Origin of the sequence: Achromobacter dolens (assembly GCF_902859745.1) — a bacterium.
Classification (GTDB): Bacteria; Pseudomonadota; Gammaproteobacteria; order Burkholderiales; family Burkholderiaceae_B; genus Achromobacter; species Achromobacter dolens.
This window is the reverse complement of record NZ_CADIJW010000018.1, coordinates 56,512-97,888: the sequence shown is the minus strand read 5'-3', so window position 1 is coordinate 97,888 and position 41,377 is coordinate 56,512. Positions and strand designations below refer to the sequence as shown.

At 70.1% G+C, this 41,377-nt stretch carries 26 protein-coding genes and 1 pseudogene (1 of these 27 cut by a window edge); 15 read left to right on the top strand and 12 right to left on the bottom strand.

The window, feature by feature from the left end:
* The 8 genes from HV783_RS15190 to HV783_RS15155 all read left to right on the top strand — a co-directional run.
* Positions 1 to 2,364, top strand: a 2,364-nt coding sequence (locus HV783_RS15190; protein ID WP_175189414.1) for an alpha-1,4-glucan--maltose-1-phosphate maltosyltransferase, incomplete at its 5' end; no start/stop codon positions are given.
* A 22-nt stretch (positions 2,365 to 2,386) separates the two neighbouring features.
* Positions 2,387 to 5,728: a maltose alpha-D-glucosyltransferase gene (treS, locus tag HV783_RS15185; protein WP_175189413.1), complete on the top strand. Its 3,342-nt coding sequence runs from the start codon at positions 2,387 to 2,389 to the stop codon at positions 5,726 to 5,728.
* Positions 5,725 to 7,965: a 1,4-alpha-glucan branching protein GlgB gene (glgB, locus tag HV783_RS15180; protein ID WP_254603910.1), complete on the top strand. Its 2,241-nt coding sequence runs from the start codon at positions 5,725 to 5,727 to the stop codon at positions 7,963 to 7,965. Before treS ends, glgB begins: the two co-directional genes overlap by 4 nt.
* Before the next feature lie 2 nt (positions 7,966 to 7,967).
* A complete protein-coding gene (glgX, locus tag HV783_RS15175) occupies positions 7,968 to 10,079 on the top strand; it encodes a glycogen debranching protein GlgX (protein WP_175189412.1) in 2,112 nt (703 codons plus the stop codon).
* A complete protein-coding gene (gene treZ / locus HV783_RS15170; protein ID WP_175189411.1) occupies positions 10,076 to 11,857 on the top strand; it encodes a malto-oligosyltrehalose trehalohydrolase in 1,782 nt (593 codons plus the stop codon). The genes glgX and treZ overlap by 4 nt, the downstream gene beginning before the upstream one ends.
* Entirely contained in the window at positions 11,854 to 13,974 is a 2,121-nt protein-coding gene (gene malQ, locus HV783_RS15165; RefSeq protein ID WP_054502979.1) for a 4-alpha-glucanotransferase, read from the top strand. The genes treZ and malQ overlap by 4 nt, the downstream gene beginning before the upstream one ends.
* A complete protein-coding gene (gene treY, locus HV783_RS15160) occupies positions 13,971 to 16,667 on the top strand; it encodes a malto-oligosyltrehalose synthase (RefSeq protein ID WP_175189410.1) in 2,697 nt (898 codons plus the stop codon). Before malQ ends, treY begins: the two co-directional genes overlap by 4 nt.
* Positions 16,668 to 16,913: 246 nt before the next feature.
* On the top strand, positions 16,914 to 18,269 hold the full coding sequence (locus HV783_RS15155; RefSeq protein ID WP_240317308.1) for an amino acid permease: 1,356 nt from the start codon (positions 16,914 to 16,916) through the stop codon (positions 18,267 to 18,269).
* A gap of 75 nt (positions 18,270 to 18,344) precedes the next feature.
* Here HV783_RS15155 and ligD read toward each other — a convergent pair.
* The 3 genes and pseudogenes from ligD to HV783_RS15140 all read right to left on the bottom strand — a co-directional run bounded on the left by ligD (position 18,345) and on the right by HV783_RS15140 (position 22,177).
* Positions 18,345 to 20,881, bottom strand: a pseudogene (gene ligD, locus HV783_RS15150) (DNA ligase D).
* A 2-nt stretch (positions 20,882 to 20,883) separates the two neighbouring features.
* Positions 20,884 to 21,837: a non-homologous end joining protein Ku gene (ku, locus tag HV783_RS15145; protein ID WP_006384468.1), complete on the bottom strand. Its 954-nt coding sequence runs from the start codon at positions 21,835 to 21,837 to the stop codon at positions 20,884 to 20,886.
* Entirely contained in the window at positions 21,755 to 22,177 is a 423-nt protein-coding gene (locus HV783_RS15140; RefSeq protein ID WP_175189409.1) for a hypothetical protein, read from the bottom strand. The genes ku and HV783_RS15140 overlap by 83 nt, the downstream gene beginning before the upstream one ends.
* A gap of 32 nt (positions 22,178 to 22,209) precedes the next feature.
* On the opposite strand from HV783_RS15140, the gene HV783_RS15135 reads away from it, so the two are divergent.
* Genes HV783_RS15135 through HV783_RS15125 form a run of 3 tightly spaced genes read left to right on the top strand, consistent with a single transcriptional unit; the run spans position 22,210 to position 25,909 of the window.
* Complete coding sequence (locus tag HV783_RS15135; RefSeq protein ID WP_064524349.1) at positions 22,210 to 23,508, top strand: ArgE/DapE family deacylase; 1,299 nt, start codon at positions 22,210 to 22,212, stop codon at positions 23,506 to 23,508.
* The gene (locus HV783_RS15130; protein ID WP_064524347.1) at positions 23,505 to 24,584 is read left to right on the top strand and encodes a phosphotransferase; all 1,080 of its coding nucleotides are present in this window, start codon (positions 23,505 to 23,507) and stop codon (positions 24,582 to 24,584) included. The genes HV783_RS15135 and HV783_RS15130 overlap by 4 nt, the downstream gene beginning before the upstream one ends.
* A complete protein-coding gene (locus HV783_RS15125; RefSeq protein WP_064524344.1) occupies positions 24,581 to 25,909 on the top strand; it encodes an aspartate aminotransferase family protein in 1,329 nt (442 codons plus the stop codon). The genes HV783_RS15130 and HV783_RS15125 overlap by 4 nt, the downstream gene beginning before the upstream one ends.
* 153 nt (positions 25,910 to 26,062) lie before the next feature.
* Here the strand turns inward: HV783_RS15125 and pdxR are convergent, their stop codons facing one another.
* Positions 26,063 to 27,565 (bottom strand): MocR-like pyridoxine biosynthesis transcription factor PdxR, encoded by a 1,503-nt coding sequence (gene pdxR / locus HV783_RS15120; protein ID WP_175189408.1) that lies wholly within the window; start codon positions 27,563 to 27,565, stop codon positions 26,063 to 26,065.
* Between the two features lie 120 nt (positions 27,566 to 27,685).
* Here pdxR and HV783_RS15115 point away from each other — a divergent pair, with 120 nt between their 5' ends.
* From HV783_RS15115 to HV783_RS15100, 4 genes are all read left to right on the top strand, one after another.
* Positions 27,686 to 29,017, top strand: coding sequence for an MFS transporter (locus tag HV783_RS15115; protein ID WP_175189407.1), 1,332 nt, complete (start codon positions 27,686 to 27,688; stop codon positions 29,015 to 29,017).
* A gap of 105 nt (positions 29,018 to 29,122) precedes the next feature.
* The gene (locus HV783_RS15110; RefSeq protein WP_006384744.1) at positions 29,123 to 29,626 is read left to right on the top strand and encodes a sigma-70 family RNA polymerase sigma factor; all 504 of its coding nucleotides are present in this window, start codon (positions 29,123 to 29,125) and stop codon (positions 29,624 to 29,626) included.
* Positions 29,623 to 30,606, top strand: coding sequence for a FecR family protein (locus tag HV783_RS15105; protein ID WP_175189406.1), 984 nt, complete (start codon positions 29,623 to 29,625; stop codon positions 30,604 to 30,606). The genes HV783_RS15110 and HV783_RS15105 overlap by 4 nt, the downstream gene beginning before the upstream one ends.
* A 480-nt stretch (positions 30,607 to 31,086) precedes the next feature.
* On the top strand, positions 31,087 to 33,330 hold the full coding sequence (locus HV783_RS15100; RefSeq protein WP_437341322.1) for a TonB-dependent siderophore receptor: 2,244 nt from the start codon (positions 31,087 to 31,089) through the stop codon (positions 33,328 to 33,330).
* 50 nt (positions 33,331 to 33,380) lie between these two features.
* On the opposite strand, the gene HV783_RS15095 is transcribed toward HV783_RS15100, so the two are convergent.
* The 8 genes from HV783_RS15095 to HV783_RS15060 all read right to left on the bottom strand — a co-directional run.
* Positions 33,381 to 33,536 (bottom strand): hypothetical protein, encoded by a 156-nt coding sequence (locus tag HV783_RS15095; protein ID WP_156525777.1) that lies wholly within the window; start codon positions 33,534 to 33,536, stop codon positions 33,381 to 33,383.
* A 95-nt stretch (positions 33,537 to 33,631) separates the two neighbouring features.
* Positions 33,632 to 35,794 carry a TonB-dependent receptor gene (locus HV783_RS15090; RefSeq protein WP_175189405.1) on the bottom strand — a complete coding sequence of 721 codons (2,163 nt, stop codon included), beginning with the start codon at positions 35,792 to 35,794 and terminating at the stop codon, positions 33,632 to 33,634.
* Positions 35,795 to 35,894: 100 nt separating this feature from the next.
* On the bottom strand, positions 35,895 to 38,063 hold the full coding sequence (locus HV783_RS15085; RefSeq protein ID WP_175189404.1) for a TonB-dependent receptor: 2,169 nt from the start codon (positions 38,061 to 38,063) through the stop codon (positions 35,895 to 35,897).
* 42 nt (positions 38,064 to 38,105) lie between these two features.
* Entirely contained in the window at positions 38,106 to 38,756 is a 651-nt protein-coding gene (locus HV783_RS15080; protein WP_175189403.1) for a hypothetical protein, read from the bottom strand.
* Entirely contained in the window at positions 38,753 to 39,355 is a 603-nt protein-coding gene (locus HV783_RS15075; RefSeq protein ID WP_054443878.1) for a hypothetical protein, read from the bottom strand. Before HV783_RS15075 ends, HV783_RS15080 begins: the two co-directional genes overlap by 4 nt.
* Before the next feature lie 5 nt (positions 39,356 to 39,360).
* Positions 39,361 to 40,095 carry an ABC transporter ATP-binding protein gene (locus HV783_RS15070; protein ID WP_054516175.1) on the bottom strand — a complete coding sequence of 245 codons (735 nt, stop codon included), beginning with the start codon at positions 40,093 to 40,095 and terminating at the stop codon, positions 39,361 to 39,363.
* Positions 40,088 to 41,158, bottom strand: coding sequence for a FecCD family ABC transporter permease (locus HV783_RS15065; RefSeq protein WP_254603909.1), 1,071 nt, complete (start codon positions 41,156 to 41,158; stop codon positions 40,088 to 40,090). The genes HV783_RS15070 and HV783_RS15065 overlap by 8 nt, the downstream gene beginning before the upstream one ends.
* Positions 41,142 to 41,377 carry the 3' end of an ABC transporter substrate-binding protein gene (locus HV783_RS15060; protein WP_054516234.1) on the bottom strand. 766 nt of this gene lie beyond the right edge of the window, so only the last 236 of its 1,002 coding nucleotides appear in the window; the start codon falls outside the window, past its right edge; its stop codon occupies positions 41,142 to 41,144. Before HV783_RS15060 ends, HV783_RS15065 begins: the two co-directional genes overlap by 17 nt.

The window sequence follows — 41,377 nt, the reverse complement described above, 5'->3', positions numbered from 1 at the left end:
ACCGCGGCCCTGAGCGGCTGCGGCTGGCTCGCCGACGACATCGGCGAGGCCGGCGGCGCCCCCCAAATCAATGCCTGGTTGCGGCAGGCCCATGCCACCGCCCCGCCCCGGATCGTGGTGGGCCGCGACGGCGGCGCCACCCTGGTGCTGCGCGAGACGGCCGCCGAGGGCGCGGATCTGCTCGCGCTCAATCCCGACGACCAGGCCCCCGCGCGCCTGGACCGGGACCTGGCCGCCGGCCTGCTGCCGCCCGGCGAGCTCTCCCCCCAGGACGGCGCGCCAGCCGACGGCATCCTGGCGCCCGCAGGCCATGCCCGTTATCTGCTGTCCCCCGCCCCGCCGATATGCGCGGCGCCACGGATGGCGGCCCCGGCGCGCGCCGAAGGCGCCCAGGCGCGCATCGCCATCGAGCAGGTCGCGCCCGCCGTCGACGGCGGCGGCTTTCCGGTCAAATGCAGCGTCCACGAACAGATCGAGGTGCGGGCGGACATCTTCATGGACGGCCACGACCAGCTCGCCGCCGAACTTCGCTGGCGCGCCGACGACGAACCCGGCTGGCGCAGCGTGCCGATGGTTCCGGCCGGCAACGACCGCTGGCAGGCCGCCTTCCGCCCGAGCCGGATCGGCCCGCACACCTTCCAGATCGTCGCCTGGTACGACAGTTGGGCCACCTTCCAGCACGAGTTCGAGGTCAAGCACGCTGCCGGCGCCAGCCTGCGGCTCGAGCGCGAGGAAGGGCTGCAATTACTGCGCGAGGCGGACCAGCGCGCCAGCATGGGCGGCGCGTCCGGCGCCGGCGCCGGCCTGCTCAAGCGCGCCATCAAGACCTGCGCCGCGCGGCGCGAGGGCGACGAGCCCGACGCCGAGCAGATTGCGCTGCTGCTCAGCCCGGCGCTGGCGCAGGCCATGCGCGGCCTGGACAGCCATCCGTTCGAGTCGCTGTCCGCCCCCCATCCCATCTGGGTCGACCGGCCGCGCGCGGTCCACGCCGCCTGGTATGAATTGTTTCCGCGCTCCCAGGCGACCGAGGCGGGCCGCCACGGCACGTTCGACGACGTGATCGCGCGCCTGCCCGACATCCGCGAAATGGGCTTCGACGTGCTGTACCTGCCGCCGATCCACCCCATCGGCCGGTCCAACCGCAAGGGCCGCAACAACAGTTTGCAGGCCGGGCCGGACGACGTGGGCAGCCCCTACGCGATCGGATCGGCCGCCGGCGGCCACGACGCCATCGAACCGCAACTGGGCACGCTGGAGGATTTCCTGCGGCTGGTACACGCGGCGCGCGCCCACGGCCTGGAAATGGCCCTGGACTTCGCCATTCAGTGCTCGCCCGATCACCCCTGGCTGGCGCAGCACCCGGACTGGTTTTCGTGGCGGCCCGACGGATCGCTGCGCTACGCCGAGAATCCGCCCAAGAAATACCAGGACATCGTCAACGTGTCGTTCTACGGCCCCGCGCCCAAGCGCGCGCGCAAGCTCGGGCTGTGGCGCGCCCTGCGCGACATCGTGCTGTTCTGGGCGGAACAGGGCGTGCGCACGTTCCGCGTCGACAACCCGCACACCAAGCCGCTGCCGTTCTGGCAGTGGCTGATCGCCGAAATCCACGCGCGCCATCCCGACGTGCTGTTCCTGTCCGAAGCCTTCACCCGCCCCAAGATGATGTACCGGCTGGCGAAGGTGGGATTCACGCAGTCATACACCTACTTCACCTGGCGCAACGACAAGGCCGAGCTGGAAGACTACCTGCGCGAGATCTCGCAGCCGCCGGCGGCGGATTTCTTCCGGCCGCATTTCTTCGTCAACACGCCCGATATCAACCCCCTGTTCCTGCAGACCTCGGGCCGTCCCGGCTTCCTGATCCGCGCGGCGCTCGCCGCGCTGGGCTCGGGGCTGTGGGGCGTCTACAGCGGCTTCGAACTGTGCGAGGCCGCGCCAGTGCCGGGCAAGGAGGAATACCTGGACTCCGAGAAGTACGAACTGCGCCCGCGCGACTGGCGCCAACCCGGCAACATCCGCGCCGACATCGCCCGCCTGAACCAGCTTCGCCGCGCCAACCCCGCCCTGCAGAGCCACCGCGGCCTGACGCTGGCCGCCAGCGGCAATGCGCGCGTCATCGCGTTCGCCAAGGCCACGCCCGGACAGGGCAACGTGATCCTGGCGGCGATCAGCCTGGACCCGTTCCACGCCCAGACGGCCCGCATCGAACCGCCCTACGCGCTCTTCTGCCCGCCGTGGGCCGCCGAGATGGTGGCCGAGGACCTGCTGGCCGAACGGCGCGAAACCTGGCGGGGCGGCGCCCGCGAAGTGGCGCTGTCTCCCGAACAACCCTATCGCATCTGGCGGCTGTCGCGTCATGGTTGACGCCGCCATGGAGCCCGCAACCATGAACAGCGATACCCCGCCCCAGGACGACGGCCTCTGGTACAAGGACGCGGTCGTCTACCAACTGCACGTGAAGTCGTTCTTCGACTCCAACGACGATGGCGTCGGCGACCTGCCGGGGCTGATCTCCAAGCTGGACTACATCGCCAACCTTGGCGTGGACACGATCTGGCTGCTGCCGTTCTACCCCTCGCCGCGGCGCGACGACGGCTATGACATCGCCGACTATCGCGGCGTGCACCCGGACTACGGCACCGTGGCCGACGTGCGCCGGCTGATCCGGGCGGCGCACGCGCGCGGCCTGCGGGTGATCACGGAACTGGTGGTCAACCACACGTCCGACCAGCATCCGTGGTTCCAGCGCGCCCGCAGTTCGCGGCCCGGTTCGGCCGCGCGCAACTTCTACGTGTGGTCGGACAACGACAAGGCCTATGCCGGCACCCGCGTCATCTTCTGCGACACCGAAAAATCCAACTGGACCTGGGACCCGGTGGCCAACGCCTACTTCTGGCACCGCTTCTACTCGCACCAGCCCGACCTGAACTACGACAACCCGCAGGTGCTCAAGGAAGTGCTGGCGGTGATGCGCCATTGGCTGGACATGGGCGTGGACGGCCTGCGGCTGGACGCGGTGCCCTACCTGGTCGAGCGCGAGGGCACCAACAACGAGAACCTGCCCGAGACCCACCAGGTGCTCAAGCGCATCCGCGCCGTGATCGATAGCGAATATCCCGGGCGCCTGCTGCTGGCCGAGGCCAACCAGTGGCCCGAGGACGCGCAGGAATACTTCGGCAATGGCGACGAATGCCATATGTCGTTCCACTTCCCGCTGATGCCGCGCATGTACATGGCCATCGCGCAGGAAGACCGCTTTCCCATCACCGACATCATCCGCCAGACGCCGGACATCCCCGCCACCTGCCAGTGGGCCATTTTCCTGCGCAACCACGACGAACTGACGCTGGAGATGGTCACCAGCCGCGAGCGCGACTATCTCTGGAGCGTCTACGCGGCCGATCCGCGCGCCCGCATCAACCTGGGCATCCGACGGCGGCTGGCGCCGCTGCTGGAACGCGACAGGCGCCGGGTCGAACTGATGAACAGCCTGCTCTTGTCGATGCCCGGCACGCCGGTGCTGTATTACGGCGACGAACTGGGCATGGGCGACAACGTGCACCTGGGCGACCGCGACGGCGTGCGCACGCCGATGCAGTGGTCGCCCGACCGCAACGGCGGCTTCTCGCGCGCCGACCCCGAACGGCTGCCGCTGCCGGTGCTGATGGGACCGCTGTACGGCTATGAAGCCGTGAATGTCGAGGCCCAGCAGCGCGATCCGCATTCGCTGCTGAACTGGACCCGCCGCATGCTGGCGCAGCGCCGCCAGACCCACGCCTTCGGGCGCGGCACGCTGCGTTTCATCCAGGCCGGCAACCGCAAGATCCTGGCCTACCTGCGGCAGTGGCGCGACACCACCATCCTGTGCGTGGCCAACCTGTCCAACGCCGCCCAGCCGGTCGAGCTGCCGCTGCAGGCCTTCAATGGCCGGGTGCCGGTCGAAATGCTGGGCGGCACGCCGTTTCCCGCGATCGGCGAACTGCCGTACCTGTTGACGCTGCCGCCTTACGGCTTTTACTGGATGGACCTGAGCGCCAACGCGGCGCCGCCGGGCTGGCATGCCAGTCCGCCGGAACGCATGCCGGAACTGGTTACGCTGGTCCTGCGCGGCCACGCCAACGCGGTGCTGACCGACGCCTCGCGTCTCGCGCTCGAAACCGAAGTCCTGCCCGAATACCTGGCGCGCCAGCGCTGGTTCCCCGGCAGCGCCGCGCCGCCGCGCGCACAGTTGGCCTATGCCACGCCGTTCGGCGCCGATGGCGCGGAGTACTACTGGGCCGAGGCCGAGCCGGCCGATGCCCCCGCCACGCAACGGGTGCAGGTGCCCTTCGCACTGGTATGGGACGAAACCGCGCAGATCCAGTATCCGATCGCGCGGGTGCGGCGCGGACCGGAGGTCGGCATCCTTGCCGACGCGTTCCTGCAGCCCGGCTTCGTGCTGGGGATCGTCGCGGCCCTGCGCGCCGCCCGGGAATGGGACGGCCGCCAGGGCGGCAAGCCGGGCGAGCGCCCCGGCGTCATCCGCTGCCTGCCCGAGCCCGGCCTGGCGACGCTCGACCTCGGCGGCGAACCGGCGCTGCAATGGATCAGCGGCGAACAATCCAACAGTTCGGTGGTGATCGGCGGGCAGGCCATCCTGAAACTGCTGCGCAATGTCCAGCCCGGCCTGTCGGCCGAAGTGGAAATGAGCCGCCACCTGACGCGCGCCGGCTACGCCAACATGCCCGCCCTGCTGGGCGAAGTCCGGCGGATCGATGCCGAGGACACGCCGTGCACGCTGGCCGTGCTGTATGCCTACATTCCCAACGAAGGCGACGCCTGGACCTGGACACTCGATTTCCTCAAGCGCGCCCTCGGCACCGCGCTGCTGGGGGGCGACAGCCCCGAGGAATTCGAGGCCAGCCTGGAAGGCTATGCCACCCTGGCCAACACCATGGGCCGGCGCGTGGCGCAATTGCACCAGGCCCTGTCGCGGCCCAGCGACGATCCGGCCTTCGCGCCCGCGGTGGCGTCGCGCGAGGCGGGCGACGCGCTCGCGGCCCAGGTCAACGCGCAACTGGACCGCGCCGCGCAGGCGCTGCGCGCGCGCCTGGACGCGCTGGAGCCCCCCTCACGCGCTTGCGCCCAATGGCTGTTCGAACACCACGAACGCCTGGCGGCGCGGGTCGAAAGCATGGCCCAGGCGCTCGCCGGCAGCCCGCTGATCCGCGTCCACGGCGACCTGCACCTGGGCCAGATCCTGGTGGCGCAGACCGACGCCTACCTGATCGATTTCGAGGGCGAACCCGATCAACCGCTGGCGTTGCGCCGGCAATTGGCTTCGCCCGCCAAGGATGTGGCCGGCATGCTGCGCTCGTTCGACTATGCCGCGGCCGCCGTGGCGCGCCAGGATCCCCTGGGCGGCGCGCCGGCCGACGCCAATGCCGCGCCGGTGGAGAATGCGGCCGCGTCGAACTCGCCGGGGCAATTGCGCGATGCGCTGCTGGCGCGCTTTCGCGCCCGCGCCACCGAAGCCTTCCTGCAGGGCTACGAGGAAGCCGCCGTGGCCAACGCCCCGCGATGGCGCACCCTGCTGCAATTGGCGCAGCTCGAAAAGGCCGCCTACGAAATCGCCTACGAGGCCGGCCACCGGCCCGATTGGCTGTCCATTCCCCTGTGCGCGCTGGGCGCCCTGGCGCACACCCTGCTGCAGAACGCGGCCATCGATGCCGAGGATCCGACCTCATGAACCGACGCCACGCCTCTTCCCGCGGCGCCGCCGGCGCGAACGGCCGTCCGCCGCCGGCCGCGCCTTCCCTGGCGCCCCCTCTGGACGCGGCGCAGCGCACCGCCCTGGTCGCCGGCCTGCATGGCGACCCCTTCGCCGTGCTGGGCCCGCATGACGGCCACGTGCGGGTGCTGGCGCCCGACGCGCGGTCGGTCACCGTGATCGGCGCCGATGAGGCGCGCCACCCGCTGGCCGATGACGGCGACGGCCTGTTCAGCGGCCCCGCGGACTGCGCCCGCGCCGGCGAGCCTGCCTCGTACCGGCTGGAGATCGAATGGCCGCAGGCGTTGCAGCGCACCGCCGACCCATATGCATTCGGCCCATTGCTGCCGGCCGACGCCTTGCGCGGGTTGGCGGCCGGCGACTGGCGGGCCGCCCTGGACTGGCTCGGCGCGCGGCCCGCCACGGTCGATGGCGTCGCCGGGCTGCGCTGCGCCGTCTGGGCGCCGAACGCGCGCCGCGTGGCGCTGGTCGGCGACTTCAATAGCTGGGATCCCCGCCGCCACGGCATGCGGCTGCGGCACGAGGCCGGCGTCTGGGAGCTGTTCGTGCCCGACGTCGCGGCGGGCTCGGCCTACAAGTTCGCCGTCACCGACGCGACCGGCGCGATCCGTTTCAAGGCCGACCCGCACGCGCGCCGCGCCGAACTGCCGCCGGCAACCGCCTCGGTGGTGGACGACGCGGCGCCCTATCCGTGGACGGACGGCGACTGGATGCGCGGCCGCGGGAACCGCCATGGCGCGGACGCGCCCATCGCGATCTATGAAGTCCACGCGGGCTCATGGCTGTCCACCGGCGACGATGCCTGCGCCTGGCGGCAATTGGCCGACAAGCTGCCGGCCTACGCCGCGTCGATGGGGTTTTCACATATCGAACTGATGCCGATCATGGAACATCCGTTCGGCGGCTCGTGGGGCTACCAGCCGCTGGGCTTGTTCGCGCCCAGCGCGCGCTTCGGTCCGCCGGCGGCCTTCGCGCACTTCGTCGACCGCTGCCACGCCGCCGGCGTCGGCGTCATCCTGGACTGGGTGCCCGCGCACTTTCCCGATGACGCCCATGGCCTGGCGCGCTTTGACGGCACGGCGCTTTACGAATACGACGACCCGCGCGAGGGCTACCACCCCGACTGGCACACGCTGGTCTACAACCTGGGACGCACCGAAGTGCGGGGATTCATGATCGCCAGCGCCCTGCACTGGCTGCAACGCTTCCACGTCGATGGCCTGCGCGTGGACGCGGTGGCGTCCATGCTGTACCGCGACTACAGCCGGCGGCCCGGCGAATGGATTCCCAACCGCCACGGCGGCCGCGAGAACCTGGAGGCCGTCGATTTCCTGCGCGCGCTGAACCAGGCGGTGCGCCACGAGGTGCCCGACGCGATCATGGTCGCCGAGGAGTCCACCGCCTGGCCCGGCGTGACCGCCCCGGTGGCCGAGGGCGGCCTGGGCTTTCACTACAAGTGGAACATGGGCTGGATGCATGACACCCTGCGCTACCTGCGCGAAGACCCGGTGCACCGCAAGCACCACCACGGCGAGCTGACTTTCAGCATGGTCTACGCCTATGCCGAACGCTACGTCCTGCCGCTGTCGCACGACGAGGTGGTGCACGGCAAGGGCTCGCTGCTGAACAAGATGCCCGGCGACGCCGCCGCACGCCTGGCCAACCTGCGCGCCTACCTGGGCTACATGTGGGCCCATCCGGGCAAGAAGCTGCTGTTCATGGGCGGCGAGATCGCCCAGCCCGACGAATGGAACCACGATGCGCCGCTGGATTGGAACCTCCTGGACGATCCGCCTCGCAGGGGCGTGCAGCGGCTGGTCGGCGACCTGAACCGGCTGTACCGCGACCAGCCCGCGCTGCACGCGCTTGACGCCGACCCCGCCGGATTCGCCTGGGTGGTGCTGGATGACGCCGACAACAGCGTGGTCGCCTTCCTGCGCACCGATGGCGCGGCGCAAATGCTGGCGATCAGCAACTTCACGCCGGTGGCCCGGGACGGCTACCGCGTCGGCGTGCCGCTGCCCGGCCGCTGGGCCGAAGTCCTCAATACCGATGCCGGCGCCTATGGCGGCGCCGGCGGCGGCAACCTTGGGCTGGCGCGCACCGCGCCGGAGCCGGCGCACGGCCATGCCCAATCGCTGGCCCTGGCGCTGCCGGCCCTGTCCACCCTCTACTTCAGGCATGAAGGCGAATGACCATGGATCCCTCCCTGTTGACCCGCATGACCGCCGGCCACCCCTATCCGCTGGGGGCCGTCAGCGACGGCCTGGGCGTGAACTTCGCCGTGTTCTCGGCCAACGCCACCCGCATCGAGGTCTGCCTGTTCGATGCCCGCGGCCGCAAGGAACTGCGCCGTTTCGATCTGCCGGAATGCACCGACGAGATCTGGCACGGCTACCTGCCCGATGCCCAGCCGGGCCTGGTCTACGGCTTGCGCGCCCATGGCCCGTACGACCCGCGCAACGGCCACCGCTTCAACCCGCACAAGCTGCTGCTGGACCCCTACGCGCGCCAGCTCACCGGCCCTGTCAACTGGAGCGATGCGCTGTTTGGATACCGCCTCAACCACGCCCGCGCCGACCTGGCGATGGACCGGCGCGACAGCGCTCCCGCCATGCCCAAGGCGATCGTGGTGGAGGATCTGCCGTTCAACTGGGGCAACAGCAAGCCGCCGCGCACCGCCTGGGCCGACAGCGTCATCTACGAGATGCACCTGCGCGGCGCCTCGATGCAGCGCGAAGACCTGCGTCAACCGCTGCGGGGCACCAGCGCGGCGCTGGCCGATCCGCGCTTCATCGAGCACCTGCAACGGCTGGGCGTGACCGCGATCGAACTGCTGCCGGTGCACGCCTTCCTGCAGGACCGCTTCCTGCTCGAGCGCGGGCTGCGCAACTACTGGGGCTACAACACGCTGTCGTTCTTCGCGCCCGAACCGTCGTACCTGCAGCACGGCCCCAACGACCTGCGCCAGGCCATTCGCCGCCTGCACGCTGCCGGCCTGGAGGTCATCCTCGACGTGGTCTACAACCACACCTGCGAAGGCAACGAACTGGGGCCGACGCTGTCCTGGCGCGGGCTGGACAATGCCAGCTACTACCGCCTGGTGCCGGGCGAGGAGCGCCACTACATCAACGACACCGGCTGCGGCAACACGGTCAACCTGTCCCATCCGCGAGTGCTGCAGATGGTGACCGATTCACTGCGCCACTGGGTGCGGTCCTATGGCGTGGATGGCTTCCGCTTCGACCTGGGGGTCACGCTGGGGCGCGAAGGCACCGGCTTCGATCCGGGGTCGGGCTTTTTCGACGCCGTGCTGCAGGACCCGGAACTGGCGGGGATCAAGCTCATTTCCGAACCGTGGGACATCGGCCCGGACGGCTACCAGCTCGGCAACCACCCGCCCGGCTTCGCCGAGTGGAACGACCGCTACCGCGACACGACGCGGCGCTACTGGCGCGGCGACGAGGGGCAGCGCGGCGACATGGCGGCGCGGCTGACCGGCTCGCGCGACGTCTTCGACCGCCGCCACCGGCGCCCCTGGGCCAGCGTCAACTTCGTCGCCTCGCACGATGGCTTCACCGTGCGCGACGTCGTCAGCTACGACGGCCGCCACAACGAGGCCAATGGCGAGAACGGCGACGACGGCCATCCCGAGAACTACAGCAGCAATTGGGGCGAGGAAGGTCCCAGCCAGGACGAGGCGGTGCTGGAACGGCGCGACCGGGTGCAGCGGGCGCTGCTGGCCACGCTGTGCCTGTCGGATGGCACGCCCATGCTGCTGGCCGGGGATGAATTCGGCAACACCCAGGACGGCAATAACAACGCCTACTGCCAGGACAATCCCCTGTCCTGGCTCGACTGGACCCAGGCCCAGAGCGATGAAGGCCGCGCGCTGAGCCAGGCGGTGGCGCGCGCGCTGGCCTTGCGGCGCGGTCATCCTTCCCTGCGGGCCGCGCGCTATGGCGACGCCGCCCGCGAAGTCTGCCCCGGCGTGGCCGCCATCGCCTGGTTCAACCCCGACGGCCGCCCCATCGAACCGGCCTCCTGGGAAGATGTCACCGCCAAGTCCCTCGCCCTGCGCCGCGCCGCGCTGCGTGACGACGGCAGCGCCGACATCACGCTGCTGCTGCTCAATCCCGGCGCCGAGCCGGCCGCCTTCACGCTGCCAGCGCCGGCGCTGGCCTGGATCCGCGAGCTGGATTCCTCCGCGCCGACCGCCGCGGCGCCCGTCAATCAGGGAGAACTCGTGGTGCCGGCGCAGAGCCTGGTGCTGCTGGCGGCCGCCCACATTCCGGAGCAGGCGCAATGACCGCATGGCCCGAACCATTTTCCTTCGGCGCCCTGCCGCTGCCCGATGGCCGCACGCGCTTTCGCCTGTGGGCGCCTTCCGCGCCCCCCGGGCTGGCCCTGCTGATCGAGGGCCGCGATCCCATCGCGCTGCGGCGCGACGCGCAGGGGTACGCGCAGGTGGATGTGGATTGCGGCCCGGGCACGCGCTACCGCTACCGCATCGGCGACGCGCTGGTGGTGCCCGATCCCGCCTCGCGCCTGCAGGCCGGCGACGTGCGTGAGGCCAGCGTGGTCACCGGCCTCGACACCTACCCATGGCGGCATCCGGGATGGCGCGGCCGGCCATGGGAGGAGACCGTGCTGTACGAAGTGCACGTGGGCCTGGCAGGCGGCTATGCCGGCCTGCGGCAACGCCTGCCCGCCCTCGCCGACCTTGGCGTCACGTTGCTCGAACTGATGCCGCTGGCCGATTTCCCCGGGCCGCGCAACTGGGGCTACGACGGCGTGCTGCCGTACGCGCCCGACACCGCCTACGGCACGCCCGAGGAACTGAAGGACCTCATCGATACCGCCCACGGCCTGGGCATGGGCGTGATGCTGGACGTGGTCTACAACCATTTCGGCCCTGATGGCAATTTCCTGTCGCAATACGCCGCGCCGTTCTTCCGCGACGACGTGCCCACGCCGTGGGGCGCGGCCATCGATCTGCGCCAGGCCGCCGTGCGCCGCTATTTCGAGGAAAGCGCGCTTCATTGGCTCATCGAATACCGTTTCGACGGCCTGCGGCTTGACGCCGTGCATGCCATCATCGACCAGGACTGGCTGGAGGAATTGGCGCGCCACCTGCGCGGCCAGTTGCCGCAACGCCACCTGCACCTGGTGCTGGAGAACGACGACAACCGCGCGTCGCTGCTCGGCGCCGGTTACGACGCGCAATGGAACGACGACGCGCACCACGTGCTGCACCACCTGCTGACCGGCGAATCGCATGGCTACTACGCCGATTACACGCGCTATCCGGCCCAGGCGCTGGCCCAATGCCTGGAGCAAGGCTGGCTGTACCAGGGCCAGCCCTCGGCCCATCGCGGCGGCCGCCCGCGTGGCGAACCCAGCGCCCACCTGCCGCCCACGGCTTTCGTGCTGTTCCTGCAGAACCACGACCAGACCGGCAACCGCGCCCAGGGCGAACGCCTGACCACCCTGACGCCATCGCCGGACCGCCTGCGCGCGGCGGTCGCCCTGCAACTGCTGGCCCCGCAGATCCCCCTGATCTTCATGGGCGAGGAATGCGGCAGCACCGCGCCCTTCCTCTACTTCACCAGCCATGCCGATCCGGCGCTGGCGCGGGCGGTGCGCGAGGGCAGGCGCCGCGAGTTCCCGGCCCTCTCGCTCGACGCGGCCGCGGTGCCCGACCCCGGCGCCATCGACACCTATGCCCGCAGCCAGCCATGGACCGCCGAACACAGCGACGAGGGCAAGGCCTGGCGCACCTATTACCGGGCGCTGCTGCACCTGCGGCGGCAGCTCATCGCGCCGCGCCTGCGCGGCGCGGTCAGCCTGGGCGCCCTGGCGCTGGGCGCCGCCACCGCGCTCGCCCGCTGGCGGCTGGGCGATGGCGCGGTGCTCTCGCTGTACGTCAACCTGGGCGACGCGCCTGAATCCCTGCCGCCCGATCTGTCGCCGCCCCCGGCGGACTGCGACCTGTTGTTCGAGTCGCTGCCCGGCGCGTTCAACGCGCTGCGCACCGGCAGCGTGTGCGGCAACAGCGCGACCTACCTGCTGGAGAACACGCCATGACCGCCTCGCTGTCCGCGCTGGCCAAGGCCGCCGGCCTGGCGGAACATTGGACCGACGCCCACCAGCGGGCCCGCGTCGTCGCGCCCGACACGCTGCGCGCCCTGCTGCGCGCGATGGACCTGCCCGCCGACAGCGACGCGGACATCCGCGACAGCCACGAACGGCTGGCCAGCGCCCGCGGCGCGGCGCAACTGCCGGCCATGCTGGTCGGCATCGCCGGCGGCATGCTGAAGGTGCCGCCTTCGTGCGCGGGGCGCTACGAGATCAGCGCCGCGCACGCCAGGCCGCTGGCCGGGGAAACCACCCCGGACGCCGCCGGCCAGCCGGAGATCGCCCTCCCCACCGTTCCCGGCTACTACACCCTGGCGCTGCGCGCCGGCGCCACCCTCCTGGCGGTGGCGCCGGCCAGCGCCCCCACGCCCTCCCAATTGCTGGGCGAGCCCCGGCCGCGCGCCTGGGGCCTGGCGGTACAGGTCTACAGCCTGCGACGCGCCAGCGACGATCCGGTTCACGCGACCCAGGGCCATGGCGATTTCGGCGCGCTGCGCGAGCTGGCCGCGAGCGCGGGCGCAGCGGGCGCGGACGCGCTGGCGATCAGTCCGGTCCACGCGATGTTCGCCGCGGATCCCGAGCAGTACAGTCCCTATTCGCCTTCGAGCCGGCTGTTCCTCAACACGCTCTATGCCGATCCCGCCGCCGTGCTCGGCGACAGGCCGGTGCGCGCGGCGCTGGCGCGGATGGGGCCGCTGGCGCAACAGGCGCTGCATGCCCTGGACAAGCAGGACCTGATCGACTGGCCGCAGACCGCCCGCGCCCGCCAGCGGCTGCTGCGCGAACTGCATCGCGATTTCGAGCGCACGGCGACGCCGCAGCAGCGCCAGGCGCTGCAGGCGTTCCGCGCGGCCGGCGGACAGTCCCTGCACGACCATGCGCTGTTCGAAGCGCTGCACGAACACCTGGGCCGCATGCCCGGCGCGCCTCGCGCCTGGACCGCGTGGGCGGACGGCCTGCGCGATCCCCGTTCCGCCGAGGTCCGCGATTTCGCCCAGGCGCAGGCGGCCGAACTGGACTTCCACATCTTCGCGCAATGGCTGGCCGCGGTCAGCCTGTCTCAGGCGCAGCAGACGGCCAGGCGCGCCGGCATGCGCGTGGGCCTGATCGCCGACCTGGCCATCGGCGCCAGCCCCGCCGGCAGCCATGCCTGGAGCCACCAGGCCGACCTGGTGCGGCACGCCGGCGTGGGTGCGCCGCCCGATATCTACAATCCGCAGGGGCAGGCCTGGGGCCTGACGGCGCTGTCGCCGCAGGCCCTGCGCCAATCCGGCTATGCCGCCTTCCTCGCGTTGCTGCGCGCAGGCCTGGCCCACGCCGGCGGACTGCGCATCGACCACATCCTGGGCATGGCGCGCCTGTGGCTGATCCCGAAGGGCGCGCCGGCCAGCGACGGCGCCTACCTGCGCTATCCGCTGCGCACGCTGCTGCGGCTGACGGCGCTGGAGGCGTGGCGCCACCAGGCGCTGGTGATCGGCGAAAACCTGGGCACCGTGCCCGAGGGCTTTGACGACACGCTGCGCGACCACGGACTGCTGGGCATGGACGTGTTGTGGTTCATGCGGGATGCGGCCGGCCCGCGTCGCGCGGCCGGCTTCGTCGCGCCCGAGGCCTGGCCGGCCCCGGCCGCCGCCATGACGACCACCCATGACCTGCCCACGCTCGCGGGCTGGTGGCGCGGCCGCGATCTCGACTGGCGCAGCGGGCTTGGCCTGCTCGGCGCCGACGAGCGCGAAACCGACCTGCGCGCGCAGCGCCAAGCGGACCGCGAATGCCTGTGGCAGGCGGTGCGCGACCATGCGCGCCTGCCGCCCGACACGCCCGCGCCTGCGCAAGCGCCCAGCGCCTCGTTGCTGGCCTTCGTCGCGGCCACGCCGTGCCCCCTGGCCCTGGTGCCCCTGGAGGATGCCACCGGCGCGATCGACCAACCCAACCTGCCGGGCGCCGACAGCCGCCATCCCAACTGGCGGCAGCGCCAGCCCCTGGCGGCGGCGGATTGCCTGAAGGACCCGGCGGTGCGCGAACGCCTCGCCCCGCTGCGGTCCCTGCGCGGACGCAAACCATGAACAGCCACGCACCTGTCCTGCCGGCGGGGGCCGGCCGCCCCCGGGCCACGCTGCGCCTGCAACTGCACGCGGGCTTCACCCTCGACGACGCCCGCGCGCAACTGCCCTACTTCGCGGGCCTCGGCATCAGCCATCTGTACCTGTCGCCCATCACCCAGGCACGCGCCGGGTCCACCCATGGCTACGACGTGATCGACCACGGACGGGTCAGCGTCGACCTGGGCGGCGAGGCGGCGCTGCGGCGCCTGGCGGCGCAGGCGCGCGCGCGCGGCATGGGGCTGATCGCCGACATCGTGCCCAACCACATGGCGACCGACGTCGCCAACGCCTGGTGGGCGGACGTATTGCGCCATGGCGAGCGCAGTCCGCATTCGCGCTGCTTCGACATCGACTGGCGCGCGCCCGATCCGGCCCTGCGCGGCAAGGTGCTGCTGCCGGTGCTGCCGGAACCCTACGGCGTCTGCCTCGAGAACGGCGACATTACGTTGGCATACGCCCCCGGACAAGGCTATGCCATCGCCATCGGCGACCAGCGCTACCCGCTGGAGCAGGCCCCGCAATCCGAACAATCCCCCGCGCGGACCTGCGCCGCGCATGCGCCCGCCACGCCCCAGGGCCGGCGCCGGCTGCATCAGTTGCTGGAGCGCCAGCATTACCGCCTGGCCTGGTGGCGCACCGCGCCCGATCAGATCAACTGGCGGCGCTTCTTCGAGATCACCGAGCTGGTCGGCGTGCGGGTCGAGGACGACATCGTGTTCGACGCCGTGCATGCCCTGCCCCTGCGGCTGGTGCAGGAGGGCGTGCTGGACGGCCTGCGCATCGACCATGTCGACGGCCTGGCCATGCCGGGTGCGTACCTGCGGCGGCTGCGCGCGGCCCTGTCCCGGGCCGCGCCGGCGCGCGCGCAGGCCGGCCTGTCAGGCGCGCCTTACCTGATCGTGGAGAAAATCCTCGCCCAGGACGAACCCCTCGACCCGCGCTGGCCCGTCGATGGCACCACCGGCTACGATTTCATGGACCAGGTCGGCGCGCTGCTGCACGTGGCCGACGCCCGGGAGCCGCTGGAGGCCTTCTGGCAAACGCTCACCGGCGACCGCCGGCCGCCATCGACGCAACTGCTGCGGGCGCGCGAGCTGATGCTGGCGCGCCACTTCGCCGCCGAGCGGCTGGTGCTGGTGCGCGCGCTCACCCGGATCGCCCGGCTCGACCTGCGCACCCGCGACTGGACCGCGCCCGCCATCGACCGCGTGCTGAGCGCGTTGCTGGCGGCGTTTCCCGCGTATCGCAGTTATGCGGAGGATGGCGGTCGCGGCGCCACCGATCGCCACCATTGGCGGATCGCCCTGGCCGGCGCGCGCGCCAGCCTGCCCGCCCCGGCCGACAGCGCCGACGGCCGCCTGCTGGCGCTGCTGGATCAATGGCTGGACGGCTCGGCCGGCGAGCCCCAGGAGGAAAGCGCCGCCACCGCCCTGCGCAGCGCGCGGGCGCGGGCGCTGCGCCACTTCCAGCAACTCACCCCGCCCCTGGCCGCCAAGGCCCTGGAAGACACGCTGTTCTATCGCCATGGCCCTTTGCTCTCGCGCAATGAGGTGGGTTCATCGCCCACCCGGTTCGCCCTGGCGCCGAAGGCGTTTTTCGACGCCTGCGCCGCGCGCGCCAGCAGCCATCCCGACGCCATGCTGGCCACCGCCACCCACGACCACAAGCGCGGCGAAGACAGCCGCTGCCGACTGGCCGCGCTGAGCGAAATCCCGCAGGCCTGGATCGCCGCCGCGAGCGACTGGATCGAACGCCTGGCCCCGCGCGACGGCATGCCGTCGCGCGCCGACCGCTACCTGCTGCTGCAGACGCTGGTCGGAGCCTGGCCGCTGGAGCTGGCGCCCGAGGACATTGGCGACCGCCCCGACGCTGTCGCCGCCCTTATCGAGCGCGTGGCGCAATGGCAGCAGAAGGCGCTGCGCGAAGCCAAGCTGCACACGCGCTGGACCGCGCCCGACATCCCCTACGAAGACGCGGCCCGGCAGGCGCTGGACGCGCTGGCGCACACCGCCGGCGGCCGCGGCCTGCTGCGGGAGATCGCGGATTTCGCCGAACGGCTGGCGCCCGCCGGCCTGGTCAACAGCCTGACCCAGACGCTGCTGCGCTATACCCTGCCGGGCATGCCCGATCTGTACCAGGGCGCCGAACTGTGGGACTTCAGCCTGGTCGATCCCGACAACCGCCGTCCCGTGGACTACGCACGCCGCGCGGCCTTGCTGGCCGAGGCGGCCGGCGACGGCGCCCTCGACACCAGCGCCGCCGCGTGGCGCAGCGGCGCGATCAAGCAGGCACTGATCCAGCGGTCGCTGGCGCTGCGCGCCCGTCACCCCGAACTGCTGCGCGACGGCGTGTTGCTGCCCCTCGAGATACGCGGACCGCGCGCGTCGCGCCTGCTGGCGTTCCTGCGCCGCCATGCGGGCCAGGCTCTGCTGGTCCTCGCGCCCCATCATTGCGCCACCGCCATTGCCGGCTATGCGCGCGGCGATGGCGCGACCGCCCGCGCCTATTGGGCGGACACGCATGTGATCCTGCCGGCCGGCGTGGGAGGCGAGCTGCATGACGTGCTGTCCGACCGCCGGCATCCGGCCGCGGCGCTGAACGTTGCCGACCTGTTGCATGACGTGCCGGTGGCGTTGTGCCTGCTATCAGTCTGATTATCTCGCTCGCGCGCAACAAAACCTGGCACTTGCAACAGGACATGGCACGCGCGCCAACCCTCGCGGCATGGGGCGTATGCTCCTACGCTTAATAGCAAAAAGCGATAAACCGGCAGGGGACATGCCTCTTTTCCATTCCGATGGCGAACACGCCATGGCCCCCGCGCATCCGGAGAGGAGAAGAAGTTGGAGAACACCCCCAATACCGAGCTCAAGGGCGGCCTGAAGTCCCGCCACCTCACGATGATGTCCATCGCCGGCGTCATCGGCGCCGCGCTGTTCGTGGGGTCCGGCAAGCAGATCGCCCTGGCCGGCCCCGCCGTCATCCTGGCCTACATCGGCGGCGGCATCCTGGTCATCCTGGCCATGCGCATGCTGGGCGAGATGGCGGTCGCGCAGCCGGACACCGGCTCGTTCTCGACCTACGCCGACCGCGCCATCGGGCGCTGGGCGGGCTTTACCATCGGCTGGCTCTACTGGTACTTCTGGGCCCTGCTGATGGGCTGGGAAGCCTACGTCGCCGGGCAGATCCTGCACGGCTGGTTCCCGATGGTCCCGGCCTGGGGCTATGCGCTGCTGGTGACGGTGTCGCTGCTGATCGTCAACTTCCTGAACGTGCGCAACTACGGCGAATTCGAATTCTGGTTCGCGCTCATCAAGGTGGTGGCCATCGTGCTGTTCCTGGTGATGGGCAGCCTGGCGCTGGCGCACCTGTGGCCATGGGGCGCCGCCAACGGCTGGGATCACCTGACCAGCCAGGGCTTCATGCCCAACGGCCCCAAGTCCGTGGTGGTGGCGCTGCTGGGCGTGATGTTCGCCTTCATCGGCGCCGAGATCGTCACCGTGGCCGCCGCCGAATCGGCCGACCCGGGACGCGAGATCATCAAGACCACGCGCTCGGTGGTGTGGCGCATCTGCCTGTTCTACGTGGGGTCGATCTTCATCGTGGTCTGCCTGGTGCCGTACAACGCGCCCGGGCTGACGCAGCCGACCCAGGGCACCTACAACGTCGCGCTCGACGCGCTCGGCATTCCGCACGCGCAGTTGATCGTCAACTTCATCGTGCTCACTTCGGTATGCAGTTGCTTCAATTCAGCGCTGTACACCGCCTCGCGCATGCTCTATTCGCTCGCCCGGCGCGGCGACGCCCACCGCGTCATGCAGATCACCGGGCGCAAGACCGGCACGCCCTATGTCGGCGTCATCGTCTCCAGCCTGTTCGCCTTCGCCGCCGTCTGGATGATGGCGACCTCGAAAATGGACGTCTATGACGTGCTGATGCAGGCCACCGGCACCATCGCGCTGTTCGTCTACCTGGCCATCGCCTTCTCGCAATTGCGCATGCGCCAGCGCCTGCAGGCGCGCGGGGTGCGGCTGGAATTCAGGATGTGGCTGTTCCCGTGGCTGACGTATGCGGTGATCGTCTGCATCATCGCCGCCCTGGTCACCATGGTGATCGAAGGCACCTATCGCAACGAAGTGGTCTACACCTCGATCCTGGCCGGCGTCATCGTCGCCATGGGCATCGTGGCGCAGGTGTTCGGCATCGGCACGCGCGCCCGGGCCGAAGCGGAACTGGCGCCGGCGGGCGCCGAGTAGGCCGCCGGCCCCAAGCCCCCGCCTGTTGACCGGCCCCGGCGCCGGTCAACGGCTGGATCGGGGCGCCGAGGCGTCCTACCCGCCCGAATCCGGCTTGAAGTCCATCGCCTTCATGGCCGCGCCCAGCGCTTGCGGGGTGTAGTCGTCCCACGGCGAGTCGCCGACATCCAGGCGCTCATGGATGTTGGCGATGGTCCACTGGTCGCTGGCCCGGACCTCGTCCAGCTCGTCCCACGCCAGCGGCACCGACACCCCCATCCCCGGCCGCGCACGCGCCGACCAGGCCGCCACCGTGGTGGCGCCGAAGCCGTTGCGCAGGTAATCGGCGAAGATCCGGCCGACGCGGTTCTTCGGACCGCTCTTGGCCACGAACACCTGCGGCAGCGTGCGCGCCAGATGCTGGACGATGGCCTGCGAGAACGCCTTGACCGTGTCCCAGTCGTATTGCCGGCGCAGCGGCACCACCACGTGCAGGCCCTTGCCGCCGCTGGTCTTGAGCCAGCTTCGCAAACCGATTTCGCGCAGCATCACGTGGACCAGCCGCGCCGCCTGCTGCATCGACGGCCAGGCCACGCCTTCGCCCGGGTCCAGGTCGAACAACATGCGGTCGGGCTTGTCGATCGCGCTTTTCACCGCGTTCCAGGTGTGGAACTCGACTACGTTCATCTGCGCCGCCGACATGATCGCCTGCGGCGTCGGCACCTCCATCAAGGGCGGATGATCCGGGTCCAGTTCCTGCGGCAGCGGCCGCACGCCCGGCATCGGCGCCTCCAGGTGCTTCTGGAAAAAGAACTCGCCCTTCAGGCCGGACGGGGCGCGCAGAAAGGAAACGGGCCGGTCCTTCAGATGCCGCAGCAGCAGCGGCGCCACCAGCCCGTCGTAGCGCGCCAGGTCCAGCTTGGTCAGCCCCGTGGACGGATCGATGATGCGTTCAGGGTGGGTCAGCTTGCCGGCGCCTGGCTGGGCCTTGCCCGCCTTGGCCTTGCCAGTCTGGGCGTTGCCCGCCTTGGCCTTGCCGGTCTTGGCTTTGCCGGTCTTGGCCTTGCCGGTCTTGCCGGCCGTATCGTCGGACTGCATCGTATCGGCCCCCATCGCCGTCTCCCTGGTGATCGCCCGCGCCGGCTTGTCGGTGCGCAAGCCGCGGAAGACCGGGTGGCGCACATGCCCCGCAGCGGTCCATTCGCCGAACGACACTTCCGCCACCAGCTCGGGCCGCACCCAATGGACGCCGCGGCCAACGCCGGCCGCCTTGACGGCGGGCCGCTCCGTTTCCAGGGCGCTCAGGCGGCGTTGCAGCGCCGCCAGGCCCATGTCGTCAAAGCCGGTGCCGACCTTGCCGGCGTAGACCAGCCCGCCGTCCTCGTCGTGGTACGCCAGCAGCAGCGCGCCCAGCCCCACCCGCGCGCCCTTGGGATCGGTATAGCCGGCAATGACGAATTCCTGCCGGCGGGCGCACTTGAGCTTGACCCAGCTATCGCTGCGGCGCGATACGTAGGGCGCGGACAGGCGCTTGGCGATGATGCCCTCCAGCCCCATCTTGCAGGCCGAGGCCACCAGGTCCGCCGGCGCCGCGTCGAAGGCCTCGCTGAAGCGCAGCGGATCGCCGCCGGCGGCCTCCATGACCCGCGCCAGCACCGCGCGACGCACGCGCAGCGGCTCCTGGCGCAGGTCGCGGCCGGTGACGTAGGGCAGGTCGAACGCGTAGAACAGGATGCCGTCGGTGCGTTCGCCGTCGAAGGCATTCTGCAGCGCCTGGAAGCTGGGCGCGCCGTTGTCGGCCAGCATCACGATCTCGCCGTCGATCCAGGCGTCGGGCAGCGGCAGGCGCTGCAACGCCCGCACCAGGTGCGGCAGCTTCGGCCCCCAGTCATGGCCGTTGCGCGTGTACAGGCGCACCTGGCCCTCCTGCAGCCGCGCCAGCAGACGGTAACCGTCGAACTTCATCTCGTAGATCCAGTCATCGCCGGCCTGGCGCGGCACGCCTTCCACCAGCGTGGCCAATTGCGGCTTGAGCAACTCCGGCAAGGGCGCCGCCTCGCCCGGCAGGTCCGATGCCCCGGCGCCCGACGCCGGCGGCGACGACGGCGACGATCGTCCACCACGCTGAATTCGCTTTCGGCGCGGGCGTGTTCGTCGCGGTCCTTGACCAGCAGCCAGGGCGGCTGCTTTTCCGACTCGCGGCCCTTCATGCGGATCAGCGCCCAGCGTCCACGCATCTTGACGCCATGCAGGTCGAACTTGAGATGGCCGCGCCTGTAGCCCTCGGCCGGATCGCCCACCGGCGACCAGGTGCCGCGATCCCATATGATCACCTTGCCGGCGCCGTACTGGCCCTTGGGGATCTCGCCCTCGAAGCGGTTGTAGGCGATGGGATGGTCTTCCACCTGCACGGCCATGCGCTTGACCGACGGGTCATAGCTGGGTCCCTTGGGCACGGCCCAGCTCTTCATGGCGCCATCCAGTTCCAGCCGGAAGTCGTAGTGCAGGCGGCTGGCCCAGTGCTTCTGGATCACGAAGGCGCGCGCCGCCTCGTTGGCCTGGCCGCCTTCGGCCGGCTCCGACGTCACATTGAAATTGCGCTTGGCGCGGTATTTCGCCAGGGTATCGGCCATGGTCACGCCGCCTTGCGGGTCTTGGCCGCCTTGGCGCCCGCCGCTTTCTTCTTCGCCGGCCGGGCGGCTGCCTTCTTCGCGGTCTTCTTCGCCGCGGCCTTGCCCTTGGCCGTCGCATTGCCCGTTCCATTCCCCGCCCCGTTCGCGGCCTTCCCGGACGAGCGTCCCTTCAGGCTGCGTTGCAGCAGTTCGGTCAGGTCGATGACGTTATCGGCATAGGCGGGCGTTTCCTCCTGCGGCTCGATCACCGTCTCGGTCTTGCCGGCCTTGACCTTGCGGGCCACCAGGTCCATGACCGCGGCCTTGAATTCGTCCTTGTACTGTTCCGGATCCCACTGGCCCGACATGTCGTCCACCAGCATGCGCGCCATCTTCAGCTCGCTGGCGCTGGGCGCGGAGGCCTTGGCGCCCGCCTTGGGCAGGTCCAGGTCCTCGGTGGACTTGACCTCGTCGCCCCAGCGCATCAGGTTCAGCACCAGCGCATCGCCCGACGGAATGAGCGCGGCCAGGTGCTGCTTGGTCTGAATCACCACCTTGGCGATGCCGATCTTGCCGGCCTTGGCCAGCGTGTCGCGCAGCAAGGCATACACCTTCTGGCCCTTGTTGATCGGCGCGACGTAATAGGGCCGCTCCAGGTACACGAACGACACCTCGCCGGCATCCACGAACTGCTGGATCTCGATGGTCTGCGTGGTGCGCGGGTAGGCCTCGGCGATCTCGTCCGGGGAAATGATGACGTACTGGCCGTCCTCATACTCCACGCCCTTGACGATATTGTCCTTGTCGATCTCCTTGCCGGTGCGCTTGTTGATGCGCTTGTAGCCGACGGGGTCCATCGAACGCTTGTCGAGCCAGTCGAAATCCACGCCCGATTCAGTCGTCGCCGTGTGCAGCCCCACCGGGATATGCACCAGCCCGAATGAAATCGCCCCTTTCCAGATGGTTCGCGTCGCCATGATGCCGCTCTCCTTCGGGGCGCCGCTGCCGCCCCGTCCAGTGGTTGGATTGACCGCCTGACGCTATTGTCGCAGCGCTTGGCGCGCACGCCAACGCCGGCATGATCGTGCCGGCCAGCAATTGCCGTGCCTGGAGTCGCGGTCGCCGATGCGCGAAATGCCAAGCCGAAATGCCAAGCCATTTGGCGGCGCGGCCCAGGCGTCCGCCGGATTCGGCGATGGCCTGCAGGATCGCGCTGTTCGGCAGGGCGCGCCGGGTCGCCAGGCCCGGTGCGCCAAAAGTGGCTATATCAAATAACCCGGATTGGCTATTTTTCACCGATCCAATTTTCCCTAGCATGGCCGGGTTCCCTGTCAACCTCGAGCACATCCATGCCAGAACTGACCCCGGCGCTGCGCCAGCGCATCCTCCAAGCCGTGGACGCGGGCTTCGCGGCCCAGACCGAATTGACCGCGCAACTGGTACGCCTGCCGTCGCAGCGCGGCGAGGAAGCCACCGCGCAGGATTTCATGGCGGCGCGCTACGCCGAGCGCGGCTACGCCGTGGACCGCTGGCGCATCGACGTCGACGCCATCCGCCACCTGCCCGGCTTTTCGCCGGTGGCGGTGTCCTATGACAACGCCTACAACGTGGTCGGCGCGCACCGTGCCCGCAGCCTGAAAGGCCGCTCGCTGATTCTCAATGGCCACATCGACGTGGTGCCGGTCGGCCCGCTGGCGCAATGGAGCCGCGACCCGTACGACCCCGCCATCGTCGACGGCTGGATGCACGGCCGCGGCGCGGGCGACATGAAATCCGGCCTGGTCGCCTGCCTGTCGGCCATGGATGCGCTCGCCGCCATCGGCCTGGCGCCGGCCGGCGACGTGTTCCTGCAGTCGGTGGTGGAAGAAGAATGCACCGGCAACGGCGCCCTGGCCTGCCTGGCGCGCGGCTACCGCGCCGACGCCGCCTTCATCCCGGAACCGCTGCTGCCCATGCTGATGCGCGCCCAGGTCGGGCCGATGTGGTTCCAGGTGCAGGTCGAAGGCGACCCCCAGCACGCCTCGGCCGCCTTCACCGGCGCGGGCGCCAACGCCATCCAGAAGGCGATCTTCCTGATCCAGGCGCTGGACGAACTGGAAACGCGCTGGAACGCCAACAAGTGCGACCACCGCCACTTCTGCGACCATCCCCACCCCATCCGTTTCAACCTCGGCAAGATCGCCGGCGGCGACTGGCCGTCCAGCGTGCCGGCCTGGTGCACCTTCGACATGCGCGTGGCGGTCTATCCGGGCCAGAGCCTGGAGGCCGCGCGCGCCGAGATCGAGGCCTTCGTGGCCCAGGCCGCGGCGCGCGATCCGTTCCTGGCCAAGCATCCGCCCAAGGTGATCTACCACGGCTTCATGGCCGAGGGCTACGAACTGCGGAACGCCGACGAGGCCGAGGCCGCGCTGCGCGCCGCGCACGAGCAGGTGTTCGGCGAACCGCTGCGCGAATACGCCACGTCGGCCGCCACCGACGCCCGCTTCTACGGCCTGTACGCCGACACCCCGGCCATCGTCTACGGCCCGGAATGCCGCATGCCGCACGGCTACGACGAAGCGGTCAACCTGGAATCGGTGCGCAAGGTCACCCAGACCATCGCCCTGTTCATCGCCGAGTGGTGCGGCCTGGAAGAGCGTCGGGCATGAGCGGCGGCAACCTCCCCAGCGTCGGCCAGGCGCTGTTCGCGGCCGAGCCGCCCAAGCTGTCCCTGGCACAGGCCGAGGCCCTGGCGCAACACCACTACGGCCTGCTGGCCCAGGCCACGCTGCTGTCGAGCGAGCGCGACCAGAACTTCCTGCTGCGCGACGCCGCCGGCGGCGCCTACGTGCTCAAGGCCACCCACCCGGCCGAGGACCCGGCGGTCACCGACTTCCACACCCAGGCGCAACTGCGCCTCATGCAGGCCGGCGGCGAGCCGCCGGTGCCGCGCCTGATCCCTGGCCTGCACGGCGACTACGTGCACTGGCACGACGCCGGCGACGGCGCGCGCCGCGCATTGCGGCTGATGACCTTCGTGCAGGGCGTGCCGCTGCACCAGGTGGCGCGCAGCCCGGCGCAGTACCGCGCGCTGGGCCGGGCCCTGGCGCAGTTCGACCTGGCCCTGGCCGGCTTCGACCACGCCATGGCCGACCACGAACTGCTGTGGGACCTGCAGCACGCCGACCGCATCGCCGACCTGCTGCCGAAGATTCCCGAGGCGGACCGCCGCCGGCTGGCCGAGCGCCAGCTCGAACGCTTCGCCAATGACCTGCGGCCGCGCCTGGGCGGGTTGCGGCGCCAGGTCATCCACAACGATCTCAACCCCTACAACGTAATGGTGGCGCGCGACGATCCCGAACAGATCGCGGCGCTGCTCGACTTCGGCGACATGGTGCGCGCGCCGCTGGCGCAGGACCTGGCCGTGGCCGCCGCCTATCTGCTCGACGACGCGCCCGACCCGCTGTCGGCCGGCCTGCGCCAGTGCCTGGCCAGCTACCACCAGACGCTGCCGCTGACCGAAACCGAGATCGCGCTGCTGCCCGACCTGATCGCCACGCGCCTGTTGATCACGGTGGCCATCACCGGCTGGCGCGCGCAGCAGCACCCCGAGAACCGCCAGTACATCCTGCGCAACAACGGCCTGGCCTGGACCGGCCTGGCGCGCCTGGACGCCCTGCCCCGGCAGCAGGCCAGCGACATCCTGCTGGCCGCCAGCCAGAACCCGATGGAGACTCTTGTATGAGCCGAGACCAAGCCATGCTCAACGCCTTCGACCCCGCCGCGGCCGACGCGCTGCCGCCGGCCGAACGCGAGCTTATCGCCCGCCGCCAGCGCGTGCTGGGGCCGGCCTACCGCCTCTTCTACGACCAGCCGCTGCACATCGTGCGCGGCGAAGGCGTGTGGCTCTACGGCGCCGACGGCGAGCGCTACCTGGACGCCTACAACAACGTCGCCTCTGTGGGCCACAGCCATCCGCGCGTGGTGCGCGCCATCGCCGAGCAGGCGGCGGTGCTGAACACCCACACCCGCTATCTGCACGACGGCGTGCTGGACTACGCCGAGCGCCTGCTGGCGACGTTCCCGCAGCCGCTGTCGCAGGTCATCTTCACCTGCACCGGCAGCGAGGCCAACGACCTCGCGCTGCGCGTGGCGCGCAGCCACACCGGCGGCACCGGCGTCATCGTCACGCAACTGGCGTACCACGGCGTCACCGCCGCGGTGGCCGCCGTGTCGCCCTCGCTCGGCCAGGCCGTGCCGCTGGGCGTGGACACCCGCGCCGTGGCCGCGCCCGACAGCTACCGCCACGACCCGGCCACCCTCGGGCAATGGTTTGGCCAGCAGGTGCAGGCCGCCATCGACGACCTGCGGCGCCACGGCATCAAGCCGGCCGCGCTGCTGGTGGACACGATCCTGTCCAGCGACGGCGTCTACAGCGACCCGGCCGGCTTCCTGGCCCCGGCGGCGCAGGCCATCCGCGACGCGGGCGGCCTGTTCATCGCCGACGAAGTGCAGGCCGGCTTCGCCCGCACCGGCTCGTGCATGTGGGGCTTCCAGCGCCACGCTCTCGTGCCGGACATCGTCACCATGGGCAAGCCGATGGGCAACGGCCACCCCATCGCCGCCATGGTCTCGCGCCCCGACATCCTGGAACGCTTCGGCCGCGAGGCGCGCTACTTCAATACCTTCGGCGGCAATCCGGTGGCCTGCGCCGCGGCCCAGGCCACGCTCTCGGTGATCGAGGACGAAGGCCTGCAGGCCAACGCCGCCCGCACCGGCCAGTACCTGCGCGACGGTTTCCGCGCGCTGGCCGGGCGCCACGCGCTCATCGGCGACGTGCGCGGCGACGGCCTCTTCATCGGCGTCGAACTGGTGCGCGACCGCGCCGCGAAGACGCCCGCCAAGGAAGAGACGCACCGCTTCGTCAACCTGATGCGCCAGCGCCGCGTGCTGCTCAGCGCCACCGGCCTGCACGGCAACGTGCTCAAGCTGCGGCCGCAACTGCCGTTCGCGCGGGAACACGCCGACCTGCTGCTGGCGGCGGCGGATGAGACCCTGGCGCAACTGTAGGCGGCAAAGCGGCGCGGCGCGCGCGTCCTCTCCGCTGGCTCCCACGAGCAAGACGGAGCCGCCGGATGCGGCGGGCCATCCCCGTGATTCGCCGCCGCGTTGCATCACCGGGCGTCACCGCGGCGACCCGGCACCTCGGCGCAACGACAGGGCTCAACGACGCGCCCGGCGCGCGGGCCGGTTCTCCCCGGCCCGCCCCAGCGCCCGCGCAAAGCGCGCCACCCCGTCGTCGATGCGCTCGCATGGCACGCCGCCATACCCCAGCACCACCGCGGGCGACGCAGCTCTGGCGGCATCGGGCAGGTAATGCGGCTGCCCCAGCACGATGCCCTCGTCGCGGGCGGCCTCGGCCAGGCGCGGCGCCGACACCTTGCGGTCGAGCCGCGCATACACATGCAGGCCGGCCCGCGCCTGCGACAACCGCACCTGGTCGCCGACCCGCGCCGCCAGCGCATCGCGCAGCACGATCTGGCGCTGCGCGTACTCGGTGCGCATGCGCTTGATGTTGTGCGAGAAATGGCCGTCCGCCATGAAATCCGCCAGCGCCGCCTGCAGATGCAACTGTCCCGGCCGATAGATGCTGGCGCAGGCCCGCGAGAACGACTCGGCCACCTGCGGCGGCACCACCATGTAGCTCATGCGCAGGCCGGCGAACATGGTCTTGCTGAAGGTGCCCAGGTAGATCACGCGGCCGTCGGCGTCCAGGCCCTGCAGCGACGGAATCGGCGCGCCGTCGTAGCGGAACTCGCTGTCGTAGTCGTCCTCCAGCACCCACAGGCCGCGCGCCCGCGCCGCCTGCAGCAGCTCCAGGCGCCGCGCCAGCGGCATCACCACGCCGGTCGGGTACTGATGCGACGGGCTCGTGATCAACAGCCGCGCCCGGCGCGGCAGCTTGCTGGCCGCCAGGTCCAGGCCCTGATCATCGAGCACGGCGGCATGCGCGCGCACGCCGGCCGCCGCCAGCACCGGCGGAAAGGCCCAGTGGCAGGGGCTTTCCACCAGCGCGGCGTCGCCCCACTCGGTCAGCATACGGGCGCACAGATCAACCGACTGGTGCGTGCCCGCCGTGACGATGACCTGCTCCGGCTCACACACCACGGCCCGCGCCAGCCGCAGATAGCTGGCGATGGCCTCGCGCAGCGGCAGGAAACCCGCGCCGTCCTTGGCGTAGCCCGACAGCGCCAGGTTCGACTTGCCCAGGTGGCGCGACACCAGCCGGCGCCACAGGTGGAACGGAAACAGGCTGGCGTCGGCCACGCCCGGCACGAACGCGCCGGTGTGCTGGCCCAGCCCCGCCGCGCCGCCGGCGATGCCCTCGCCGCGCGTGGACAGGCCCGGCACGTGGCGCTGCACGTGTTCGGGCGAGGCCGGCGGCAGCAGCGGCCGGTCCACGGTCTTCTCTACGAAGGTGCCGCTGCCGCCGCGCGCACTCAGGTAGTTCTCGGCGATCAGGCGTTCGTACGCCAGCGTCACCGTGATGCGCGAGATGCCCAACTCCTGCGCCAGCACGCGCGACGACGGCAGGCGCTGCCCCGCCACCAGCGTGTGGTCCAGCACCCCGCGCCGCACGATGTCGTAGATCTGCTTTTGCAGCGGGTCGCCCGACTCGCGCGAGAGCGCGCCGGAAAGCAGGTCGGCGAGCAGGACTTCCTTCATGAAGTGGACCTATCTCTGATTGGATTGTGGCTATACAAGATATAGCCAGTAGTTGCTATCGTCAACGCCGTATCCAATGCGGCGCCACCGTGGAAAGCCGCGACAAACAAGGGGAATTCCATGCAAGACCAGAATGGCCGCAGACAGCCGGTCAGGGCGGCGGCCGCCGCTTTCTTCGGCACCATGATCGAGTGGTACGACTTCTACTGTTATGCCACGGCGGCCGCCCTGGTGTTCGGCGACGTGTTCTTCGCCACCAACGATCCCTTCATGGGCACGCTGGCCTCGCTCGGCACCTTCGCCATCGGCTTTTTCGCGCGGCCGGTGGGCGCGGTGCTGTTCGGCCATCTCGGCGACCGCGTCGGCCGCAAGCAGAGCCTGGTCATCACACTGCTGCTGATGGGCGTGGCCACCACGCTGATCGGCCTGCTGCCGTCATACCATTCGATCGGCCTGGCCGCCGTGGTGCTGCTGGTCGCGCTGCGGCTGGTGCAGGGCATCGCGGTGGGCGGCGAATGGGGCGGCGCGGTGCTGATCGCGGCCGAACACGCGCCGCCCAAGTGGCGCACTTTCCTGGCCTCGGCGCCGCAGTACGGCAGCCCCATCGGCCTGATCCTGGCCACCGGCGTGTTCCGTCTGGTGTCCGACCTGCCCAAAGAGGACTTCCTGTCGTGGGGCTGGCGCCTGCCCTTCATCATCAGCGGCGTGCTGGTGCTGGTGGCCTTCGTCATCCGCCGCGGCGTCAACGAAAGCCCCGAGCTGGAAGCGCGCCTGAAGGAAAAGAAAAAGGAAAGCACCGCCCCCATCAGCATGGTGCTGCGCGAACGCAAGCGCGCGCTGCTGCTGGGCATCGGCCTGTGCCTGCTGGGCATCTCGGGGTTCTACTTCGTCACCACCCTGATGATCACCTACACCACCACCTACCTGAAGATCACGCGCAGCCAGATCCTGGACGTGGTGACCTGGGCCGGCGTGGTCGAGCTGATCAGCTTCCCGATCGCCTCGTACATCGCCACCCGCGTCGGCGAGCGCCGCTTCCTGATCTGGGTCACCGCGCTGTCGACGCTGTGGGCCGTGCCGATGATGATGCTGATCCTGACCGGCGACATCCAGAACATCGCCATCGGCATCCTCTCCGCCATCTTCCTGATCGGCGCCTACTACGCGGTGCTGGCGCCCTACCTGCCGCTGGCCTTCCCGGTGGAGATGCGCTACACCGGCATCTCGCTCAGCTTCCAGCTGTGCGGCGCGATCTTCGGCGGCACCACGCCACTGGTGGGCCTGTGGGTGGCGCACACCTTCGGCCTGACCTGGCAGCCGATGGCGCTGATGTTCGCCATCATTGCCGGCGCCAACCTGCTGTGCGCGATCTACCTGCCCACGCCGGAGCGCGAGGCCGCCCGCCAGCGCGGCGGCGCGCTGGGCGCCGGTCAGCATAGCCGCGCGTTGTAGCGGCGGCGCCAGCCGGGGCGGCAGCCCGCGCGCCCCGGCTGGCTTTACAAGAATTATTCTTATTTGCAATAATCGGCGGCTTCGTCCCTTCCACGTTGCCCCCGCATGCGCCGGACCCGCCCCGCCGAACACGGTTGGCTCGCCTACTATCGCGAGCTGCTGGGCACATGGAAGCGCAAAGGCCACGCCAGCGGCGACGTCGAGGACACCGCCCACGACGCCATCGCCAACATGCTGGAAGGCGACGTCTCGGCCATCCGCAATCCGCGCGCCTACCTGCACCGCAGCATCTACCACGGCCTGGCCAACCAGTATCACCAACAAGTGCGCAGCGCCGCCGTGCCGCTGCACGACCTGGACGAAGACGAACACCCCGCGCAGGACAGCCCCGAGGCCGGCGCGCGCACCGCGCAACTGTCGCGCGCGCTGCGGCAGGCGCTGGACGAACTGCCCGAGCCCTGCGCCGCGGTCTTCGCCTGGCACCGCCTGGAAGGCTGGACCGTGCCGGAAATCGCCAGCCACATGGGCCTGTCGGTCAGCAGCGTGGAAAAATACCTGACCCGTACCATGCGCCACCTGCACACCCGGCTGCACGCCTATTCGCCATGACATCCGTTCCCAACCTGCCGAGGGATCCCCTGGACGCCGCCGCGTACTGGTTCGCGCGCGACCGCGGCGGCCTGATGACGGCCGGCGAACGGCGCCAGTTCGAGGCCTGGCGCCAGGCCGACGCCGCGCACGAACGCGCCTACCAGGAGATGCTGCAGGTGTGGGGCTTGACCCAGGCCGTGCCCGACCGCGACCTGCGCGCCCTGCTCTCGCGCCGGCCGGCGCCGCCCCCGCCATCGCCGCAACGCCGCCGGCTGACCTGGGGCCTGGCCGCCACCGCCTGCGCCGCCGCCGGCGCCGGTCTGGCCTGGCCGCTCTGGGGGCCGGCGCCGACGCTGTTCGAACAGGCCTACGCCACCGCCCGCGGCGAGCGCCGCCGGGTGGCCTTGCAGGACGACTCGGTCCTGACGCTGAACACCGCCACCCAGGCCGACGTGCGCTACACCCGCGCCGAACGGCACGTGGCGCTGCACGCCGGCGAGATCCTGTTCGAGGTGTCGCCGGACAAGGCGCGGCCCTTCGTCGTCGACACCGACCTGGGCCGCGTGCGCGTCACCGGCACCCGCTTCAACGTGCGCTATGACCGCCAGCGGCTGGCGGTGGCGGTCGAATCCGGCTCGGTCGAGGTTGCCACCGGCGCCTGGTGGCGGCGCGAACGGGTGCTGCTGGCCGCCGGCCAAGGCGTCAGCCTGACCCATGCGGGCGACGCCTTGCGGGCCGAAGCCGTGGACGTGGCCACGCTCACCGCCTGGCGGCAGGGCAAGGCGGTCTTCGACAATGTGCCGTTGGCGCAGGTGGTGGACGAGATCAACCGCTACCGCGAACAGCCCATCCGGGTCGCCGCCGCGCTGCGCGGCATCCGCATCGCCGGCGTATTCGACATCGACGACACCCGCGGCTTCCTGGCCGCCCTGCCCGCCCTGATCCCCGTGCGCGTGACGCCGCGCGCCGACGGCGGCAGCGACATCATCGCCCGCTGACCCGGCGCCGCGTCTTCAGTCCAGGCCGCCCTCCGCGCCCCGCCCCCGCATTCCCGCTTTCCGCCCTCGCCAGCGCCACTCGGCGACCGCCACCGCGCCGGTTGCAACGCCGCCGCCTCGCGCCCCCTCGCGCCGCCCGGCCGGAAATACATCTTGTTTCCATTTTGAGTTGAGAATCATTACGGGGTTCGGCGTCCGATCCGCTCTTAGCAGATAAGCGGAGGCTGTCGCCCCGCATGAACCCGCCGGCCGGTTCCCTCACGGAAACCGCCGCCCCGATCGAGCGCCATCGTGACCCAGATTTCCGCCAGGCCCACCCGCCTCCCGCGCCCCCGCGCCACGCCGCTGCATGCCGCCCTCGGCACCCTGACCCTTGCCCTCGCCGTCGCCCTGGGCGCCGCGCCGTCCGCCGCCCACGCGCAAGCCGCCGCCGTCAAGATCAACCTGCCCGCCCAGTCACTGGCGCAGGCGCTGCTGCACCTGGGCCGCCAGACCAATCTACAGGTCTACTACCTGCCCGAAGCGGTGCAGGACCGGCGCGCGCCCGCCATCAGCGGCACCCTGACACCGCAACAGGCGCTGGACCGCCTGCTGGCCGGCACGGGCCTGGTCGCGCGCATCACCGGCAACACCGCGGTGGTGCAGCCGCCCGCCGCCGACACCGCCACGCTGCCCACCGTCTCGGTCTATGGCGACACCCGGGGCGACGCGATCGAAGGCCTGGTGGCGCGCCGCAGCCGCACCGGCACCAAGACCGACACCGCGCTCAACGAGATCCCGCAGACCATCAACGTGGTCACCGCGCAGCAGCTGGAGATGACCGGCGCCACCGACATCAACCAGGCGCTGCACTACGTGCCCGGCTTCTCCAGCTATGGCTCGGACAACCGTTCCGACTGGTATTCGGCCCTGCGCGGCTTCACCCCCACGGCCTACGTCGACGGCCTGCAGGTGCCCAACACGCTCAACCTGGCCAGCTGGCGCGTCGATCCCTACCTGATCGACAGCATCACCGTGCTGCGCGGCCCGACCTCGGTGCTGTACGGCCAGGGCGACCCCGGCGCCATCGTCGACGTGCAGAGCAAGCTGGCCAACGGCGAGCGCATCCGCGAGATCGAGACCCAGGTCGGCAACTACGCCCGCAAGCAGCTCAGTTTCGACCTCGGCGACAGCCTCAACGAGGACGGCACGCTGTCGTACCGCATCCTGGGCGTGGGCCGCGACGGCAACGCCCAGACCGGCCCCAACAAGGACCAGCGCGTGGTGTTCGCGCCGTCGCTGCGCTGGCAGCCCAGCGCCGCCACCAGCCTGACGCTGTCGGCCACCTACCTGGAAGACTGGGGCGACATCAACACCAATTTCCTGCCCGCCCAGGGCACGGTGCTGTCCAATCCCAATGGCCGCATTTCGCGCGACGTCTATACCGGCGAGCCGGACTTCAACGACTATCACAAGAAGCAATGGTCGGTCGGCTACGCGCTGGAACACAAACTGGATTCGGTCTGGACCCTGCGCCAGAACACGCGCCTGATGCACCTGCAGCTGAATAACCGTTCGGTCTGGGGCGGCGGCCTGGATGACAGCGACCCGACCCAGGCCACGATCACGCGCTATGCCGGCCGCTTCCAATTCAACTACAGCCGTTTCGACATCGACAACCAGGCGGAGGCCAGATTCCGCACCGGCGCGCTCGAACACACGCTGCTGACCGGCCTGGAATACAGCCGCCAGTCCACCATCGACAGCGAATGGATGGCGCTGGCGCCGTCGCTCAACGTCTACCACCCGGTCTACACGCCGATCAACCGCTCGATCTTCTACGGCCCCAACGCCTTCCCGCGCACCGACACCTATACCGTCATGAACACGGTGGGCCTGTACGCGCAGGACCAGATCAAGTGGGACCGCTGGGTGCTGACGCTGGGCGGCCGCAAGGACTGGGCCCGCACCCGCCAGAACGACCGCGAGGCCGACACCCGCGCCGCGCAGCTGGACCAGGCCTTCACCGGCCGCGTCGGCCTGACCTATCTTGGCGATTACGGCCTGTCGCCCTACGTCAGCTATTCGACCTCGTTCAACCCGGTCTCGAACACGCGCCTGGCCGACGGCAACTGGGCCAAGCCGACCCAGGGCAAACAGATCGAGGCCGGCCTGCGCTGGCAGCCCGACGGCAAGAACCTGACGCTGAACGCCGCCATTTACCAGATCAAGCAGACCGACGTCGTCACCAACAACCCGAACGACCCGACCAACAGCAGCTACCTGCAGACCGGCGCGGTGCGCTCGCAGGGCGTCGAGCTGAGCGCCGTGGGCAAGATCACGCCCGAACTGTCCATCGTCGGCGCCTACGTGTTCCAGAACGTCAAAATCACCAAGGCCAACGACGAGACCCAGGGCAAGTGGCCGGTGGACATCCCGCGTCCGCGCCAGATGGCCTCGCTGTGGGCCGACTGGACCTGGCGCACCGGGCCGCTGGAAGGCTTCGGCGCCGGCGCGGGCGTGCGCTACCAGAGCTCGGCCGCGGGCGCGGCCGACAATTCGCTGAAGATCCCCAGCTACACCGTCTACGACGCCGGCCTGCACTATGAAATGCCGAACTGGCGTTTCGCCCTGAACGCCGCCAACCTGTTCGACAAGCGTTATGTCAGCGGCTGCCAGTCGTACGGCGTGTGCATGTACGGCAACGGCCGCACGGTGGTGGCGTCGGTGAAGTACTACTGGTAAAAAACGGGCGTCCCGAGGCCGGGACGCCCGCCTGCCTGCCAGCGCGGCGCCTAGACCAGCAACAACGCGCCGCCGCTTCCCGCGACGATGCCCAGCCCCGCCAGGGCATAACTGTCGCGGCGCTCACACCCGGCGCGATGCGTGCCGATCGCCGCGTGCACGCACACGGCGCCAAGAATGGCCAGGGCGATTCCAATTCCGAACATGAGGTCTTCCTTGATATATCAAGCGGACTGGCCGGCGGCCGATCCGTTGGCTATGGACCGGCGCGGCCGGGTTCGGTTCCCGCGACCGGAAAACCTCAAAACCGCGTCCGCAGCGTCAGGTTGAAACTGCGCCCCGGCTGCAGCAATGGATTCTGGTCCGTCATGGCGTAATTCACGTTCGAGGCCGTGGCCGCGCTACGGTAGGCGCGGTTGAACAGATTGCTGACGCCCAGCACGGCCTGGGTATTGCCGGCCCGTGGCAATCCGAGCTTATCCAACTGGAGTTGCGCGTACAGGTTGACCACGCCAAAGCCGGCGGCGGGATATTCCTTGCGCTCGTCGTAGCGGTTCTGCCCCTTGGCCCACTTCAGTTCCCCGCTCAGGGCGTAGGCCTCGTTCGGCCCCACATACTGCACGCCCATCAGGCCGCTGAGCGCGGCGATGGAAGGCAGCGGCCGATGGGTGACCAGGTCGGTGGCGTGCAGATAGCTGGCGCTGCCATACAGGTTGAGCGCGCGCGTCACTTGCCAGCGCCAGTCGCTTTCGAATCCCTGCACGCGCGCCTTGCCCACGTTCGCGCGCTGCGTCGCCGGCAGCCCCAGATACATCGTGTCGACGCTCTCGATGAAATCGCGGAAGTCGCTGCGGAACGCCGTCAGGCCGACCGTGGCGTCGGCGAAATGCAGACGGGTGCCGACATCCACATTGGTGCCGCGCTCGGGCTTGAGCCGGGGATTCGGAAAGGTGTAGCCGGTTCCGGTGAAGCCGGCGTCGAACATGTCGAAGATCCACGGCATGCGGAACGAATTGCCCACGCTGCCCAGCAGTTCCACCACCTCGGTGGCGCGGTACGACAACCCCAGGCTGCCGGTGATGGCGGTCTGCTGGTTGTTCCGGGCGGCGCGGAAGGCCGGCAGCAGATCGGGCGACGGCAGCGGACTGAGGCCAACGTCGGAACGGTACCAGTCGTAGCGGCCGCCCGCGCTCACCGTCCATTTGGGCGCGGGGTTCCATTCGTTGCTCAGGAACAGGCCAATGTTGGTCTGGTAACGGGTCGGTCCGCCGCGGATCCAATCGCCACGGTTCCGGGTGGTGGCGCCATCGGGCTGGCGCACCGTCGTCCGGGTGCGCAGTTTCTGGCCCGGCCAGGTTTCGTGCATGAAATCCATGCCGACCGTGGTGGCGACGCTGGCCCACGGAAGGGTCGCGGCGAGGTTGCCGCCATAGACCAGCGGCCCGATCACGTGGCGGCGCACGTCGACCACCCGGGCCGGGTTTACCTCGTTGTGCGCGGCCAGGGTGGTGTCGAATTCGTTGACGTACAGGCTGGCCCGCAACTCGCTGACCAGGCCGTCGAATTCACCGGCATAGTCGAGCTTGCCCTGCTTGACGGCCAGCGGATCTCGATGGCTGCTGGCCAGCGGATACGGCGGCACCGCGCCGGCGGCATCGTCGTTCACGTGCGCCATGCGGCCACTGATCTCGATGCGTTGGCGCGCGTCGGGCATGTAGCCCAGCACGATGCCGCCGCCCGCGCCGCGAAAACCGCTGTTGGGCACCTCTTCGGTGGCGCTGCGGAAATTGCTGGCGCGCCGGCCGGTGGCATACACGCGCAGGTCGAAGCCGTCGCCGGCGGCTTCGAGCGCGGCGTTGGCCTGCAGCGCGTTGGCGTTGCTGCGCCACGACGCCGACACCTCGCCGCCATTGAGCTGGAATGCATGATCCAGATTGCCGTGGGCGCGCCGGGTGACAAAGTTGATCAGGCCGCCCAGCCCATCGCTGCCGAAGCGCGCCGAATCCGGCCCCCGCACCACCTCGACCTGCTCCAGCTCGGTCGGGCTGATCAGCATGAATTGCAGGGTATTGCGGCCACGGAAGCGATTGCCGTCGATGAAGACAGGCACCCGCATGTCATTGGTGTTCATGCCGCGCAGGAATACCGTGCCGGCAATGCCGCCCGTGTGGTTGATGGTGGCGTTCGGAATCCGGCTCAATAGCTCCAGGGTGCTGATGGGGCTGAGCCGGTCGATGTCCTGGCGATCGACCACCGACACCGATTGCGTCACCGCATGGTCCAGCGTCGCCGGCGGCGGGGCGGCGCCGATGGCGTGCAGGCGGCCGTCGTCCGCGCCGTCGCCGGCCGTGACGCGGATGGCAGGCAGTTGCGCGGGTTCTGCGGCCACGGCGGGCACGCCAAGGGTGGTGGCCGCGAGCAGGAAAGCGCGGACCAGGGGCAAATGCGGAAAGGGATGAGTCATACGGGAACGCAAAGGCAAAGCCCGAAGGCCGGAGAAACGCCGCCTTGCGCGGCGGCGATGAAAGCCGGCGCGCGGGGCAACAGGGCCCCGCGCGACAGGCTCAGAACCGTGTCCGCAACGTCACATTGACGCTGCGCCCCGGCTGCAGCAACGGGTTCAGGCCCGTCATGGGGTAATTGACATTCGACGCCGTGGCGGCGGTGCGATACGCGCGGTCGAACAGGTTGTTGATGCTGAACACCGCCTGGGTATTGCCCACCCTCGGCAAGCCCAGCCGGTCCAACTGCAATTGCGCGGACAGGTTGACCACGCCAAAGCCGGCCGCCGGGTATTCCTTGCGGTCGTCATAACGGCCCTGCCCCTTGGCCCACTGCAATTCGGCGCCGAATGCATAGGCGTCATTCGGCCCGACGTACTGCACCCCCATCAGGCCGCTGAGCGTGGCGATGGAGGGCAGCGGCCGGTGGGTGATGCGGTTGGTGGCATGCAGGTAGCCGGCGCTGCCATACAGGTTGAGCGCGCGCGTCACCTGCCAGCGCCAGTCGCTTTCCACCCCCTGCACCCGGACCTTGCCCACATTCGCCTTTTGGGTGGCGGGCAGGCCGTTGTACTGGGTGTTGACGTTCTCGATGAAGTCGCGGAAATCGCTGCGGAACGCGGTCAGGCCAACGCTGGCATCCTCGAAATGCAGGCGGGTGCCGATGTCCACGTTGGTGCCGCGCTCGGGCTTGAGCCGGGGGTTGGGGAAGGAATAGCTCGCGCCCGTGAAGCCGGCGTCGAACATGTCGAAGATCCACGGCATGCGGAACGAATTGCCTACGCTGCCCAGCAGTTCGACCACCTGCGTAGCGCGATACGACACCCCCAGGCTGCCGGTCGTGGCGGTCTGCTGGTTGTTGCGCGCCGCGCGGAACGCCGGCAGCAGATCGGGCGACGGCAGGGGGGAAAGGTCGACATCGGAACGGTACCAATCCAGGCGGCCGCCGGCGGTCAACGTCCACTTTGGCGAAATCGTCCACTCATTGCTCAGGAAGGCGCCGATATTGGTCTGGTAGCGGGACGGTCCGCTGGGCACCCAGTCGCCGCGAGCGATGCGGGTGGCGCCGTCCGGTTGGCGCAGCGTCACCTGTGTGCGCCGTTCCTGGCCGGGCCAGTTTTCATGCATGAAATCCATGCCGACCGTGGTGGCGACACTGGCCCACGGAAGGGTTGCAGCCAGGCTGCCCCCATACGCCAGCGGCCCCGGCACGTGGCGCTGCACGTCCAGCACGCGATCCGGGTTGGCCTGGTTGTGCACCACCAGCGTGGTGTCGAATTCGTTGACGTAGACGCTGGCGCGCAATTCGCTGATCGCGCCGTCGAACTCGCCCCGATAGGCCAGCCTTCCCTGCTTGACGTTCAGGGGATTGCTGCGCGTTCTGGCCAGCGGATAGGGCGGCACGGTGCCCGCCCAGCCTTCGTTGACGTGCGCCATGCGGCCGCTGATCTCGATACGTTGGCGCGCATCCGGCATGTAGCCCAGCACGATGCCGCCGCCCGCGCTGCGGAAATCACTGTTCGGCACTGCGCCCTCGGCGCTGCGGAAGTTGCCGGCGCGCCGTCCGGTGGCATAGACGCGCAGGTCGAAGCCATCGCCGGCCGCCTCCAGCGCCGCGTTGGCCTGCCTGCCATTGCCATTGCTCTGCCAGGTGGTCGACACCTCGCCGCCGTTCACGGTGAACCCGTGATCCAGGTTGCCACGGGCGCGCTTGGTGACGAAGTTGATCAAGCCCCCCAGCCCATCGCTGCCAAAGCGTGCCGAATCAGGCCCCCGCACCACCTCGACCGCTTCCAGCTCGGTGGGGCTGATGAGCATGAACTGCAATTTGTTGCGGCCGCGAAAGCGATCGCCGTCGATGAACACGGGTACCCGCATATCGAGCGTGTCCATGCCGCGCAGGAACAAGGTGCCGCCAATGCCGCCGCCCAGATTGATGGTGGCGTTCGGAATTCTGCCCAACAGTTCGAGCGTGCTGATGGCGCTGAGCCGGTCGAGGTCCTGGCGATCCACCACCGACACCGATTGCGTGACCGTATGGTCGAGCGTCGCCGGCGGCGGCGCGGCGCCAATGGCATGCAGGCGGCCGTCGTCGACGGCGGCGTCTTCGGCCGTGACGCGAATGGCGGGAAGCTGCGCGGCGGTCTCGGCGGCCATGGCGGGCGCGCCGAGGCTGGCGGCTGCCAGCAGGATGGCGCGGACGAAGGGCGAGGACGGGAAGGAATGAGTCATACGAAAAAAGCGCAATAGCCCGGAGGCCGGAAGGATGCCGCCTCAGGCGGCGGGCGTGGAATCTTTCAGCCACGGCAGGAAACCGCGCAGGAAGCGGCTGGTGGCCGGCATGAAATAACTGCCGTGGTGGTACATCGGATCGAGCGAGGTGACGATCAGCCGGCCCGCCGTGCTGCAGCGGTCCTCGTACAGCACCGATCCGGCGTCGACCTTGTCGACCAGCGAGACCGCGCCCGGCGGCGGCGCATAGGTGCCATGCTGGTGCCAGGTGACATCGGCCAGCGTCAGATACCGGAACAGCGAATGGTCGGGCGCCGCCAGCCGCAGGCCGGGATCGGCCCCCGGCGTCTTCCACCACCAGAAATTCACTTCGCAATCGGTCCAGCACACGCCATCCAGCCAGCGGTGCGAGCCGGTCTCGCCCATCGCCACCAGCGTCTTGCCGGCCGCCAGGAAGCGGGCCAAGCGCGCCCGCTGCGCCACCAGCAGCTCGGGATTGATGCGGCACGACACGATCAAGGCGTCGCAGCCCTCCAGGGCGGCGTCATCCAGTTCCGGCAGGTAGATCACCCGGTCGATGTACGCCGCCAGTTCCGGCGTGTGGAAGGTGCGATGGTGGTAGTAGGTGCCGGCGTCCAGCGCGGCGATCACCGGCGCGCGCCGGTTCGAAACGGAATGGGCGTCGTGGATCATGCCGCCTCCCCGCGCAGCCAGTCGATCAGTTGCGGCACGATGCGGCGGGTGCTGTCCGCGCTGCCCGCATACATCCACATGTCGTTGCCGGAATGCGTGAACAGGCGGCCGCCGCCGGGCAAGGACAGCACCCAGTCCACCGGCACCGCGTCCGGCCCCAGCGTATGCAGCACGCTGGCGCCGGCCGGCGGCGGGTTGCCGCCGCGCGCGTAGAAGCCGGCCACGCCGCGGCGGAAGGTCAGGTGTTCCGGATCGACGCCATCGAACACGGGATGCGCCTGGGCGCGGTGCAGCCGCAGTCCCTCGATGCCGCGCGCCGGGCCGGGCGCGAACGGCGCCAGCCAGCGCAGGAAGGGATAGGCCACGTGGCCGTTGAACACCATCGTGCCGCCCGCCAGCAGCCAGGCCTCCAGCCGAGCCTGCTGCGACAGCAGATAGCGCTGGTCGGTATTGGCCGGCACCAGCAAGGCCCGTACCGTCGCCAGTTCCAGACGGTGCAGGGCGTACAGGGGTTCGGCGACGGCCGGCGGCGCATCGCCGCCGGTCAACGCGGCTGGACCGTCGCCGGTCCAGTGATTCAAATAGACGATGGTGTTCATCGGATTCAATGGAAAAGAGGAATCACGCCCGGCACCTCGCGGCGGTCGGCGGTGACGGTGGTTACCCGCACCGGCAAGCCGTACAGCCGGCTCAGGCGTTCGTCGGTGCACATCTGTCCGGTGGGGCCGGCCTCGCAGGCGTCGGGATGCATCAACAGGGTCTGGTCGGCGATGTGCTGCGCGTGCTGCGGCTGGTGGGTCGAGAACACCACCGTCATGCCCTCGCCCGCCAGCCGCCGCAGCAGCGTCAGGATCACGTCCTGGTTGCGCAGATCGAGCGCCGCGCTGGGCTCGTCCAGGACGATGATGGGGCTGGCGCTGGCCATGGCCCGCGCGATGCAGGCCAACTGCTGTTCGCCGCCGCTGAGCGCGTGGAACGGCCGCGCCGCCAGATGCTCCAGCCGCACGGCGCGCAGGCACTCGCGGGCGATCTCGCGGTCGCCCGGGCCGGGCGAGGCCCACCAGCGCAGGTGCCGCACGCGGCCCATGGTCACCATGGCCAGCACGTCGTAGGCGAACAGCGAATCGGTGCGCTGCGGCACATAGGCGGCGTGGCCGCGCAGGCGCACCGCGCCAGCGGCCGGCGGCTGCACCCCCAGCAGCGTCTTGAGCAAGGTGGTCTTGCCCCGGCCGTTCGGCCCCAGCACGGCCAGCACGCCGCCGGCCGGCACGCGCAGCGTCAGGTTGGACAGCAGCACGCGGCCGCCGGCCTGCACGGCAAGGCGATCCACTTCAAGCATGGCCCGCCTCCCTGACCTGCGTGCGGCGCAACAGCCATGCGAACAGCGGCGCGCCGACCAGCGCGGTGATCACGCCCAGCGGAATCTCGGCGCTGGTGGCGCTGCGGGCCACGGTATCGACCCACACCATGTAGGTGCCGCCAAGCAAGGCGCTGGCCGGCAGCAGCGCGCGGTGATCCGGGCCGACCAGCATGCGCGCGATGTGCGGCACCACCAGCCCGACCCAGCCCACCGTGCCGGACACCGCCACGCTGGCCGACACCACCAGCGTGGCGCAGCCCAGCAGCATCCAGCGCAGCGGCTCGACCGCCAGCCCCATGGCGCTGGCCTGCTCGTCCCCCAGCGACAGCACGTTGATGCGGAACCGCAGCGCGAACAACAGCCCCATGCCCGCCGCGATGGGCGCCACCGCCGCCCCCAGCTTGACGTAGGACGCCGTGGCGAAGCTGCCCATCAGCCAGAACACGATCGCCGGCAGGCTGTCGTAGGGATCGGCAAAATAGGTGGCCAGCGAGATCAGCGCGGAAAAGAACGCGCTGGTGACCACGCCCGCCAGCACCAGCATCAGGATGGTGGTGCGCCCCCGCGAGCGGCCCAGCAGGTAGACGATGGCCACCGCCAGCAGGCCGCCGGCAAAGGCCAGCCCGAGCGTCGCCCACAACGACGAGAACAGCAGGATCGCCGCGCACCCGCCAAACGCGGCGCCGGACGAAATGCCGAGGATCTGCGGCCCGACCAGGGGGTTGCGGAAGGCGCCCTGCAAGGCCGCGCCGCACAGCGCCAGGCTGGAGCCGGCCAGCAGCGCCAGCAGCACCCGCGGCAGGCGCACCAGCAATACCACCCGGCGCTCGGCGTCGGCGACGGCCGGCAGCCAGGATGCCAGGCCGTCGGGCAGCGCCCATCCGGCCAGCGCGGCGCCCACGTGAGAGGCCGGCAAGGCATAACGCCCCACGCACAACGCGGCCAGGGCCGACAGCGGCGCCGCGGCGATCATCAGCCACCAGGGCCAGGCGCGCCGCCGATCGTCGCCCCGCGCGGGATTCCGTTCAGCGCAGGCGGTCATAGCCGGCGGCTCCGTGGTTCAAGCGCATGCGCAGCACCTTGTCGATATCGGCCGCGTCGATGTCATAGCCGTACAGCCAGGCGTAGGCCTGCGCGATGCGCTCGCGCAGCGGCCAGTCGAATCGCTTCGGATGCAGCAACTGGCTCAGCCACTGCCAGTACAACGGCGATTCCTGGCTGGGGGGATCCCAGATATAGCCGCCGGCCGGAATCATGTAGA

Coding starts and splice junctions, on each gene's coding strand:
- treS (WP_175189413.1), top strand. CDS start 2,387: ATGAACAGCGATACCCCGCCCCAGGACGACGGCCTCTGGTACAAGGAC.
- glgB (WP_254603910.1), top strand. CDS start 5,725: ATGAACCGACGCCACGCCTCTTCCCGCGGCGCCGCCGGCGCGAACGGC.
- glgX (WP_175189412.1), top strand. CDS start 7,968: ATGGATCCCTCCCTGTTGACCCGCATGACCGCCGGCCACCCCTATCCG.
- treZ (WP_175189411.1), top strand. CDS start 10,076: ATGACCGCATGGCCCGAACCATTTTCCTTCGGCGCCCTGCCGCTGCCC.
- malQ (WP_054502979.1), top strand. CDS start 11,854: ATGACCGCCTCGCTGTCCGCGCTGGCCAAGGCCGCCGGCCTGGCGGAA.
- treY (WP_175189410.1), top strand. CDS start 13,971: ATGAACAGCCACGCACCTGTCCTGCCGGCGGGGGCCGGCCGCCCCCGG.
- HV783_RS15155 (WP_240317308.1), top strand. CDS start 16,914: ATGATGTCCATCGCCGGCGTCATCGGCGCCGCGCTGTTCGTGGGGTCC.
- ku (WP_006384468.1), bottom strand. CDS start 21,837: ATGGCGACGCGAACCATCTGGAAAGGGGCGATTTCATTCGGGCTGGTG.
- HV783_RS15140 (WP_175189409.1), bottom strand. CDS start 22,177: ATGCTAGGGAAAATTGGATCGGTGAAAAATAGCCAATCCGGGTTATTT.
- HV783_RS15135 (WP_064524349.1), top strand. CDS start 22,210: ATGCCAGAACTGACCCCGGCGCTGCGCCAGCGCATCCTCCAAGCCGTG.
- HV783_RS15130 (WP_064524347.1), top strand. CDS start 23,505: ATGAGCGGCGGCAACCTCCCCAGCGTCGGCCAGGCGCTGTTCGCGGCC.
- HV783_RS15125 (WP_064524344.1), top strand. CDS start 24,581: ATGAGCCGAGACCAAGCCATGCTCAACGCCTTCGACCCCGCCGCGGCC.
- pdxR (WP_175189408.1), bottom strand. CDS start 27,565: ATGAAGGAAGTCCTGCTCGCCGACCTGCTTTCCGGCGCGCTCTCGCGC.
- HV783_RS15115 (WP_175189407.1), top strand. CDS start 27,686: ATGCAAGACCAGAATGGCCGCAGACAGCCGGTCAGGGCGGCGGCCGCC.
- HV783_RS15110 (WP_006384744.1), top strand. CDS start 29,123: ATGCGCCGGACCCGCCCCGCCGAACACGGTTGGCTCGCCTACTATCGC.
- HV783_RS15105 (WP_175189406.1), top strand. CDS start 29,623: ATGACATCCGTTCCCAACCTGCCGAGGGATCCCCTGGACGCCGCCGCG.
- HV783_RS15095 (WP_156525777.1), bottom strand. CDS start 33,536: ATGTTCGGAATTGGAATCGCCCTGGCCATTCTTGGCGCCGTGTGCGTG.
- HV783_RS15090 (WP_175189405.1), bottom strand. CDS start 35,794: ATGACTCATCCCTTTCCGCATTTGCCCCTGGTCCGCGCTTTCCTGCTC.
- HV783_RS15085 (WP_175189404.1), bottom strand. CDS start 38,063: ATGACTCATTCCTTCCCGTCCTCGCCCTTCGTCCGCGCCATCCTGCTG.
- HV783_RS15080 (WP_175189403.1), bottom strand. CDS start 38,756: ATGATCCACGACGCCCATTCCGTTTCGAACCGGCGCGCGCCGGTGATC.
- HV783_RS15075 (WP_054443878.1), bottom strand. CDS start 39,355: ATGAACACCATCGTCTATTTGAATCACTGGACCGGCGACGGTCCAGCC.
- HV783_RS15070 (WP_054516175.1), bottom strand. CDS start 40,095: ATGCTTGAAGTGGATCGCCTTGCCGTGCAGGCCGGCGGCCGCGTGCTG.
- HV783_RS15065 (WP_254603909.1), bottom strand. CDS start 41,158: ATGACCGCCTGCGCTGAACGGAATCCCGCGCGGGGCGACGATCGGCGG.